Source organism: Nonomuraea sp. NPDC026600 (assembly GCF_040638335.1).
In the GTDB taxonomy this organism is placed as follows: domain Bacteria; phylum Actinomycetota; class Actinomycetes; order Streptosporangiales; family Streptosporangiaceae; genus Nonomuraea.
Genome location: NZ_JBEZYD010000005.1, coordinates 504,725 through 553,341 on the forward strand (window position 1 = coordinate 504,725; position 48,617 = coordinate 553,341).

A 48,617-nucleotide genomic window follows, 5' to 3' on the forward strand; every position below is an offset into this window, starting at 1 on the left:
GGCGTCGATGAAGGCGTCGTCGGGCCGTTCCTCGGCGCTCCCGCCCTGCGGGCTCAGGCCCGAGTCGCCGTAGCCGAGGCACTCGACGCGGGCGCAGCCGAGCAGCGCGGCCGATTCGTACAGCTCCTTGAGCCGGGTGGCGCGCAGCTCCTCGCCCGGCCCCATCTCGGCCAGGCCGCGCTCGCCGGCGGTCGCCACCACGAGGACCACGCGGTGACCTTCGGCCGCGAGCATCGCCATCGTGCCGGCCGTCAGCAGGGCCTCGTCGTCGGGATGGGCGTGGAAGAACACAGCGGTACGTGGAGGCACAAGGCCCAGATTAGTCTGGGAGGGGTGCGGATCTTTCACGTGAGTGACTGTTACCTGCCGCGACTCGGGGGGATCGAGGTTCAGGTCGCCGACCTCGTGCGTACGCAGCGCGAGGCCGGCCACGCCGTCGATGTGGCGACCGCGACCAAGGGCGAGACGCTGCCCGGGGTCCACAGGATCGTCGCCAGGATGCCCTTCGACCTGCCGGTCCACCCGTTCGGAGTGGGGCATCTCACGCGGCGGCTGACCTCCTCGCGGCCCGATGTGGTGCATGTGCACATGGGTGCGGTCTCGCCGTTCGCCTGGATGGGGGTGCGGGCCGCGCGGCGGGCCGGAATTCCGTGCGTGGTGACCGTGCACAGCATGTGGGATCCCGTCACGCGTGGCGTCTACCGGTTGCTGCGGCTGGCGTACGGCTGGCAGAGCTGGGGGCTGGTGGCCACCACGGTCAGCAACGCGGCGGCGGCGCCGATCCGGTCGGTCGCGGGGGAGGGGGTGCCCGTGCACGTGGTGTCCAACGGCCTCGACCTGTCGGGCTGGCGCCACTTCTCAGGCGACTTCTCAGGCGACTTCTCAGACGGCGAACCGTCGGCCGCGCGGGACTCCGAGGTGCACATCGTGGCGGTGGGGCGTCTCGCGCCGCGCAAGCAGCCGGTGCGGCTGCTCAAGCTGCTCGACATGGTGCGCTCCCGGGTCCCGGCGGGCGTCCCGCTGCGTGCCACGGTGATCGGCGACGGGCCGGCGCGCGCCCAGATGGAGCGGTATCTGGCCCGGCACGGCATGACGGGCTGGGTCTCGTTGCCGGGACGCTACACCCGCGAGCAGATCGCCAAGGTGCTGGAGTCGGCCGACGTGTTCGTGGCGCCGGCGCCACGCGAGTCGTTCGGGATCGCCGCCCTGGAGGCTCGGGCCGCCGGGCTCCCCGTGGTGGCGCGGGCCCAGAGCGGGGTGGCCGACTTCGTCCGGCACGGCACGGAGGGACTGCTCGGCCGCAGCCTCGGTGACCTGGCCGACGCCGTGGCCCGCCTGGCCACGGACCTTGAGCTACGGCAGCGCATGATCGCCCACAACCGCGCCGTCCCGCCGTCGGCGGGCTCCTGGCCGACCGTCCTGGCGGGCTTCGACCAGGCGTACGCGGAGGCCATCGGATAGATCGCCGCCATCACGTCCGACGTAAGACCACATATCCATCGCGGTCGTACACCTTCGTGTAGCCCTCGGTCACCAGCCGATCCACCTGGGCGCGCTGCTCGTCGGGGGAGCCGAACGGGTACTGCCAGCGCGCCGTGTCGGCCACCACCCAGGCGGCGCCGTGCGACTCGCCCGTCCAGAGCAGGACCGTGGTGCGGGACGTCAGGGCGGGTCCGAGGGAGTTCGCCGCCTCGACGGTGACGCCCCGCGGGACCTTGGCCACCGCCTCGGCGGCCGACGCGGTGGCGATCTCCTCGGCCTTGTAGAAGCTCGGATGGTAGAGCTGGTCCAGGGAGAACCTCGGCACCAGGGTGAGCGCGACCACGCACACGCCGGCCGACCAGGCCAGTTTGAGCGAGCGGTCGTCCGGGCGCTTGAGCCGGCGCAGCAGCCTGCACAGCCCGTCGACGCCCGCGCAGAGCAGGATCACCACCGTGAAGGCGTTGTACTGGAAGTCCGCCCGCCACCACAGGTCGCGGTCCGACAGCATGCGTTCGAGCAGGTGCGGCAGCGCGACCAGCGACAGCGGCGACAGCAGGCAGAGCAGCAGTGTCGGCCAGGCCAGCAGGAAGAGCGTGTCGACCTTGGTCTCCTCGCTGAACGGCAGGAGTAAGGCGGCCAGCGGGTCGCGGAGCAGCGTCAGGATCGCGCTGGGCACGTCGGGCCCCAGGTGGCCATAGGCCCAGAAGTCCGAGCTCTCGCCGCCGATCAGCGGAATGAGCGCGCCCCGGGTCAGCATGACCCCGCCGAGGCCGATCGCGGCGCAGCACAGCCCGCGGAACCTGTCGCCGGTGACGAAGAGGTAGAGACCGAAGCCGATCACCGTGAGCCCCATGTCCTCCTTGACCAGGAGGAGCGCGCCCATCGCCGTGAAGGCGGGCAGGAAACGGTCCGCGTGGTAGCGCTCGATCATGATCGCGGTGAGCAGCGGGACGAACATCACCTCGTGCGCGTCGAACGCGATCGCCTGCGCGACGGGCCACGACAGCGCGTAGGCCACGGCGACCAGGTAGGCCGGGGCGGTCCCCAGCATCCGCCTGGTGAACAACCAGATGAACGGGATCGCGGCGGCGAACAGCAGCGCCTGCGCCACGATCAGCGAGGCCGGGCCGTCATGGATCCAGTAGAACGGCGCCAGCAACGCGTAGATGGGCGAGAAGTGGTCGGCGAGCTGAAGGTAGTCGAGCCCCCGGTCGTGGAAGGCGCCGACCATCGGGATGTACGGTGGCCGAAAGTGCGCGTAGTTGCGCACGGCCTGGTCAACGATCACCAGATCGAACGTGCTGGCGCGATAGGTGGCCAGCTTGACCAGGCCGAGCACGGCGTAAACAGCGGCCGAGACCACGGCGATCAGCCCGACGCGCAGGCGGTTCGGCGTGATCCGGGCCGTCCAACGGGCAACACCGGCTGTCAGAGCTTCCCCCGTCACGGGCAGCAAGAGTAGACCGATTTCACCTATACCGCGCTGGGGCCGCCGCCCCGCTCCGCCCCCCGCGGGCGGTGCGGCGGCGGTTCATCAGCCGCAGGCGCTCTGGATCTTGGCCGTGGCGGCCGGGATCTTCGCCATGGCGTCGGTCGCGGCGGTCGGGTCCTTCGCGTCGACCTTGATGCCCTCGAACACCGAACCCAGGTCGTTGAGAGCCCCGGCCAGGTCGCCGTCGTACTTGGAGGCGAGGGTCTTGAGCTTGTCGGCTGTCTCCTGGGTGGCCTTGTTGAGCGCCTTGGGGTCGGTGGCCGCAGTGCTCATGGAAGTGGTGAACTCCTGGGTGATCTTGTTCACTTCCTTGGCGGCCTCGTTGCAGTCGACCGCCTGGCCGATGGCACCGCAGGCAGTGGTGAGGCCGGCAAGGGAAAGCGCCGCGATCGCGATGGCGATCCGACGACGAGGGGGAGTCATGTTCCAATGCCCTTCGTTGCGTTCAGTGACGAAGCGACACTATGGAGCAACCCTTGATCCCTGGTTGCACCTCACTAGCACGATATGTATCAAGTCGATGTAAAGCGGGGCATCTGGAGCTGCATCAGTGGGTGAACCAGCGCTTATGCGGATAGCGGACCGCCAGGGTATGAACTAGAGGGCTCCCAGCTGGGGCCAGCCCGGTACGTTCGTCGTCACGGTGCTGCCCCACGCCGAGCGGAACCTGCTTCAGAACGGGAGGGGTCGGCCGGAGGGCGTACGCAGATCGAGGGGGAGCGGCCGGGGGGAGGGCTTCGTGGGCCGCACGATCTGGAGTTTCTTCATAACACCTGGATACCCAACGGATTGCCGTAAAGACCTCATCGCGAGGTAGCTTGAAGTGTGATGGTGGCTGACCCGTTCGTGCACCCGGCACTCTTCTACCGAGGAGATCGGGAGTATGTGGCGGCCACCACGGCTTTTGTCCGTGAAGGGCTTAGTTCGGGAGAGCCTGTCGCCGTCGCCGTCCCGCCCAAAAATCTCGCCTTGATCCAGGCCGATCTGGGGCCCGACGCCGACGAGGTGCTCCTGCTCGACATGACCAGCGCGGGGCGCAACCCGGGACGCATCATCCCCGCCGTGCTCCACGAGTTCGCCGACCGCCACCCCGGCGGTCATGTACGGATCATCGGCGAGCCCATCTGGCCGGGCCGCACCGTGACGGAATATCCGGCCTGCGCCCAGCACGAGGCCCTGATCAACTACGCGTTCACCGGTCGCCACGTCACGATCCTGTGCCCCTACGACCTCGACGGGCTCGACCCCGGGGTCATCCGCGAGGCCGAGCTGACCCATCCCGTGCTCCGCGACGGCTCCGGCGAGTGGCACAGCGGTGACTACGCGCCCCAGAAGGTCGTCGACGGGCACAACCAGCCGCTGGGCGAGCCCGCCGACTTCATCTCGCTCCGCTTCGACCACACCAACCTGGCCGCCGCGCGTGGCCTGGCCGCCAGGCGGGCCGCCGACCTCGGGTTCAGCCGCGCCAAGCTCGACGACATCCGTCTGACGGTCGCCGAGCTCGGCGCCAACAGCCTCGATCACGGCGGCGGCTCCGGGCTCATCAGGATCTGGGTCGAAGCCGACCGGCTGGTGTGCGAGATCAGCGACACCGGCCACATCATCGACCCGCTGGCCGGGCGGATGCCGGTCGATCCGCGTACGCCCGGCTCACGCGGCCTGCTGATCGTCAACCTGCTCAGCGACCTGGTCCGCGTTCACACGCGAGCCGGCACCACCGTGATCAGGGCGTACTTCGACCTGCCCGGCTCACTAGCCGATCGCTGACCCGCCTGGCTCACGGGTCGATCGCTGACCTGCCCGGCTCACGACTCGATCGCTGACATGTCCGGATAGCGGGAGCCGCGTACGGCGTCAGCCGGTACAGCCCGCGCCAGCTCGGCCAGCTGCTCGGCGGTCAGCGTGACCGAGGCGGCCGCGGCGTTCTCCGCCAGATACTTCAGCCGCTTGGTGCCCGGGATGGGCACGATGTCGTCGCCCTGGGCCAGCAGCCAGGCCAGGGAGAGCTGCGCGCCGGTGATCCCGGCCGCCGCGGCGATCCGCAGGACCTCGGCGGTGAGCCGGGCGTTGTGCTCGGCGTTCTCACCCGAGTTGCGGGGCAGCCACTTGCGGAAGTCGTCGTCGGGCAACTGGTCGGCGGGCGCGACCGTGCCGGTGAGGAAGCCGCGGCTGATCGGCGAGTACGCCACCAGCGCGATGCCCAGCTCGCGGGCCGCGGGCAGGATCTTGCCCTCGATGTCCCTGGTGAACAGCGAATACTCGCTCTGCAGGGCGGCGATCGGGTGTGTGGCCGCGGCCTTGCGCAGCGTCTCGGCGCCTACCTCCGACAGGCCCAGGTGCCTGACCTTGCCCTGCCGTACGAGCTCGGCCATCGCGCCGACCGACTCCTCGATCGGCACCTGGGGGTTGCGGCGGTGCATGTAGTAGAGGTCGATGTGGTCGACGCCGAGTCGCTGGAGGGAGGCGTCGCAGGCGGCCCTGATGTACTCGGGGGTGTTGTCGATGGAGCGGCTGTCGCCCTCGCGCCTGATGCCGAACTTGGTGGCCAGCACCACCTGGTCGCGGCGGTCCTTGATGGCCCGGCCGACGAGCTCCTCGTTGTGCCCACTGCCGTACATATCGGCTGTGTCAAGAAAATTCACGCCAAGCTCTAGCGCGCGGTGAATGACGGCTATCGACTCATTTTCGTTTCCTTGGCCGTAAAACTCAGACATGCCCATGCAGCCGAGTCCGAGGGCGGAGACCTGCGGGCCGCCGGTGCCGAGAGTGCGCTTGTCCATATCCATCCTCTGAAGGCCTGTTTCCGGGTAGAGCTACAGACTGGCCCTTAGAGCGCGCTCTAAGTCAAATCGGCTACCGCCGGCGGTACCTACCCTGAGGAGGCCAACCCCACCAAGGGGTGGTTTCCCGCAGGTCAGCGGTCATCCACCCGAAGTGCTACGACCAAGGTATTAAGGGGTCGTTCAGGGCCCGTTCGGGTCGATCTCCGATACTCCGGAAGCCCGTATTCCACGAGCTTTGAAGCATGAAGGCATTGCTTCTCAGCGGATTCGCGGCCATCGGCACCGGGGCCGGCGCCATGCTCACCTTGCACGCCGAGTCGGGTCTCGACCCGCTGCACAGCGTGATCAGCGAGTACGCCTTCCAGCCCCTGGGATGGCTGCTGCCGACCTCGCTGACGCTCTTCGCGTTCGGCTCGGCACTGATCGCCGAGTCGCTGCGCCGGGCCGGTGCGAGCCTCTGGGTCGTCCTGCTGCTGCTGGCGTGGGGCGGGAGCATGTTCCTGATCGGCGCCTTTCCCACGGACCGCCCGGGAGTGCCGCTTTCGCTGTCGGGAGGCATCCATAGGTATGCCGCCTTCGCCGCTTTCCTGGTGATGCCGGCCGCGGGGATGCTGCTGGCCAACGCGCGGGTCCGGTACGCCAGGGCCGTGCGGGTCCTGAGCGCGGTGGCGCTGGGCGCGCTGCTGCTCGTCGTGGTCCCCTACGTCGTGCGGATGTTCGGCATCCCGCTGTCCAACGACCAGATCCCCGCCGGGCTCACCCAGCGGCTGGTGGTCATCACCGAGGTCGGGGTGCTCGCCCTGGCCGGGCTGTCCCTGCTCAAGCCCTCGATTCAGCGTTCCCAGGGTGGCGTGTCGCCCGTCTTGGCGTAGTACTCGGCCAGGTGCGACCTGATCCGATCGAGGTCGCCCTTCGGCACGTCGACCCCGCCCCTGGCACCGTCGACGACCGCGGCGGCGGAGATCACGGCCCGCGGGACGACCTTCAGCACGCGTTTGTCGGCCGCCGCCGCGTCTCATTCGCGGTCACGGTCGGCCAGAGGCAGGTCTGTGAATCGAGTGACTGTCATATTCGCTGGCTACCCGGCTCGTGGGCGTGAAACGGCTCGCTCAGGAAAGAGCTCGGCTATGGAAGCAGCTGAAACGACCATTCTGATCGCGTACGACGGCTCGGACGACGCCAAGGCGGCGATCGCCTTCGCGGGCACGCTGCTGGCCGGCCGGCGCGCCGTTGTGCTGACCGTGTGGGAACGCCTGGGGATGGCCTCGGTGCGGGCGTCGGCCGGGTTGATGATGCCCATCGATGATTCGCCCGTCGAGGACGAGGCCGTCGGACAGGCCATGAGGCAGCTCGCCGAGCAGGGCGCGGAGCTGGCCAGGAAGGCGGGGTTCGACGCCACGCCGCGTTGCGAGCCGGACGCGCTCGCCGTGTGGTCGGCCATTGTGGAGGTGGCGGACGAGATCGGGGCCACGCTGATCGTCACCGGGACGCGGGGGCTGGGCGGGGTGAAGTCACTGCTGCTCGGGAGCACGTCCGACCGGGTGCTGCACCACGCGCACCGGCCGGTGCTGGTGGTGCCCGCACCGGACAAGCCTGACCAGCCGGATTAGCTCGCGGCTCTTTTGTCGGCGCCGTGGTGCATAGTGGCTGCCAGCCGGTGGAACGGGGAGGGCGGGGTGGAGCTGTCACGGCGTCTCGGCACCGCCGACGCGGTGGTCGTGGGGCTGAGCGCGATGATCGGCGCCGGGGTGTTCGCCGCCTTCGCGCCCGCCGCGGCGGCCGCAGGTACGTGGCTGCTCGCCGCACTCGCCCTCGCCGCCGTCGTCGCCTACTGCAACGCGACCTCCTCCGCACGCCTCGCCGCCCTCTATCCCGAGTCGGGCGGCACCTACGTCTACGGCAGGCGGCGGCTCGGCCCGGTCTGGGGCTACCTCGCGGGCTGGGGCTTCACCATCGGCAAGACCGCCTCCTGCGCGGCGATGGCGCTGACCTTCGGCTCGTACGTGGCGCCCGGCCTCGCCAGGCCCCTGGCCATCGCCGCCGTGGTGGCACTGACCGCGCTCAACCTGTTCGGCGTTCAGCGCTCGGCCATGGCGGCCCGGGTGATGGTGGCGTTCGTGCTGGCGGTCCTGGTCGCGGTGGTCGCCATCGGGCTGCTGAACGGCCCTGACGCCTCCTCGGCGACCGGCTCCGAGGTCGGTGCCCTCTCGGCGGACGATCTGCCGTCGAACGCGCGCATCGTCGACAAGGACCAGAGGATCGACCTCTCTCCCGAGGGGCTCGCCGCACTCATCCCCGAGTCCGACGAGGTCGCCCGGTTCTACGCGATCGCGGTGCAGGTCGCCGAGGCGTACCACCCCACCCCGTGGGATGTTCTCCAGGGCGCGGGCCTGCTGTTCTTCGCCTTCGCCGGGTATGCCAGGATCGCCACGCTCGGCGAGGAGGTCCGCGACCCGGCACACACCATCCCCCGCGCCATCACCGCCGCCCTGGCCGTCACGCTGGTGGTCTACGCCCTGGTCGCCGTCACCGCGCTGTACGTGCTGGATCCCATGTCGCTCGGCGCGTCCGAAGCCCCGCTCGCCGACGTGGCCACCGCGTCCGGCGCGCCCTGGTTACGGCCGGTGGTCGGTGCGGGCGCGGCGGTGGCGGCGCTCGGGGCGCTGCTGGCCCTCCTTCTCGGCGTCTCCCGCACCGTCCTCGCCATGGCCCGCCGGCACGACCTCCCCGAGCCCCTGGCCGAGGTCCATTCCGCGACCGAGGTCCCCCGCCGGGCCGAGCTGGCCGTGGGCGTGGCGGTGGTCGGGTTGCTGCTGGTGGCGGACCTGCGCGGGGCGATCGGCTTCTCGTCGTTCGGCGTCCTGGTCTATTACGCCATCGCCAACGCCTGCGCGCTCACCCTCGGGCCGGACGAGGGCGCCCCGCCCAAGGCCGTACCGGCGCTCGGACTGGCCCTCTGCCTGCTGCTGGCGGCGACCCTGCCGCTGACGTCCGTGCTCGCGGGCCTCGCCGTCTTCGCGGTCGGCCTGATCATCTGGAAGATCCGCCATCGCGGGCCTCCGTGACGCCGGGTGCCTCGCGGGCTCCGTTCATGGGCCGCCACGTCGCTCGGCGGCGCGGCCGGCATCGGCGGCACCGTGGGGCCGGTGATTTACGAGTGCGCCGGTTTCATCCGCAACGCTACGATGAGCGCATGACGACGCGACTGGTGATGATGGCCCCGTAGGGGCTTCCACCGACGACGTCTTGTTCGAGGCCCTGCGACCGGGGCCTCGCATCGTGTCCGGGGCTCCTCGGGAGACACACGATGTACATCACGACCACCATCCCTTATGTCAACGCCCGCCCGCATCTGGGGCACGCCCTGGAGATCGTGCAGGGTGACGTGCTGGCCCGGCACTACCGGCGGCGCGGCGAGCCCGTACGCTTCCAGACCGGCACCGACGACAACTCACTGAAGAACGTGCTGGCCGCCGAGGCGGAGGGCGTCCCGGTGCGGGAGCTCGTCGATCGGAACGCGGCCGCCTTCGAGGGGCTGCGAGAGTCGTACGACCTGTCCTTCGACTCGTTCATCCGGACGAGCCATCATCCGGGGCATCGCCCGGGAGTCGAGCGGATCTGGCGGACGATCGACGGCGACCTCTACCAGCGGCACTACGAGGGGCTTTACTGCGTCGGCTGCGAACAGTTCTGCATCGAGGGGCCCTGTCCCGAGCACGAGGCGCCGTTGCAGCGGGTCTCGGAGAAGAACTGGTTCTTCCGCCTGTCGCGTTACCAGGACGCGTTACTGGACCTCATCCGCGGCGGGCGGCTCAGGATCGAGCCGGCCGCGCGGCGGAACGAGGTACTGGCGTTCATCGAGGCCGGGCTGGCCGACATCAGCGTCTCGCGCTCCGCGGACCGGGCCCGCGGCTGGGGCATACCGGTGCCGGGGGACCCTTCCCAGGTGGTGTACGTGTGGTGGGACGCCCTGGCCAACTACGTCACCGCGCTGGACGGCGGCGACTACGACCGCTGGTGGGTGGCGGAGCCGCGCAAGGTCCACCTGATGGGCAAGGGCGTGATCCGCTTCCACGCGGTGTACTGGCCCGCGATGCTGCTCGCGGCGGGACTGCCGCTGCCTGCCGAGATCTTCGTCCACGACTACCTGACCGTCGGCGGGCGCAAGATCAGCAAGTCGTCGGGAACGTCCGCGGTCGCCGTTGACGCGGTCGCCGGACGTACCCTCGTCGAAGCCTGTGAGAGCGCGCCGGGACGGGTGCACGAGGCGCTGGAGGGCTTCGACTTCCGCCGCGCCGCCGCCGCGGTCTGGACGATCGTCGAGGAGGCGAACAAGTACGTCGAACGGGTCAAGCCGTGGCGGCAGGAGCCCGGCGACAGGGAGACCTCGCTGGCGACGCTCGTGTACGCGTGCCGGGTGCTGGCCGGACAACTGGCGCCGTTCCTGCCCACGGGGGCGGCGCGCGTGGCGGCGGCGGTGAGCGGGGAACGGCTGGCCGACCCCGAGCCGTTGTTCCCGCGGCTGGCCGGTTGACGGGGGGTAGGCGGCGGCCTAGGTTGGCGGCACCGACCAGCCGGTATGGAGGCGCGCATGCCCACCGTCAACACCGTTCGCGGCCCCGTCGACGTCGATGAGCTCGGTCAGACCCTGATGCACGAACACGTCTTCGTCCTCTCCACCGAATACCTGGACAACTACGGCAAAGGTGACTGGTGGGACGAGGAGTTCCGGGTCGCGGACGCGATCACGAAGCTCAACGCGGCGGCGGCGAAGGGCGTGCGGACGATCGTGGACCCGACGGTGTGGGGGATCGGACGGTACATCCCCCGTATCCAGCGCATCGCCGCCGAAGTGCCGGACCTGCACATCATCGCCGCGACCGGCATGTACAGCTTCGACGAGCTGCCGCACCAGTACGAGTTCCGCGGTCCCGGCCTGCTCCTGGACATACCCGATCCGATGATCGACGACTTCGTGCGGGACATCACCGAGGGCATCGCCGACACCGGGGTCAAGGCGGCGTTCCTCAAGTGCGTGGTCGAGCAGAAGGGCCTGACGCCCGGGGTCGAGCGGATCTGCCGGGCCGTCGCGCAGGCTCACGTACGCACCGGTGCGCCGATCACCGTCCACACGAACTCCGTCACGCAGAGCGGGGCGATAGCGCTCGACTTCTTCGCCAAGGAGGGCGTGGACCTGACGAAGGTCGTCGTCGGGCACGCGGGCGACACCAACGATCTCGACTACCTGATGCGTCTGGCCGACACGGGCGCCACGCTGGGTATGGATAGATTCGGGCTGGATGTCTACAATTCGACCTCCGAGCGAGTGGCCACCATCGCCGCCCTCTGCCAGCGGGGATACGCTGATCGCATGGTCCTCAGCCATGACGCCGGGTGCTTTTATGACTACTTTGGGACGGCTTGGGATGAGGCGCTGAGCACGATGGCGCCCAACTGGCGCTACGATCACATCCACGACGAGGTCTTGGCCGCACTCCTGGACTCGGGTGTGACCGGCGATCAGATCGAGCAGATGCTGGTGTCCAACCCGAGACGCTACTTCTCGTAAAGTGGCGACATCGGACAAGCAATGCGGGTAGGTGGAACTGGGTGGCTTCGGAGCAGGCCTTGTCGATCAGCCTCGGGCTCCAGGGACCGTGTGTCATCGCCAGGCTAACGGGGGATTTCGACTTCGGCTCCGCGGCCGAGGTGCGCGATCGCGTCACCAAGGCGCTGGATCTGACCCAGCCACCCCTACTCGTCATCGACATGCAGGCGGTCAGCGTCTGCGATTCTTCGGGCCTTTCCGTGCTCGTTTATCTGCACAAGGCGGTGACCGCGTCCGGCGGCCGGTTGCTCCTTTCCGGGCTTAACGGCAGGTGTAAGCATCTGTTCGCCATCACCGCGCTCGACAAGTTCTTCGATATCCGCACCACCGCCGAACTCGCGATAGCAGAACTCAACGAACCGGGGAGTTCGCCGCCGTTTACCGGGTAGTCGCCGTGGTATGTCGGCCGAAGAGCCCGACCTGCTCGGCATGTACCTGGAGCAGATCGGAAAGACACCTTTGCTCTCCGCCGCGGACGAAGTGGACCTGGCACGACGGATCGAGGCGGGGCTCTATTCGGGCTACCTGATCGGCCGTGGCCAGGGCACTCCGGAGCTCGAATGCGTCCGCCGCGAGGGGCAGCGCGCCAAGGACCTGCTCATCAGGTCCAATCTCCGGCTGGTGGTGGCCGCCGCCAGACGCTACGCCTTCCGTGGGCTTCCGCTCCTCGACGTCATCCAGGAGGGCAATCTCGGGTTGATCAGGGCTGTGCAGAAGTTCGACTACAAACGCGGCTACAAGTTCTCCACGTACGGGATGTGGTGGATCCGCCAGGCCATCGAACGCGGCATCCACGACAAGAGCCGCACCGTACGGCTGCCCACGCACGTCGCCGAAGAGCTGTCGCGGCTGACCAGGATCGCCGGGCAACTCGCCGTCGACCTGGGACGCGAACCACGCGACGGCGAACTCGCCAAGGCCGCCGAACGCTCACTCGGCCGAGTCGCCGCGCTGCGGCGACTCGCCCAGGAGACGGTCAGCCTGGACGTGCCCGTCGGCGAGAACGGCGAGGGCAACATCGGCGACATGATCGCCGACGAGGACGGTCTCCAGGCGCAGGAGGTCATGGAGCGCCGCGCGCTCAACGCCGATCTGCACCAGGTGCTCACCTCACTCCCGCCGCGAGAGGCTTTCATCCTCAGACTCCGGTACGGCCTGGCCGACCAGGAAACGTGGACCTATACCGAAATCGCGGAACGCCTCGGGCTCACCAGAGAGCGCATCAGGCAACTGGAGAAACAGGCGTTGAAACGCCTGCGACAGGGGAGTCGTTTGCTCTCTTGGGCTTCCTAATGCCACATAACGGGGTAATAGGGATGTGGTCGGACAACCAATTGACTCCGCCGTTTTCCTGACAGTTAATCGGGAGCCTGACGTCGCTTTCAACAGGGGGAAGCGGCAGCACGTCGTTGCTTATGGGGGCAACATGGTCAAGGGTCTCGTCGGCACGCTCTTATCCGTCACCTCGGCGGTGGCCGTGGTCGCGGTGCCGTCCGCCGCGAACGCCGCGGCTCCGTCTCCCGCTCTCGCGGTGGTGGCCGCGAACACGCCAACCACCCTTTCCAACACCGCCAAGCCGCATCTGATCAAGTACAAGATCTACTGGGGCCGGTGCAAGGACACCTGCCGCGTCAAGGTGCGGATCACCAACGTCTCCCGGACGACCCTCTACACCGTCAGCCTGAACGCCCGGCTCAAGGTCAACGGCAAGAAGGTCGGGTCGTGCTACGACTACGTCGGCACCATCCGGGCCAAGCACTCCCGCTGGGGAGGATGCACTGTCAGGACTCGTACGCTCTCGAACATGTGGAACCGGTGGCTCGACGGCGAGATCCGCTTCGACCGTGACGTCAGCACGGTCGTCCACTACGAGTATTACCGCTGACCAGGACGCCAGGGGCCGTGTCCGGTCCGGCTCCTGGCCGTCAGGAGGTGACCATCAGGGCGAGGCCGATGAGGACCACAACCGGGACTAGCCAGACCACGGCCTCGGCGGCGAACTCCTTGTACATTTCGTAGATCTCCCTTGAGACGCCCGTGCGGGGGCGGCGGTAAATCGTTCATTGCGCAGCATAGCCGCCCCTACCCACGACTCCGTCCCATTTCCTGGTTGCTCGGTCGGCCGCCTTCGCCCGGTCCAACGCCTGCTTTCGGCCGCTTTCAAGTGTTCTGCCGGCTGCTTTTGACCGTTCCACCAGGCGTCTTCAGCGGCTGCACCGCCCGCTGTCGGCCACCGCACCGGCAGTCTTTGGCAGCTTCCGCTTCTCCACCGCCGTCGTCGGCCGCTGAGGGGCGGCTGCGACCCGGGCCGTTGAGGACGCGGCCTGCCGACGTCAGTGATCGTTCTGGGCCATGCGCTTGCGGAGGCCCGCGAGTGAGTCGTCCGCCATCAGCGTGGGCAGGCGCGGCGCGTCGGTCTCGATCTGCCGGAGCACCTCAGGGTCGCCGCCGTGGAAGCGGCTCCAGGCGCGGACCACGTCGGGCATGGCCGAGAGGGCCGCCTCGGTCAGGATCGCCTCGCGCGGCAACCACGAGGTGAGGAACCGCGAGACCCGGGCCGGACTCCACCACAGGGGCCGATCACCCACGAACTCGACAAGCTTCCCGAACGCCTCCTGCGCTCCGGGCAGATCGGGCAGATCCAGGAACCGGGACGCGGTGTCGTCGGGTGCCTGGCGTACCGGATCGGGGACGGTCCGCGCGCGGGCGAGCGCCAGCGGGCGGACGGCGGGCAGGCTCTCGGCGATCGGCGCCCCCATGACGAGGTCCGTCATCTCGAACGCGTCCAGCACCCGCCCCGCGGCCACCGCCGGATCCGCCGGTCGCAGGTCCAGGTCGTCGAGGAACTTCGGCTCCTCGATCACCGCATCGACCGCCAGACCGCCGTTGACCTGGTCGATGCCGACGATCAGGACATGCGGCTCCTTGCCGTCGGGGTAGCGGAACCGCAGCGCGGCCAGGGCCTGCTCGCCGTAGCGGTCGGCCTTGCCGTACCACGCCTGCTCACACACGACCTGCCCCATCCGCCCGACCCACTCGGGCAGCCCGCGCACGGCTTCCTTCCCGGCTTCCCGCAGGATCTCTTGAAGGCTCTTGCTTCCTGGCTCCTGCGTGGTCGGGTGTCCGGTCTGCGGATCCGTGCCCGCGTACGAGCCGGTGCCGCTGGCTACGGTGTTGCCCGTTGCCCGAGCGCTATCGTCGGATGCCGGTTCGGTAGGGGGTGCGGCCGCTGCTTCGGCGTTGGTGCCGTCGTAGCGTGCCTCGTCGTCGTCCAGGGCTGCGGTTTCCACGACGGCCAGGGCGGCGAGTGTGAGGCGTGCCTCTGGGCTGCCGGCTTCGGTCAGCTGCTGTACGAGCGGCCGGACCTCCGTTGGGCGCAGTGTCGCCGTGAGCCGGGCCGCCCAGAGCTCTGTGCGCAGTGGTGAGCGCCACCTGAGCAGGTCTCGGGCCTGGGTGATCGCCGTGGTAAACGCAGTTGTGCTCACCATCCGACCGTATCGCCCCCGCGGGCACGGCTGCCTCGCCGAAGTTCCGCCTGCAGCGGACCATCTGACGGGTGAAGCCAGCGGTCGGCCGGTGCGTTAGTTGCCCAACGCACCGGCCGAGGGCCGGGAGTTACTTGTCGTCGCCGGTCAGGCCGGCCTTTCGGAGGGCTTCGGCCATGGCGCCTGAGGGGGCCGGGCGGCGGGCACCGCCGCCGCGCTGGCCGCCTTCCCCGCGACCCCGCTGACCACCGTCGCCGCGCTGAGCGCCGTCGCCCCTACCGCGCTGGCCGCCATCACCGCGACCGCCATCACCGCGACCGCCGCCACCTCGTGCGGCGTCGCCGCGTCCGCCGGAACCGCCTCGTGCGCCGTCTCCTCGACCGCCGTCTCCACGTCCACCGGCGCCGCGACCGCTGTCGCCGCGACTGTCACCACGTGTGCCGCCGCCAGAGGCGCCGCTTCCGGGGGCGCCGCCTCCGCGGCTCGCGTCGGCGCGGCCGCCGGATCCGCGACCGCCGTCTCCAGCACCGGCCGCTCCACGGCCCGCCGCGCCATGGCTACCGTCTCCAGCACCAGCCGCGCCGCGGCTACCGTCTCCAACTGTGCCGCGGTTGCCGTCTCCGGCCGTGCCACGGCCTGCGCCACCGGGTCCGCGGTTGCCCTCTCCGCCTGGGCCGAGACCGCCGCCGCCCGGGCCGCGGTTGCCGTCGGCTGGGCCGCGGCCGGAGCTGCGGGAGGGGCGGCCTTCGGGGGTGGTCTCGTCGTCCAGGCGCAAGGTCAGGGAGATGCGCTTGCGGGGGATGTCGACCTCTAGGACCTTGACGCGGACGATGTCGCCGGGCTTGGCGACATCGCGGGGATTTGTCACGTAATTTCGGGACATGGCGGAGACGTGGACCAGGCCGTCCTGGTGTACGCCGACATCCACGAACGCGCCGAACGCCGCCACGTTCGTCACCACGCCCTCCAGGATCATGCCGGGCAGCAGGTCGGAGAGCTTCTCCACGCCCTCCTTGAAGGTCGCGGTCTTGAACGCGGGCCGTGGGTCACGGCCGGGCTTCTCGAGTTCGCGCAGGATGTCGGTGACCGTCGGCAGGCCGAACTTGTCGTCCGTGAACTCCTGCGGCTTGATCGCCCGCAGCGAAGCCGTGTTGCCGATCAGCGTCTTGAGGTCGGTCTGGACCGAGCCGAGGATGCGCCGGACCACCGGGTAGGCCTCGGGGTGCACGCTGGAGGCGTCGAGTGGGTCGTCGCCGCCCGCGATGCGCAGGAAGCCCGCGCACTGTTCGAACGCCTTGGGCCCGAGGCGGGCCACGTCCTTCAGGGCCGAGCGGGTCTTGAAGGGACCGTTGGTGTCGCGGTGGCGCACGATGCTCTCGGCCAGCGTGGAGCCGATGCCCGACACGCGCGTGAGCAGCGGCGGGGAGGCGGTGTTGACGTCGACGCCCACGGCGTTGACACAGTCTTCGACCACCGCGTCGAGGGAGCGGGACAGCTTGGTCTCGGCGAGGTCGTGCTGATACTGGCCGACGCCGATCGACTTGGGGTCGATCTTGACCAGCTCGGCCAGCGGGTCCTGGAGGCGGCGCGCGATGGAGACGGCGCCCCGGATCGACACGTCGAGGTCGGGCAGCTCCGCGGAGGCGTAGGCCGAGGCGGAGTAGACGGACGCGCCCGCCTCCGACACCACGATCTTGGTCACTGACGGCATGTGCTGGACCAGCTCGCCGGCCAGTTTGTCGGTCTCGCGGGAGGCGGTGCCGTTGCCGATCGCGATCAGCTCGACGCCGTGCTTCTGCGCGAGCGCGCCCAGGACGGCCAGCGACTGGTCCCACTGCCGCTTGGGCTCGTGCGGGTAGATGGTGGCGGTGTCGACGACCTTGCCGGTGGCGTCGACCACGGCCACCTTGACGCCGGTGCGCAGCCCGGGGTCGAGGCCCATGGTCGTGCGGGTGCCGGCGGGCGCGGCCAGCAGCAGGTCGCGCAGGTTGGTGGCGAACACCCGCACGGCCTCGTCCTCGGCCGCCTGCCAGAGCCGCATGCGGATGTCGATGCCCAGATGCACGAGGATGCGGGTGCGCCAGGCCCAGCGCACGGTCTCGTTGAGCCAGCGGTCGGCCGGGCGGCCCTGGTCGGAGACGCTGAAGCGGGAGGCGATGCGCATCTCGTATTCGGGGCTGTCGTCGGGCTCCAGCGTGACGGAGAGGATCTCCTCCTTCTCGCCCCTGAACATGGCCAGGATCCGGTGCGAGGGCAGTTTGGTGAACGGCTCCCCGAACTCGAAGTAGTCGGAGAACTTCGCCCCCGCCTCCTCCTTGCCCTCACGGACCTTGGCGAGCAGCCGGCCACGGCCCCAGAGCTGCTCGCGCAGCCCGCCGATGAGGTCTGCGTCCTCGGCGAAGCGCTCGATGAGGATCGCCCGCGCGCCCTCCAGGGCGGCCGCGGCGTCGGCGACGCCCTCGGTGAGGAACGTCTCGGCCAGCGCGGCGGGGTCGTGGGAGGGATCGGCGAGCAACTGGTCGGCCAGTGGCTCCAGGCCCTGCTCGCGGGCGATCTGCGCCTTGGTGCGCCGCTTGGGCTTGTAGGGGAGGTAGATGTCCTCCAGGCGGGCCTTGGTGTCGGCCGCCATGATCTGGGCGCGCAGCTCGTCGTCGAGCTTGCCCTGGGACTCGATCGACTCCAGGATCGCCGCCCTGCGCTCCTCCAGCTCGCGCAGGTAGCGCAGCCGCTCTTCGAGCGTGCGCAACTGGGCGTCGTCGAGGGCGCCGGTGACCTCCTTGCGGTAGCGGGCGATGAACGGCACCGTCGCGCCGCCGTCGAGCAGCTCGACCGCCGACAGCACCTGCCCGTCGCGTACGCCGAGCTCTTCCGCGATCCGCTGGTGAATAGAGAGCACTTGCCTGCCTTTCGATGGTCCCGCCGGTCAATTGTGCAGGACTGCGCCGTCTTTCATGACCAGAGTGCGCGCCGGGTGAACGACCACGGCCTCGGCCGGACCGCTCGCGGGGACGACGACGAGGTCGGCCCGGTCACCGGCGGCCAGGCCGTAGGCGTCGAGGCCGAGCACGCGGGCGCCGCCGTAGGTCGCCGCCTCCAGCGCGAGCTCGATGTCCTCGTCTCCGCGGAACGTGCTGCGGTAGGCCACGTGCATGGCGCGTTCGAGCATGTCGCCGCTGCCGTAGGGGCCCCACAGGTCGCGGATGCCGTCGTGGCCGCACGCGACCGTGACGCCCGCGGTCCGCAGCTTCTTGATCGGTGGTACGGGGAAGCTGTAGACGGCGGCCGTCACCAGCGCCACACCGGCCTCGGCGAAGCCTTGGGCCAGGCGGTCCTGGTAGGCGTCGTCGAGCTGGCCCAGCGCGTAGGCGTGGCTGACCGTCACCCTGCCCGCCAGGCCGAGCACCTTGGTGCGCTCGGTGATGAGCTCCAGCTCCCAGGCGCCGAGCGAGCCGCCGTCGTGGAGGTGGATGTCGAGCTGCGCGCCATAGCGCTCCGCCAGCCCGAAGATGACGTCGAGGTGGCGCACCGGGTCGCGGTCGATGCCCGCCGGGTCGAGGCCGCCGACCGCCTCGACGCCGCTCTTGAGCGCCGCTTCGAGCAGCTCGGCCGTGCCGGGGTTGGTGAGCACGCCGTGCTGCGGGAAGGCGACCTGGCGCACGTCGACGGGGGAGCCCGCCGCCGCCTCCCGGACGGCCTCCACACCGCGCAGGCCGACCAGCGGGTCGATGTCGGTGTGGGTGCGGACGTGGGTGGTGCCGTAGGCGCTCATCCGGGCCAGCAGCGCGGCGACGCGTTCGACGCTCGGCACGCCGAGATCGGCGCGGCGGCCCAGGTCGTTGCCGATGCGGCCGGCCAGCGTGTCGTCGGCGGAGTGGGGCACCCAGGGCCCGCCGTAGAGGGTCTTGTCGAGGTGGCAGTGCGCCTCGACGAGGCCGGGCAGCACGAGGCCGCCGGTGATGTCGAACGAGCGCGCCCCGGGCGCGTCGATCCCGGCCGCGACCCGCTCGATCCGGCCGGCGCGGACGAGGATGTCGGCGGGTGCGTCGCGACCCCACGGCCGCCCGCCGCGGAGGAGCACGTCGGTCATGCCCAGCACCCTAAACGGCGGCACCGACGTTTCCGAGCTTCCGTCCAAGGTCATTTCCCGGACAACGGTCTCGTCGTCAGATCGCGTCGAGGTGGGAGACGTTCGCCTGGTCGACGGCGTCCGTGCTCGGCGCGCCGGCCAGCCAGGAGTCGAGGATCTCCTCCAGCACCACCTCGGACGTCAGCCGCAGGCTCAGCGCCAGGACGTTGGCGTCGTTCCATTTACGCGCCCCGCCGGCCGTGTAGGCGTCGACGCAGAGCGCCGCCCGTACACCCGGCACCTTGTTCGCCGCGATCGAGGCGCCCGTGCCGGTCCAGCAGCACACGACGGCCTGGTCGGCGCGTCCCTCGCGCACGTCGCGCGCGGCGCGTTCGGACGCCCAGGCCCAGTCGGCGCGCTCCTCGGCGTTGAGCGCGCCGTGCGTGACCACCTCGTGGCCGCGCGTGCGCAGGAGTTCCACGACACGCCGGGCCACGCCGTCCAGGCTGTCGGTCGCCACCGAAATCCGCATGCTCACGCTCACCTTTCCGCATCTGCCGGTACACCGAAGCTTGCCCCAAACGAGCCTCGCCGCGCGGACCGGGCGGCGCAATCGGTTCGCGGATCTGACAGCCCTGACTGGCGCAACAGGTGGCTATGTGCTTGGTTGTGTCGCCATATGAGTATCGACATCAGCGACATTCCCGCCCTCGCCCGGGGATGTGCCGTGCTGGGCACCGGAGGCGGCGGAGACGTGCGGACCGGGTCGCTGGCGGCGATCCGGGCGATCCGGACGTACGGGCCGGTGCCGCTCGTCGAGCTGGCGGAGCTGCCCGGCGACGCGCTGGTCGTACCACTGTCCGGCATCGGCGCGCCGACCGTCAGTCACGAGATGATCCACAGCGAGGACGAGGCCAAGCGGATCGCGGAGGAGATCGAGCGGATCTTCGGCCGCCCGCCGGCCGCGGTCATGTCGTCGGAGATCGGCGGGTCGAACGGCGTCGCGCCCGTCGCCTGGGCCGCCCAGCTCGGCCTGCCGCTGCTGGACGCCGACGCCATGGGCCGGGCGTTCCCCGAGGTGCAGATGGTGTCGATGTACGTGGCGGGGCTGCCCGCCGACCTCGTCGTCATGTCCGACGTCGTGGGGAACATCGTGACGATCCGCCCCATCGATGGCCTCTGGTCGGAGCGGCTGGCGCGCGCCGTCTGCGTGGCGGCGGGCTCGACCGCCCTGATGGCCGACTACGTGCTCACCGCCGCACAGGCGCGCGGCGCGGTCATCGAGGGTACGGTCACCCGCGCGCTGGCCATCGGCCGCGCCACCGAGGGCGCGGCGGAGCCGCTGCGCGCGCTGGCGGAACGGCTGGGCGCGGCCCGGCTGATCACCGGCAAGCTGGCGGACGTCGAACGGCGTACGACCGGCGGGTTCGTCAGAGGCACGGCCACGATCGACGGCACCGGCGACGACCGGGGCCGCACGCTCACGCTGGAGCTCCAGAACGAGAACCTCGTCGCCCTCGAGAACGGCCGGCCCAGAGCCATGGTGCCGGACCTGATCACCGTGGTCGACACCGAGACGGCCGCCGCCGTCCAGACCGAGGGCCTGCGGTACGGCCAGCGCGTCACGGTGCTCGCCTGGCCGTGCGACCCGCTCTGGCGCACGCCCAAGGGGCTGGAGACGGCGGGGCCGCGCGCGTTCGGCTACGACCTGGAGTACGTGCCCATCGAGGAGCTGGTGAAGGGGGAGCCGCGTGGCTGAGGGCGCGTTGCGCATCGGGATCGACGTCGGCGGCACGAACACGGACGCCGTCGTCCTGGACGCGTCCGACCGGGTGATCGCCAAGGCCAAGCGGCCGACGACGCCGGACGTGACCGCGGGGCTGCGGGCGGCGCTGGACGCGGTGCTCGCCGAGGTGGCCGCGTGGGACCGGATCACCCGGGTCATGCTGGGCACCACGCACGCGACCAACGCGATCCTGGAGCGCAGGAACCTCGGCCGGGTGGCGGTGCTGCGGCTCGGCGCGCCCGCGACCACCTCGGTGCCGCCGCTCTCCGACTGGCCGGACGACCTGCGCAAGACCGTGTCCGCGGGCGAGGCCATCGTGCCGGGCGGCCACTACGTCGACGGCCGCGAGATCAGCCCGCTGGACCTCGGCGCGATCCGCCGGTTCCTGGACGGCGTGCGGGCCGACGCCGTGGCGGTGACCGGCGTGTTCAGCCCGGCCAGCGCCGACCAGGAGCGGGTCGTCGAGGAGCTGGTCGGGAACGAGTACGGGCTGCCCGTCTCGGTGAGCCACGAGATCGGCTCCCTCGGGCTGCTGGAGCGGGAGAACGCGACCGTGCTCAACGCCGCCCTGTACGGCGTGGCGGCGCACGTGACCGACGCCCTGGTGACGGCGCTGGCCGAACGGGGGCTGGGCGCACAGCCGTACCTCGCCCAGAACGACGGCACGCTGATGACGGTGGCGCACGCCGCGCGGCTGCCGGTGTCCACGATCGGCTCCGGGCCGGCGAACTCGCTGCGCGGGGCTGCCTTCCTGTCGGGGGCGCGCGATGCGATCGTGGCCGACGTGGGCGGTACCTCCACGGACCTGGGCGTGCTCGTCGGCGGGTTCCCGAGGGAGTCGGCGGCGGCGGTGGAGATCGGCGGGGTGCTGACGAACTTCCGGATGCCGGACATCCTGGCCATCGCGCTGGGCGGTGGCAGCGTGGTCAGAGCCGCGGGTGGGACTGTGGGGCCGGACTCGGTGGGGTACCGGATCGCGGAGGAGGCGCTGGTGTTCGGCGGCTCCACGATGACGGTCACCGACGCCGCCGTGGCGGGTGGCCGCGTCCCGGCGGACGCGGCCGGCTGGCGCGAACGGCTGGAAGCAGCCGTCCAAGCGGCTCACGCCGCGAGAACGGCTGTGCACGGCAAGGGCGACATGTCGGAAACTTTCGGCGACACTCTGCAAAGGGCGCTGGCCGTGGCCGACGCGATGGTGATCGACGCCGTGGACCGGATGGCGCTCGGCCGGGCCGACCGCCCGCTGGTGGCGGTGGGTGGCGGCGCGTTCCTGCTGCCCGCCGAGATCCCCGGCGTGAGCCGCGTCATCCGCCCGGAACACGCCGAGGTGGCCAACGCCGTCGGGGCAGCGATCGCCCTGGCGAGCGGCAGAGTGGATACGATCTTGCCGGCGGGCGAAAGCCGGTCAAAGGCGATCGAAAGAGCCAAGGAGGAAGCGGCGGCTCGTGCCGTGGCCGCAGGAGCGGATCCGGCCGGAGTGGAGATCGTCGACCTGCTCGAGGTGCCGCTGAGCTACCTCTCCGAGCCCGCGGTGCGGGTACACGTCAAAGCCGCCGGACCTCTCTCCCGGTGACAGATCGAAAGGACACCCCACCCATGCGCTGGCACAAGCGTCTGCTCGTCGCCGGGGTCGCCGGTGCCGTGGCCATGACCGCATCCGCGTGCGCGGGCGGCCAGGTGCGCGGTGCGGACCGGACCCCGAAACCGAGCGCCACGACGAGCGACTCCGCCGTCGCCGCCACCAAGGCCAACGACGCCACCTTCGTCTACGCGCCCAACCTCGACGTGGTGACGGACTGGGACCCGGCGACCTCGTACTCCAACGAGATCATCGCCATGTCCAACATCTACGAGGGCTTAACCAGGTACAACACCCAGTCGCAGAAGCCCGAGCCGCGCCTGGCCACCGAGTGGACGTCGGCCGAGGGCGGCAAGCAGTGGACGTTCAAGCTGCGCCAGGGCGTGAAGTTCCACACCGGCGCCAGTGTGGACGCCGAGGCGGCCAAGAAGGCCATCGAGCGCACGATCAAGATGAACGCGGGCGCCGCCTACATCTGGGGCTCGGTCAAGACGATCGAGACGCCCGACCCGGCGACGCTGAAGTTCACCCTCAAGTACGCGGCTCCGCTCGACCTGATCGCCTCCTCCGGCTACGCCGCCTACATCTATGACACGGCCGCCGCCGACAAGCTCAAGGACGGCAAGACCGACGCCGGCACCGGCCCGTACACCATCGACACCTGGCAGAAGGGCAAGGAGACCGAGCTCACGCTGAAGGCGTACGAGGGCTACTGGGGCGGCTGGAAGCCCGAGCAGTACAAGAAGATCGCTTTCCGGGTCACCCCCGAGATCACCACCGCCTGGCAGTTGCTGCAGAAGGGCGAGGTGAACTTCGTCGAGCGCCTCAACCCGCAGATCTTCGAGCAGGCGGGCGCGACCCAGGGCGTGCACACCTCGCAGACGCCGTCCTTCCAGAACCTCCTCCTGCTGTTCAACACCGCCACGGGTCCGATGAAGGACGTCAGGATCCGGCAGGCGCTCCAGCTCGCGCTCGACTACGACGGCCTCATCGCGGCGCTGAAGGGCGCGGGCAGGAAGAGCACCGGCCTGGTGCCGCAGGGCCTCATCGGCTACACCGCCAACCTGGAGCCCAAGCAGGACCTGGCCAAGGCGCAGGCGCTGCTCGCCGAGGCGGGTTACGGCCGTGACCTGCCCGAGCTGAAGCTGAAGATGACCTACGCCCAGGGCGACGAGGACCAGAAGCTCCTGGTCACGCTGCTCAGCTCGGCGCTGAAGGAGCTCAACGTGAGCCTGGAGGCCAAGCCGATGGCCTGGAACGCGCAGTGGGACCAGGGCAAGAAGCAGGGTCAGGACATCTTCGTCATGTACTGGTATCCCGACTACGCCGACGCGTACTCGTGGTTCCTCAACGTGTTCAGGAGCGCGAACAAGCCGCAGTTCAACCTCTCCTACCTGAAGAACGCCGAGATCGACAAGGAGATCGACGCGCTGCCGCAGCTCACGGCCACCGACAGGTTCGCCGCCGAGCAGTCGTACGCGACCCTGCAGAAGCAGATCATCCAGGATCAGGCCGCTGTAGCGGTGCCGTACGTACAGACCTACCAGCGCGCGCTGACGGCGGACGTGCAGGGGTACGTCGACAACCCGGCCTATCCCAACGTGGTCTTCTTCTACGATCTCAAGCCCGCCAGCTGACCCATGCCGCGCTATCTGGTCCGCCGCCTCGGCCAGGCCGTCCTGGTCGTGGCCGGTGTGATCGTGCTCACGTTCGCCGTCATGCGGCTGGTGCCCGGCGATCCGGCGGTCGCGTTCGCCGGGCCGAAGGCGACTCCCGAGGAGCTCGCCGCGGCCCGGCTGCGGTTCGGGCTGGACGACGCGATCCCGGTGCAGCTCTGGAACTACGTCAGGGACCTGGTGACGGGCGACTGGGGCACCAGCCTGCGTACCCGGCAGCCGGTCCGCGACGATCTGCTGCTCGCCTTCCCCGCCTCGCTGGAGCTGGTCGGCACGGCGCTGCTCCTCGCGATCGCGGTGGGCATCCCGGTCGGCGTGCTCGCCGCCCGCTATAAGACGAAATTTCCGGACTTTGGGGTGCGGATCACCAGCATGCTGGCCGTCTCGGTGCCGGTGTTCTGGCTGGCTCTGGCGCTGCAGACGGTGTTCGCCAGCAACCTCGGCTGGTTCCCGATCGCCGGTGAGTACGACTCCGCGCTCGACACCACCAGCCCGCTGACGCTCTGGACCAACATCACCATCGTCGATGCGCTCATCACCGGCAACTGGCCGATCTTCACCAGCACGCTCGAACACCTGGTGCTGCCCGCCCTGGTCGTGGCGGCCTACCCGACGGGCGTGATCGCGCAGATGACCAGGGCGGCGCTCATCGAGGAGTCCGGTCAGGACCACGTCCGGATGGAGCGGGCGCTCGGCTTCGGGGAGACGTCGATCCTGACCAGGTTCGCGCTGCGGCCCGCGCTGAACCCGGTGCTGTCCCTGATCGCCCTGGTCTTCGCGTACGCGATCGTGAACGGGTTCCTGGTCGAGGCGGTGTTCAACTGGCCGGGGCTGGGCCGGTACGCCGTGCAGTCGATCTCCAACCGCGACACTCCGGCCATCGCGGGCGTCACGCTGCTGGTCGCCATGGTCTACGTGCTGGCCAACCTGGTCGTGGACCTCCTCCAGGGCGTGGTCGACCCGAGAGCGAGGGCCCGATGACGGAGACGCGGGTGGCGGCGGAGCCGGTGCGGTTGCGCCGTACGCTGCCGAAGGTCACCGACCGGTTCGCCGCCGCCGGTGCGGTGCTCATCGTGCTCATCCTGCTGGCCGCGATCCTGGCGCCGTGGCTCGCGCCGTACCCCGTGGACCGGCTCGATCTCGTCAACACGCTGCTCCCGCCGAGCGGCGCGCACTGGTTCGGGACCGACAAGGTCGGGCGCGACGTGCTCACCCAGGTCCTGTACGGCGGGCGGACCTCTCTGACCATCGCCGTGGCCGTGCTGGCGATGTCGGCGGCCGTCGGCGTCACGCTGGGCGTGGTGGCGGGCTACGCGGGCGGCTGGCTGCGGGACGTCATCATGCGCGTCACCGACGTCTTCCTGGCCTTCCCCGCGCTGCTGCTGTCGCTGGCCCTGGCCGTGGTGCTGGAGCCCAGCGTGACGACCGCGATCGTGGCCATCGCGGTGACCTGGTGGCCCTGGTACGCCCGGCTGGCCGCCTCCGTGGCGGCCTCCATCTCCACCCGGAGTTACGTGGACGCGGCCCGCTGCCTGGGCGTGCCCGCGCCCATGATCATCCTGAGGCACGTCCTGCCGAACTCCCTCACCCCCGTCCTGGTCCAGATCTCCCTCGACGCGGGCGGGGTGATCCTCACCGCCGCCGCGCTGTCGTACCTGGGCCTCGGCGCGCAGGAGCCGACGGCGGAGTGGGGGCTGATGGTGGAGCAGGGGCAGACGCTGTTCACCACGAACTGGTGGGTCGTGACCTTCCCCGGGCTGGCGATCCTGGTGACGGCCTTCGCCTTCAACGTACTGGGGGAGGGGCTGCGCAACGCCCTGGACCCACGAAGGGTCGTGAAGTGATCGAGGTCAGGGATCTTCAGGTGCGCTACGGCGAGCGGCTGGTCGCCGCCGTGCCCGAGCTGGACGTGCGTGAAGGGGAGTGCGTGGCGATCGTGGGGGAGAGCGGGTCGGGCAAGTCGACCACGCTGCTCTCGCTGCTGGGCCTCACCGAAGGCGCCCACGTATCCGGAAATATCCGGGTCTGTGGGGTCGAGGTGCTCCAAGCGCCCGAACGGCGGCTCCGCGAGATCCGGGGCGCCCGGGTGGCGCTCGTGATGCAGTCGCCCCAGGCCGCGCTGAGCCCCACGACCCGCCTGGGCACCCTGATGCGCCGCGCGCTGAAGCTGCACGGCCAGGGCGCCGACCGGGTCATGGTGGAAGCCGTCGAGGCGGTCATGCTCGACCCGGGCATCCTGCGCCGCTATCCGCACGAGATCTCGGGCGGCCAGGCGCAGCGGTTCGCGATCGCGCTGGCCATCGCGCTGGGCGCCGAGGTGATCCTGGCCGACGAGCCCACCAGCGCGCTCGACGTGACCGTGCAGGCCGAGGTCGTCGGCGTGCTGCGGCGGCTGCGCGCGGAACGCGGCCTGGCCCTGCTGCTCGTCTCCCACGACCTGGCCCTGGTCTCCACGATCGCCGACCGGGTGCTGGTCATGAAGGACGGCGCGGTCGTGGAGAGCGGCCCGGCGGCCGAGGTGCTCGCCGTGCCGTCCCATCCGTACACCCGCGAGCTGCTGGAGGCGCTGCCGTGACGATGCTCAGGGCGGAGGGGGTGACGCTCGGGTACGGCCGGACGCCCGTCGTGCACGACGTCACGCTCGACCTCGTCGACGGCGGTGTCGGCCTGATCGGCGAGAGCGGCTCGGGCAAGACCACGCTGGCGCGGGCCTTCCTCGGCCTGCTCACCCCCACATCCGGAAATATCTGGTACGGCAAGCAAACCCTGAAAAATGCGGATATGAGGGCGTTTCGCAGGGACGTCCAACCGGTCTTCCAAGCCGAGGCCCTCGACCCCAGGATGCGCATCGGCGGCTCCATAGCCGAAGCCCTGCCGAGGAACGCCAGGCACCGCGTCCCCGAACTCCTGGAACAGGTCGGCCTCTCCCCGGAGCTGGCCACCAGGCGCCCGCACCAGCTCTCAGGAGGTCAGCGGCAGCGCGTGGTCATCGCCAGGGCGCTCGCGGTCGGCCCACGGCTGCTCATCCTCGACGAGCCCACCAGCGCGCTCGACGTGACCGTCCAGGCCAGGATCCTCGACCTGCTGGCCGGCCTCGACACCGAACGCCTGCTCATCACCCACAACCTGGCCGTGGTCGGCCGGCTCTGCCGCATCTCGCACGTCCTGTTCGCGGGCCGCGTCGTGGAGTCGGGCCCGACGGCCGACCTGCTGGCCAAGCCCGCGCACCCGTACACGCTGGCGCTGCGTGACGCCGTACCGAAGCTCGGGGGCGAGCCGCCCGTGAGCACGGGCAGGACCGAGGCGCGGCCCGCCGGGACGGGCTGCCCGTTCCGGCTGCGCTGCCCGCTGGCGGCGCCGGAGTGCGAGGAGGCGCCCGCGCTCAGGGACGTCGGCGGCCGGCAGGTGGCCTGCCACCGCGCCGAGGACGTGCTGGGCTGACCGCCCAGGCCGCTCGGCGGGTTCGGGTCTCCTGACGGGTCACTTGGCGGCGGTGTCCGCGAAGCGCTCCTGAAGGTGCGTGCACAGGTCGTCGGAGAGTTTGGACAGCAGCCGCCCCAGCTCGGCCCGTTCGGCATCGGGCCAGTCGGAGATCGCGGCGTCGAACCACTCCGTGGTGACGCGGCGGCACCTGGCGGCCACCTCGGCGCCCTCATCGGTGAGCGCGATCCGCCAGGCCCGGCCGTCGTCGGGGTCCTTGACCCGGGCGAGCAGCCCGCGCTGCTCCAGGGTCGAGACGTGCCGGGTCACATGCGGGCTCTCCACCTGCAGCCCCTCGGCGATCGCGCCCACCCTGCGCGGCTCGCCCGAGTCGAGCAGATAGACGAGGATCTGCACGTCGGGCCGGTCGAGCCGGACACCGGCCGCCTCGGTCAGCCGCTCGTGCGTCTTGGCCCGGTTGAGGGTGGTCACCAACCGTCTGAAGGCCACCACGGTCTTGTTGAGGTCTTCGCCCATCGCTTTGCTTACCTAACTTACGTATGTATTATCGTCACTCGGTTACTTACCTAAGTTATCTAAAGGAGCCGTCATGGCGACAGTAGTCGCTTCCCCGAAACGTGAGACCTCGACCAGGAGCCCATGGCCCGCCGTGGTCGCGCTCGCGTTCGCGGCCTCCATCGCCGCATTGCAGAACACCGCGGTGGTGCCCCTGCTTCCCGTGCTCCAGCGCGAGCTGCACACCTCGCTCTCGGCGGTGAGCTGGACGCTCACGCTCAGCCTGCTGACCGGCGCGGTGGCCACGCCGCTGCTGTCGAGGTTCGGCGACATGTACGGCAGACGGGCGGTCATCCTCGGCGCGCTGGCCCTCCTGGTGATCGGCTCCGTCATGGCCGGGCTGGCCACCTCGCTGCCGATGTTGCTGGTGGCCCGGGTCCTGCAGGGGTTCGTGGCGGCGTTGGTGCCGCTGGCGATCGGTGTGGTCCGTGACCTGTTGCCCAGGGAGCAGCTGGCCACCGGCATCGGGGTGCTCAGCGCCACGATGGGTTTCGGCAGCGGGGGCGGGATGATCCTCGCGGGGCTCGCCTCGGGTGACTACCACGCCGTGTTCTGGATCACCGCCGCGGTCACGGTGGTCGCCGCGGTGATCGTCGCCTTCCTGGTACGCGACCGGGCTCCGGGCGGCGGCGGGCGCCCCGACCTGGCCGGGGCGTTCCTGCTGACCGTGTGGCTCGTCGCGTTGCTGCTGGCCATCAGCGAGGGCGGCTCGTGGGGCTGGGGCTCGCCGGGGGTGCTCGGGCTGATCGCGGTCACGGTGGTGGGCGCGGTGGCCTGGGTGGCCGTCGAGCGGCGGGTGGCCGAGCCGCTGGTGCAGATGTCGATGCTGGTGCAGCGGGGCACGATCGGCGCGACGGTGGCCTCGATGCTGCTCGGGTTCGCCTTCTTCACCGTCATGACCGGCGTGTCGGGGTTCACCCAGGCGCCGGCCTCAGGTCTGCGGGCCACGACCTTGCAGGTGGGGTTCTACCTGCTGCCCAGCACGCTGTTCATGCTGGTGATCTCGCTGTTCGCCGGGCGGTTCATGCGCCGGTTCTCGGCCTCGTCGATGGTGGCGGCCGGTGGCGGGGTCGTCGGGCTCGCGGCCCTCTGGCTGGTCTTCGCCCACCGGACCGGCGGCGACATCTACGTGGCGACGTCGCTGCTGGGCATCGGCCTCGGGGTGGGGTACGCGGCTCTCGGCACCATGGCGGTCGAGCACGTCAGCCCGGACAAGACGGCGCTGGCCGCCGGGGTCAACGCACTGGTGCGCATCGTGGGCGGCAGCACCGCGGGCGCGGTCATCGCCGCGCTCCTTGCCGCCCAGCCGGGCGTACTCGGGTACCAGTGGGTCTTCGGTGTCGCCGCCGTCGCGGGCGGGGTGGCCGCGGTGTTCGCGGCCGTGTTCGGCCTGCTCAACCGGCGGGTCGCCGTCGCGACGCCGTAAGGCGGCGCTCAGAGCGCCCTCAGACCGCTGATCACCTCCAGCAGCACCGTGGCGTCCGGCGCGGAGCGCGGCGGCTCGACCTGGATGAGCTGCTGCGCGTGCAGGTCGCCGCAGAGGACCCTGACCACGCCGATGGGCAGGTTCAGCTCGGCGGCCACGTCCACGAGCCGGGTCGGCTTCGTGCACTTCTGCATGATGATCAGATGCTCGGGGCCGAGCCCGGCGGGCGGCGCCAGGCCACCGGCCGTGATGATCACCGCGATGAGGTCGATGGCCTCGCTCGCGGGGACGGTACGGCCCCGGGTCAGCAAGTAGGCGGGGACGATGGGACCCGCGTCCTCATCCAGCCACCGCTCGTCATTCACTTGGCACCACCCGCAGGGGATGGGCGACGGGCTCCTGGGCGCGGCTCTCCGGCTCGGCCGGCGGGTCGCTCACGTGTTCTGCCGGGATCAACACGATCGCGGTGGTCCCTCCATATGGTGAACCGCGTAATGTCACGCGGATGTCATGCCTGGCGGCCAGGCGGGAGACGACGAACAGGCCGAGCCGGTCACTGTCGGCCAGGTCGAACTCCGGGGGGCTGGCCAGCCGCTCGTTGAAGTCGGCCAGCTCCTCTTCGCCCATCCCGAGACCGCGGTCCTCCACCTCGAAGACGAAGCCGCGGGCCGCCGCCTCGCCGCGCACGATGACCGTGGTGTGCGGCGGGGAATTGACGGTGGCGTTCTCGATGAGCTCGGCGATCAGATGGATCACGTCACCGACGACCGGCCCGGCCAGGCGCTGCCCGGGCATCGGCTCGACGGTGACCCGCTGGTAGTCCTCGACCTCGGCCGCCGCGCCGCGCGCCACGTCCAGCAGCGGCACGGGCTTGCTCCAGCCGCGGCCGGGGGTGGCGCCCGACAGGATGATCAGGCCCTCGGCGTGGCGGCGCATGCGGGTGGTCAGGTGGTCGAGGCGGAACAGGTCGTCGAGGGCGTCCGGGTCGGTCGCACGGTGCTGCATGCCCTCGAGCTGGATCCGCTGGCGGTGCAGCAGCGTCTGGCTGCGCCTGGCCAGGTTGCGGAAGACGTAGCCGACACCGTCGCGGAGCTGCGACTGCCCGACCGCGGCTTCCACGGCCGTCTGCTGGACGATGGAGAACGCCTGGCCGACATCGGCGATCTCGGCGGTCGTGCTGGCCACTGACAGCTCGGGCACCTCGACCGTCTCGCCCTTGCGCAGCTTGGCCACGACCTGCGGCAGCCGCTCCCGGGCCACTTCGAGCGCGGCCAGCCGGAGCGCGCCCAGCTCCTTGGACAGCCGCGTGCCCATCCGCAGCGAGAACGCGATCGACACGATCACCAGGATGAAACAGGTCCCGGCCAGCAGGAACGCCCGGTAGAGCACCGAGTCCGCCACCGGCTCCGCCCGTACGGAGAGCATCTCGCTCGCCTGCATCTGGGCGTTCTGGAATGACTTGGCCAGCGTGTCGGCCGTGGTCAGCCAGGACTTCGGGGCGGCGCCCGCGATGATCTGGTCTTCCATGAGCCGCATCCGCTGGTAGGCGGGCGAGGTGATCAGCGACACCTGCGTGTCGCGCAGGCGCGGGTCGAGCTCGCCGAGCGCCTGGTCGATGATGAAGCGCCGGTTGCCGACCCACTGGGTGAACAGCCTGCGCTCGGCGTCCGTGGTCGGCCCGACCGCGATGGCCTGCTCCCTGGTGAGCAGCTCCTTGGCGTAGCCCATGTCGATGACGATGCGCGACTGCTCGTAAATCGGGATGTCGTCGATGAACGCCACCCGCCTGTGCAGGCCGAACAGCGCGTCGGTCATCGCGTTGTAGGACTCGACCGCGCGCAGACGGTCGGACAGGCCCGCGTCGATCTCGGCCCTGACCGCGTCCAGCCGGTCCATCTGCGTGAGCACCGCGTCCACCTGTGTCCGGATCGTCTCCGACGCGTTCATGGACGTGCTGGAGAGCTTCTTGAATTCCGCGTCGGCCGCGTCCGTCCTGGTGCGCTGCGCGGCGGTGGCCGACCTGTCGGCCGGGCTCTCCGTACGCAGCAGCTTCACCGAGGCGAGGCGCTCGAGCTGGATCTGGTTGATGAGTTTGTACGCGGGCAGTCGCAGGTTGGTCCAGAGCGTCTTGTACTGGCGCAGCTCCAGGCTCTCGCTCGCGGTGACGGCGGTGATGACTCCCCAGAGCACCACCATCGAGGCGAGCGGAACCAGCAGTAGGCCGATGATCTTCATGCGGATCGTTCGGCTACGACCCATGGCACCTCATTCCGGTCGGTCCCCTGCTGGCAACCCCGGACGGGACAAGCCCAGAGGATAGCAATTCGATCTCTGGAATGGCTAATTTTTCGGGACTTTTGGACTTTTGACAGGCATCGTGCAGTAGGTTTCGGCGTACATCCGTCACAGAGGGAGATGCGTTGCGCCGTCGTCTCACAGCGGTCGCCGCGCTGGTGTTCTCCATCGCCGCGTGTTCGACCCCGTCAGAGGTGGTACGACAGGCACCGGCCGGCGAGTCGCCGTTCGTCTACGTTCAGAATCTGGACGTGATCTCCGACTGGGATCCCAGTCACTCGTACTCCAACGAGATCATCGCCCTGCAGAACATCTACGAGACGCTGACCGTCTGGAACCCGGTGACCAAGAAGTCCAGCCCCCGGCTGGCCACCTCCTGGCGCTCGTCGGCCGACGGCAAGACGTGGACGTTCACGCTCCGGTCCGGCGTCACCTTCCACACCGGCAGGGCCCTGGACGCGGCGGCGGTGAAGGCGTCGATCGAGCGGACGATCAAGACCGGGGTCGGCGCGTCGTACATCTGGGACGCGGTGTCCGCCATCCGGGCCGACGACCTGGAGACCGTGACGTTCACCCTCAAGTACCCGGTCCCGCTGGACCTGGTCGCCTCCTCCGGCTACGCGGCCTACATCTACGACACCCAGGCCGCTCCCGACCTCGGCAAGTGGTTCGAGGCGGGCCGGGACGCGGGCTCGGGCCCGTACACCGTCGCGAGCTGGCGCAAGGGCAAGGAGAAGGAGCTCACGCTCAAGTCGTACGACGGCTACTGGGGCGGCTGGAGCCAGCCTCACTACCGAACGGTCGAGTACCGCGTCGTGCCCGACACCGAACGGGCCTGGAAGATGCTGCTGCGCGGCGACGTGAGCTTCGTGGACCGGCTCAACCCGCGGCTGTTCGCCAGGGCGTCGGTCACGCCGGGCCTGCGCACGTCCGCCCGGGCGTCGTTCCAGACGGCGATGCTGCTGTTCAACACGGCCGCGGGCCCGATGGCCGACGTGCGGGTGCGGCGCGCGGTGCAGAAGGCCGTCGACTACCAGGGCATCATCCGGGCGCTCAAGGGCGCGGCCTCACCGCCCAGCGGCATCGTGCCGGAGGGGCTGCCCGGTTACACCCCTGGGCGGGTACCGAAGCAGGACCTCGTGGAGGCCGCGCGGCAGCTCCAGCTCGCGGGCTACGGCCCCGGCGGCAAGCCGCTGCGGCTGCGGCTCACCTACGCCGAGGGCGACAACGACGAGCGGCTGCTGGTCACCAGGCTGCAGGCCACGCTCAAGACGCTCAACGTCACGCTGGACGCGCGGGCGATGCCGTGGAACGCCCAATGGGAGCTCGGCAAGAAGCACGGCCAGGACATCTTCGTCATGTACTGGTGGCCCGACTACGCCGACGGCTACTCGTGGTTCGGCAACGTCTTCCACAGCGCCGAGCCGCCGGTCTTCAACCTGGCCTACCTGAAGGACAAGCGGACGGACGCCCTGCTCGACACGCTGCCCAAGCTCACGGTGACCGACAAGGCCGCCGCCCAGCGCGGCTTCGCCCAGGCCACGAGCCGGGTGCTGGACCAGCAGGTCGCCGGCGCGCTGCCCTGGGTGGTCAACTACCAGCGTGCCTATCTCGGCGGCATCCAGGGCTATGACGACAACCCGGCCTATCCCGACGTGGTCTTCGCCTACGACCTGCGACCTGCCGGCTGAGAGCCCTTACTTCGTGAGGCGGTCTCGGTCGCCCTCGTGTTCACGGCCTCACTTCGTGAGGCGGTCTCGGTCGCCTGATGCCGCCGCCTTCCCCCGTCGCTCTGGTCGCTACGCTCCCGGCGCTCCTCCTCCAGGCGACGGCGCTCCCTCGACGCGGTCGCGCAGCCGTTCCTTGATCTCCTCCGGGGTGTAGGCGCGGCGGCGCCGTTCGGCCCGCGCGATCGCCACCCCGGTGGCCGCGACTCCCGCGACCCCGGCCAGTCCGAGTATCTTCCACCAGCGCATGTGCCTAGGCTAGCGGTGTGCTGACTCTCGACGAGGCCGTGAGCCTGACCAGGACCGGCGATGTGTGGGTCTTCCGCGGGCGCTCGGTGCCGGACCGCGCCATCCAGACGATGACCAACAGCCCGATCAACCACGTCGGCATGGCGATCGTGGTCGAAGACCTGCCGCCCATGATGTGGCACGCCGAGCTCGGCAGGTCGCTGCCCGACCTCTGGGCGGGCACCCACCAGCGCGGGGTGCAACTCCACGATCTGCGCGACGCGGTCACGGTCTGGGCCAACAGGTACGGCCAGCGGGCCTGGCTCCGCCAGCTCGAACCCGAGGCGACGCCCGAGATGGAGGACGCCGCCCTGCGCGCGGTGGCCCGGCTCGACGGCACGCCGTTCCCCTCCACGGCGAGGATGGCGGCCCGCTGGGCCAAGGGACGGGTCCCGCAGCTACGGCGCCGGATGGGGGAGCGCACGCTGGAGAGCGCCTACTGCGCCGAGATCGTCGCGGTCACGTACGAGGAGATGGGGCTGCTGCCCGGCGGGCGCCGGCCCAACTGGTACGACCCGGGCAGGTTCTGGAGCGGTGACGATCTCGACCTCGTGGGCGCCCACAAGCTGGGCAACGAGATCACGGTGGGCGTCGAGCGGGCCGGCTGACCCGCCCTCAGCGGCGGGTGCGCTTGCGTGTCAGGGGCAGGGTGGCGGCGACCAGCGCGGCGATCACGGCGAAGCCCACCGGATAGCCGGTGTGGCCGATGAGCAGGCCGAACCCCATCGCGCCGACACCCATCCCCGCGTCGTAGGCGAGGTTCCACAGGGCACTGACCGGGCCCGAGGGACCGCGTTCGAGCATCAGCGCCAGCGTGGCGTTCTGCAGCACCCCGAACCCGACCCCGAACATCGCCATCCCCACCACCACCGCGACCGGCTCGCCGGTCCAGACCTGGAGCGCGACCCCGGCGGCGGTGATGAGGATGCCGGGCACCAGCAGCCGCTCCGAGCCGTGCCCGTCCCCGAACCTGCCCGCCCACCAGCGGGCCAGCGGCGTGCCGAGCGACTGGGCGAGCAGCGCCGCCGAGGCCAGCTCCGGCGACCCGGCCAGCGGCAGGAACGTCACCAGCACGCCGACAGCCAGCGTGACGGCGGCGAAGATCAGCGTGGGCCGCACCTGGACGCGCAGATCGAACGTCCCAGCGTTCCCGGCGGTGGGTCCGGTGTCAGGCCCGGTGTTGGATTCTGCGGTGGGGTGGGTGGCGGGGTTGATGGCGGGCAGCGCGAGCACCGTGACCAGTCCGGCCAGCGGGATCAGGGCGCCCACGACGAGCACCGGGGTGAAGCCGAGCACTCCGGCCGCCCACAGGCCCAGCGGCAGCCCGATGACCGACGGAACGCCCACCGCCACGCCGTACAGCCCCATTCCCTCGCCGCGCCGTTCGGCCGGCACCAGCTCGGCGGCCAGCGCGGTGCCCGCGACGACCAGGATGCCGAGCCCGGCACCACGCAGCAGCGCCACCGCGATGACCAGCGGTAACCCCGCGGACAGGGGCAGCAACAAGGCGGGCAGACCGAGCAGCACCAGCCCGGACGCCAGCACGGCACGGTAGCCGTACCTCGACAGCAGCCACGGCACGGCCAGCTCCAGCAGAACCGTGGACAACATCATGGCGCCGGTCGTCAGACCCACCCCGGACTCGCCCGCGCCACCCGACGCGGCGTACAGCGGCATGGTCGCGAACAGCAGATAGAACCCCAGCAGCCCGCTGGCCGCGGCGGCCATGGCCAGGAGCAGCGGGCGGGTGAGCAGCGAGCCAGATGGTGCCGGTATCGGGCGAGTCAGCATGATTCCGACAGTGCCGGAGGGCCGCCTCAGGCACATCGGGCATGATGCGTAGCCCCCTCTTCATAGTGTGGAGCTGTGTTCGTCGGACGTGAGAAGCAGCTCGCCGCGCTGGCGGCCGCCCTGGAGCGCACGCCGGGTGCGGTGCTCGTCGTCGGCGAGGCGGGCATCGGCAAATCGTCCCTGGTACGCGAGTTCACGCGCGGCGTCGACGCGCTGGTGGCCGAGGGCGGCGCCGACCCGGGAACGGCCTTTCAGCCGATGGCCGGTCAAGGGTCGTCCGGTCAAGGGTCGGCCGGTCTGGGGTCGGCCGGTCAGGGCGTGATGCCGTATGCGCCGTTCGTGCCGGTGTTGCGCCGACTGGTCCGGGAGTACGGCGCCGAGCTCATCCCCGGCGGGGGCCGGATGGGGCTGGCGCGGCTGCTGCCCGAGCTCGGCGAACTGGAAGAACATCCGGAGCTGGGGCGGGCCAGGCTGTTCGAAGAGGTGCTGCTGCTGGTCGAGCGGGTGGCGGAGCGGCGGCCCGTCGTGCTCGTACTGGAGGATCTGCACTGGGCTGATCAGGCCACTCGCGACCTGCTGGTGTTCCTGTTGCGTAACTTGACGCGGCCCGGCGTGCTGGTGATCGCTACCTCGCGTGAGCCCCTGCGCCTGCCTGTGGCCGAGGTCGTCAAGGTCCCGCCACTGGGCCGCGACGAGGTGGCGCGCATGCTGGGCGGCACCGACGGTGGCATCGGCGGCGGACAGAGCGTGGTGCCCGGGCTTGCCCGTACCGACATCGATCGGATTGTGGCGCGTAGCGAGGGCAATCCGCTGTTCGCTGAGGCGCTGGCCGACGCGGGCACCACCTCGCCCACGACGCCCGCCTCGCTGCGGGAGTTGTTGCTCGCCGGAGCGGAGCGGCTCGGCCAGGCCAGCCTGGACGTGCTGCGGATCGCCGCCGTGTCGTCTTCTGTGTCGCGTTCGGCGCTGTACGAGGGGAGCAGGACGCCGCACGAGGTGCTGCGGTCCGTGGCCGGACTGGACGACCTGGCACTCGACGAGGCGTTGCGACCGGTCGTCCGGGCTCGGCTGCTGTTGGTGGATGGTGACGGCTACGTGTTCAGGCACACGCTGATCCGGGACGCTGTCTACGACGACCTGCTGCCGGGTGAGCGCATCCGCCTGCACATCCGCTGCGCCGAGGCGCGGCCCGAACTGGCCGCCGACCACTGGTACGCGGCGGGTGACAGACGCCGCGCCTTCCAGGCGGCCTGGCGGGCACACCGCTGGGGCCGCGTACTGGAACTGTGGGACCACTCCGACGACGGAGGACATGAGGGCGGCGAGGACCATCCTGGCGGCGGGGGTCGTGGCGACGGCATGGATTCGGTCGGTGGTATGGATCACGCCGCGGTGCTGGAGCTGGCGGCCAAGGATGCGCTGCACGTGGGTGACGCCGAGCGTGCCGAGGAGCTTGCGGGTCTGGCGCTCGACGAGGTGAGCGGTGATCCGCTGAGGGCCGCCCATCTGCTGGAGCTGCGGGTGGCGATCCGTGACCTGCTCGGCGAGGACGGCCTGGCGGATCTGCGCGAAGCGGTACGGCTGGCGCCGCGTGAGGCCCGGCTGATCGGCGCCCTCGCCAACACGCTCGCCTGGAACGGCCAGGACGCCGAGGCCCGTGCCCACGCCGAGGACGCGCTGGCGCTCGGCGACGCCAGGTCCCTCGTCACCCTGGCCGCGCTCACCGCGCTCGAAGGCGACCTGACGACCGCGTCGAGGCTGCACGCCGAGGCGCGGGCCGCCGCTCCCGACGACGACACGGTGCTGGTCGCGTACGCCGGCGAGGCCGACGTACTGGAGGCGGCGGGGGAGCACACCAGGGCGGAGGCGGTCGCGCGCCGGGGCATGGCGCAGGCCAGGCGCGTGGGCATGGCCCGCTCGCGTGGCGCCCACATCGCCGCGAACCTGGCCGAACCCCTGGCCTCCCTAGGCCGCTGGAAAGAGGCGCGCGAGGTCATCGACGCGGCCTTGGCGCTCGACCCGCCGCCGATCCACCGAGCGTGGCTGCTGATGGTGCTCGGCACGGTGGCGGTCTGGGAGGGTTCGCTGGAGGAGGCGGCCGACGTTCTGGATCGGGCCAGGCCGCTGATGCGCGGGCGTTCGCGCGGGTACGACTCGTGCCTGGAACCTGACCTGCTCGAAGGCAGGCTCGCTGTCGCCGCCGGTGACGTGGAGCGGGCCGGGCGGCTGGCCGACCACGTGCTGTCCGCGCACGACCTGACGCTCAGCCGCCGCTATGCCTGGCCGCTGCTGGTGATCGCCGCGCGTACGGGCCGGGTACGGCAGGCGCCTTCGGGGATGGAGACGATGGGGCGGGTCCAGGAGGCCTACCGGGCGACGTTCGAGGCCGAGTGCGGGGGCTCGTGGGCGGCCGCCGTGGCCGCGTGGCGGACGGTCGGTCAGCCGTACACGCTGGGGCAGGCCCTGGTCAGGGCGGCCGAACAGGATCCCGAGGCGGCGCGCGAGCGGCTGCGGGAGGCCGCCGCCATCGCCGGGCGGCTGGGCTCGGAGCCGCTGCGGCGCGAAGTCGAGGCCGCGGCGGCCAGTGGCAGGGTGCGCCTGACGGCCGATCCCGGGCTGTCGGCGCGGGAGCTGGAGGTGCTGGAGCTGGTGGCCGAGGGGATGAGCAACAAGCAGATCGCCGAGCGGCTGTTCATCTCGGCCAGGACCTCGGGTGTCCACGTGTCCAACATCATGGCCAAGCTCGGCGTGGGCTCGCGGGTCGAGGCGGCGTCCTTGGCCCGCCGTACCGGGCTCCTGTAGGGCGTTGCCGTTGGCGTCCGATCGTGGCTAGCCGCCGCGCCCCGGCGCACGTCACAGTGGGTCGGGTGATGGATGCTGACAACCTGTACGCGGTGCTCAGGAGCCGCGACCGGCGCTTCGACGGGCGCTTCTTCGTCGGGGTCGCCACCACGGGCGTCTACTGCCGGCCGAGCTGCCCGGCGGCCATGCCCAAGCCGGAGAACCTGCGGCTCTACCCCTCGGCGGCGGCCGCCCAGCAGGCGGGACATCGGGCCTGCAAGCGCTGCCGTCCCGACGCGGCGCCCGGCTCGCCCGAGTGGAACCTGCGGGCCGACGTGGCCGGGCGGGCGATGCGGCTGATCGCCGACGGGCTGGTGGACAGGGAGGGCGTCTCGGGGCTGGCCGCCCGGCTCGGCTACAGCGAGCGGCAACTGCACCGGCTCCTGCTCGCCGAACTCGGCGCCGGACCGCAGGCGCTGGCCAGGGCGCAGCGGGCGCAGACCGCGCGGATCCTGCTGGAGTCGACGGGGCTGGGCGCGGGGGAGGTGGCGTTCGCGGCCGGGTTCGCGAGCATCAGGCAGTTCAATCAGACGATCAGGCAGCTGTACGGGCTGACCCCCACCGAGCTACGGTCCCGCACCGCCGGGAAAGCCGTGAAAGCTGTGAAAGCCGGGCATCGGGCTGTGCGGGTCCAGGTGCGGCTGGCCTATCGGCCGCCGTTGGACGTGGACGCGCTGTTCGGCTACCTGGCCGCGCGGGCCGTGCCCGGGGTCGAGGAGGGTGGGGCCGGGTTCTACCGCAGGTCGCTGCGACTGCCGTACGGAACAGGCGTGGTGGACGTAACGGACGGCGGCGATCACATGCGGTGCGAGCTGCTGCTGGCGGACGTCAGGGACCTGGCGGTCGCCGTGCGGCGGTGCCGGGTGCTGCTCGACCTCGACGCCGACCCGCGCGAGATCGAGGAGGTGCTCGGCGCGGACCCGGTGCTGGCCCCGCTGGTCGCGGCCCGTCCGGGGCTGCGCGCGCCCGGCCACGTGGACCCCGCCGAGCTGGCCGTGCGCGCGGTGTGTGGGCCGGGGGACGGCTTGGCGGAGCTGGTCGAACGGTTCGGCGAGCCGCTCGGCAGCCCGGTGGGCGCCGTCACCCGGCTGTTCCCGCCGGTGGCGGCGCTGGCTGAGGCTGCCCCGATCGCGGCGGTGCTGGCCGAGGTCGCCCCGATCGCGGAGGCGCTGGCCACCGGGCGGCTCACGCTCGATGCGGGCGCCGACCGGGACGCGGCCGAGCGGCAGCTGCGTACCGTGCCCGGCGTGGACGAGCGGACCGCCGCCTACATCCGCATGCGCGCGCTCGCCGACCCCGACGTCTTCCTGCCCACCCGGCAGGTACGGCAGGCGCCCGCGAGCTGGCGCCCCTGGCGCTCCTACGCCCTGCACCACCTGTGGGCCGCGGCATGACGCTCACCGTTCTGGCCGCGCGGGACTTCCGCCGGCTGTGGATCGGCTCGTCCATCTCGCTGGTCGGCGACGGCATGACGCTGGTGGCCCTGTCCTGGCTGGTGCTCAACGGTCCCGGCGGCGTCGGCGCGCTGAGCCTGCTGGCCGCCTGCTACACCGCGCCGGTGCTGGCCGGTGGGCTGGCCGTGGGTCCGCTGCTCGACCGCTTCGACAAGCGGCACGTGCTGGCCGCCGACAGCCTGGTCAGGGGCGTCGCGGTGGCCACCGTGCCGCTGACGGCCGTGCTGGGCGGGGTGCCGGGCTGGCTGCCGTTCGTGGTGGCCGCCCTGCATGGCCTGCTCAAGATGGTGCCCATGGCCGGTGTACCCGCGGCCATCCCGGACCTCGTCGAGCCGGACGAGCTCGACAAGGCCAACGCGCTGGAGTCCCTGGCGTACGCGGTGTCCGGAATCGTGGGCTACGCCCTGGCCGGAACGTTGATCGACGCCATCGGCGCGGTGAACGTGCTCGCTCTCGACGCGGTCAGCTATCTGTGCTTCGCCGTGGCCGCGCTGCTGGTCCGGACGCCGCTGCGGCCGCACGTGACGGCGGAGACGGGCCGGCCGCGACTGGCCCACCTGCTGCGGGACCGGGCGCTGGTCCGCACGACGCTGGCGTTCATGGCGTTCAACATCGCCGAGGGCGCCCTGGTGCTGGTCGCCGGGCCGTGGCTGGCCAAGGACCGGCTGCCCGGCGGGCCGGCCACGCTGGCGCTGCTGTTGAGCGCCCTGTCGGTGGGCGAGCTGGCGGGCGGGTTCCTGGCCGGGTCGTGGAAGCCGAACACCGGCCGGCTGCGGGCCATCGGGCTGGCGCAACTCGTCGCGGCGGCCGGATTCCTGGCGGTGCTGGCCGTACCCGACCGGTGGGTGCTGGCGGCGGGCTTCCTGCTGATCGGGGTGGCGGGGGTGGTGATGACGGTCTGGGCCCAGTCGCTGCGCATGGAGCTCATCCCGCCCGCCCTGCGCGGCCGCGCGTTCAGCGTGCTCCGTACGCTCATGCAGGCCACGCCGCCCCTCGGCGCCGCGGCCGTCGCTCCGCTCCTGGCAGGCGGGAACCTGACGCTGACCGCTGTCCTCATGGCCGCTCTGGCCGGGCTGCCTGCCTTCCTCCTGCTCCTGCCCCCCGCCCGGAATTGAACCTCAACCCCGGCGGCGCAGCCCCCAGGCGGCCAGCACGGCGATGCCGGCGGCGGTCAGGCTCACCGCGCGGGTGAGGCGTACCGCGCGCCGGATGTCCCCGGGCTCGGGCTTGGGGCCGTCGCCCATGGTCGGGCGGTGCTCGGTCCGGCCGCCGTAGACGTTCGTGCCGCCCAGCGTGAGGTCGAGCGCTCCGGCGAACGCGGCCTCGCACCTGCCCGAGTTCGGGCTGGGATGGCGGTGCCCGTCTCTTCGCAGTACGGCCAGCGCCCGCGCCCGGTTCGGGGCGACGAGTACGGTGATCAGACCCGTCAGCCGGGCCGGCAGGTAGTTGGCCACGTCGTCGAGCCTGGCCGCGGCCCACCCGAAACGCTCATAGCGCGGCGAGTGGTGGCCGATCATCGCGTCCAGCGTGTTGATCGCCCGGTAGGCCAGCAGCCCGGGAACGCCCGCCACGGCGCCCCAGAAGAGAGGGGCCACGACGGCGTCGGAGGCGTTCTCGGCCAGCGACTCGACGGTGGCCCTGGCGATCTCGGGCGCCTCCAGCCGGGCGGGGTCGCGGCCGCACAGGTGCGGCAGCCGGGCGCGTGCCCTGGTCAGGTCGTCGTCCTCCAGCGCCTCGGCCAGGTAGGCGCCCTCGCGGGCCAGCGTGGTGCCGCCGAGCACCGCCCAGGTGGCGACGGCCGTCAACGCCGTACGGACGACGGGGTTCGCCACGCGCTCGGCCAGCACGCCGAGGCCGGCGGCCGTGCCCGCGCAGAGGACGACGTGGGCGACGCCGTTCGGCCTGGCGTCGCCGTACAGGGCCCGCTCCAGCCTGGTGGCGGCGCGGCCGAACAGCGCGACGGGATGGGCCGTGCGCGGATCGCCGACGACGGCGTCGAGCACGACCCCCAACGCGATGCCCAGCGGCCTGGTTGGGTGGGACTTATTTGACCAAATGCGCATGGAGCTTATCTTCGTGCTTGTCCAGCCAGGCGGCCGCCCGGCGGATGCGCTCGCCCGCGCCGCCCGCCCACATCATGGCCCAGTTCCCGCCCGCCGCCGCCCGGCCACGCATGACCGTGTACGAGCGCTGGAACCGGAGCCTGGCCAGCTCCAGCAGCCGTCGGCGATCACGGGGCGGCACCCCGTACGCGTCGCAGAACAGGCGGAGCCGCGCCCCCACGTCCAGCCCGCGCTGGAGCGGCGCCAGGTCGACGGGGTCGGCGATGGGCGCCCAGTGCCTGAGCGTCGTGACGACGTCGAACAGCCGGGTCGTCGGCCGGGCCAGATCGAAGTCGATCAACGCCCGGGGCCTTCCGTCACGAAATATCACGTTTTGGAGGGTTAAATCGCAGTGGCCGATGACCTCTGGGGCGGCGTCGTCGTTCGAACCGCCCTCCCAGCCGCCACGTGTCAGCGGGAAGCCCTCTGTCGCGTCGTGGAAGTCGCGCAGCAGCTCGGCCAGGCGTACCAGAGCCTCGTCGGTGACCGTCACCAGGCCGAGTCCGGTCGTACCCGGAACATAGGTGAGGATCTCCCGCCCGAGCCCGTCCATGCCCACCACGCGCGGCGCGCCCTCGAACCCGGCGGCTTCCAGGTGGCGGAGCAGGGCGTGCACGGCGGGCGTCGACGGGCTCACCGGCCTGCGCACGGTGTCACCGACCCGGACCACCCCGTCCGTCACATCCCCGCCCTGCAAGGGGATCTCGTGCAGGAGCGTCGCGACCATGCCAAGAGAGCTTAGACCCTTTTACACCCCTCCCGCCTGGCGTTTTAGCGTGTCGCGACTCTGCGGCGCACACCCGCCCCCTAGCCTGGAGCGTCATGCCGATCCTGCTGTCGTTCGCGGCATTCTTGATGACGCTGCTCGGCGGGCTGGTCGCGCATCGGGTCAGGGAACGCCGTCACCTCGTCCTCGGCGCCGCCGCCGGCGTCATGCTCGGCGTGGTGGCGTTCGATCTGCTGCCTGAGGCGCTCTCGCGCGAACCGGCCGAGCTCGGCGGGGTGCCGGTGCCGATGCTCATGTTCGCGCTGGCGTTCCTCGGCATCCACGCCGTCGAACGCTCGATGGGCATGCACGACGCCCACGAAGGCGACTACGCCTCACACCGCCACTCGCACGCGGGCGTCGGCCTCGTCGCCGGCACCGGGCTCGTCGTCCACAGCTTCCTCGACGGCGCCGCGATCGGCGCCGCCTTCCAGACCGACACCACGCTCGCCGTCGCCGTCGCGATCGGCGTCATCGCGCACGACTTCACTGACGGGTTCAACACGTACACGATCACTTCCCTGTACGGGAACGCGCGCCGCCGGGCCGTTCTGCTGCTGGGTCTGGATGCGCTGGCACCGGTGACGGGGGCGACTTTGACGTCTCTGATCGCGATTCCGGCCGGGGTACTGGGGGCGTACCTGGGGATGTTCGCCGGGTTCCTGTTGTATCTGGCGACGTCCGACATCCTGCCCGAGGCCCACACCACGAGCCGTGCCGCTGGTCCGACGCTGCTGGCCACGGTGGCGGGGGCGGCGTTCATGTGGGTGGTGATCGCGCTGACGGACTAACGCCCGTCTGCCCCGGCTTCGAGGTACCGGCGCACTATCTCCACGCTCTTCCACCCGGTGATCCGCATCAGTTCGAGCGGATCGCCGCCCTTTTCCAGATAGTCGTCGGCCATCGTCTGCCGGAACCGGTGCGGATGCAGCCGCCCCGAGATCCCCGCCTGCCGTCCCCGCCGCTCCAGCATCTGCTGGATCCCCGTGGCGGTCAGCCGCCGCTCTCCACCTTCGGCCGTGATGCCGCGTACCGGAAGCCAGAGCCAGGGCGACGCCGCGTGCGGATGCCGCGCGCGGGCCCGCAGATACCGATCGATCGCCGCGGCGGTCTTCGGCCCGATCGGCACCAGATGCGCGTCTTCCCCCTGACGAACGATCCGCAGCAGCCGCCGATCCAACCACACATCCCCGGCGTCCTTGTTGTTGACGTCGAGACCGTGCCGAAGCCCAGCCAGCCACGACAGCCGCATCCCGTTGTCCATGAGCACCCGCACGATCGCGGTATCCCGACGATCCACCCACGACCCCCCGGAACACACCTCCAGCAACGCCTCAAGCTCCCGATCAGCCAGCAACTCGGCCGTACGACTGGCCACCTTGGGCGGATCGATCCCGGCCATGGGCGTTTCCGCGGTCCGCTCCTCCTCCGCGATCAGCCAGTTGAAGAACACCCGCAGGTTCCGAAAGTGCTTGTGCGCGTTCCCCGGACTGGTCGTGACCGTACTGGCATCGAGAAACGCCCGCACGTTCGCGGCGTCGACCGCCTCCACCTGCACGGGCAGCCCGCGCTCGGAGAGAAACCGGGCCAGGACGCGTACGCTGTCGAGGTAACTGCGGATCGTTCCGGGTGACTTGTCGGCCGCCTGAAGGGACAATTCCCAGGAGGGGACCATGTCGAGCAGGGGAGGCGAAGGGGGCAGCTGTCTTCGGGATCGCGCCATGGGCCTCTCCAAATCCGATACTGTTCGATCGGTGTATGATTATGCTACCGTCTCACCTGGTCGGCCGACGTGCTGGTCAGACGCCGAATTCGAGCGCCCTTAGCTCAGCTGGATAGAGCACCGGACTTCTAATCCGACGGTCGCAGGTTCGAATCCTGCAGGGCGCGCTTTGATCATGGGCTGACCTGTGGTGATGTGGGATCGGATGCGTTCTAGAATTTTCGTCTAGCGGCTGCGTGCTCGTGTGCACCAATCCCGCTCACACCATGATCCATTCGCCGCCTCCGACTGCTGCGGGAAGAACAGCGGCCCCTGCGGGTGCCGATTAATCATCCGGCCAGGTCAGGCGGCACGCCGGTACTCCTTCAATACACCACCAAGTCGATCATGTCGGCGGATGTCGAGCGGTGCGATTCCAGCGAGGCCGATGTCGGGATCAGGGAGTGCTCGAAGCGGAGCAGCCTGCCGGAGAGCGCGATGCGGCCGGTGTTCGTTGTAGAAGGTCTCGAACTCCCGCAGTGCATAGAGGAGATGGCACTGGTTCCAGATCAAAGTCGCCGTGGCACCCGCATCGTTGTCCCACACGGTGGAAGCGGCGACCTTGATACCGAGCGCGGCCAGTTCACCGTGAATGCGCCGGTACCCCCCCACGAAGCGTTCTCCCGCGCCAGTCGCAGCACCAGCAATCGAACGGACCGAACAGTACGTGGACGTCCACGTCCGCGATGCGAGCTGGCTGCGGCGTGACGGTGCCGCAGCAGATCGCGGTGCCAGCGCAGGATGGTGTCCGGTCGGACCAGGAACACAAGGTCCCGGAGTCTGCCCATTGGCAGGCGGTGAAGTAGTCCAGCGAGGAGGAATCGATCAGTTCGCGTGAACACGGGCTTGGCCACCTGCCACTGCAGCACCATCAGCTGGTGCCGTAACACCAAGATTTCGATCTCCTTGTCCCGATCGGTTCGGGGTAGCAGCCCCAGGAACGAGAAGGTGGTCGTCATCGCGAGGTAGGCCAAGCGCAGTAACACGATCGGCCATCATGCCGTGGGGGCGCGCGACGGGAGCGCATATCTCCATGACCTGCACGGATGATTATTCGGCACTCGCAGCGTCACCGACGGTGCCGATGGAGGCGTCGATGCCGGCCGCCGGCAGGTGGGTGGTGAACCGGAAAGACGTGCACTGACTGCACTGCACTGGGCCGGCCCGCCCGACCCCGCCTGCTCGTGTGGCTCCTCACCCCCATAACCGGTCGTTGCGGGGAATGGCCGAAAGTCGGGACATTCCTCCCGGGAGGCGCGGGACCTTGTCTCATGACGTGGGACCGGTCCTGCCCGGACGATGGCGGTGACGGATTTCGAGTGGCGGAGGTGTTCATGTCCAAGATCATGCCTGTGGTCATCGTCAGGGTCGGCGGGATCGCGACGACAGCGGCCGGTGTGCTGGTAGTGGGTCAGGAAGTGTGGGAGGTCGTGGCCGGGGGTCTCGGTGAGGGGGCAATGGAGTCGGCCGTCCACGCCACGTGGGTGCTGTTACTGGTGTTCGGTCTGCTGGGGCTTCACCTCCATCAGCAGCACGCGGCCGGGGTGTTCGGCCAGATCGCGACCCTGGTGGCGCTGCTGGGGACGGTGACGTTGTTCGCGGCGTCGCTGACCGAGGTCACGATTCTGCCGGCCCTGCCCCAGGGTTCGCCGCTGATCGACGACCCACCCCCGGCCTTGCTGGCGGTGTTCCTGGCGAGTTTCGTCGCGTACGTGGCCGGACTGCTGCTGTTCGGCGCCGCCATCCTCGCCAAACTGCAGGTCGCCGACCGAGCCCACGCCATCATCGCCGCTCGGCAGGCCGGCCTCGGCTAATACTCCAGTGACACTTCGCGATCTTGAGGCGTTGGGGTCACATGGCGACGGCCACTGCGTGATCATTCGGAGTTTGTGAAGACAACAAAAGATCATGCGGTGGCCGCGGACCACAGCGTAGACCCTGACGGCTGGATGGTCATCTTCAACGAGCTGATGGCCCGGATCGCCGGGGTCAACCTCATCGGCTACGCGACGTCCGGCTACGAGAGTGAGTACTGCGGTGAGGTGTCGGTTCACTATGGCCTCGTGGGCACCTGCAGGTGCTCTGGTCCGAGGTTTGCGGCTGGCGTCCCAGCCAGCACTTTGATCCTGATCGGCAGCCCGGCGAGCTCGCCCACCAGGACCCGCTGGGCGTACGGCTGGAGGAGGTCGTGCCCGAGCCGGACCGGGTGGCCACTGGATTCAGCACTTCATCGAGTCGGCGCGGCCGCTCGGCCGGACATCCGTCGGCTCCCCGGCCGCGTAGCGCAGGCGTCAGCACGGCCGAACTGACCGTTGCTGGACACCTGCCCATCGTTTGACGTGATGTCTCATTTCTCGTCCAGGCGGCGGAGTGTCTCATCGAGGCTCGATGTCAGACGGGCGAAATCCCCGGCTGCCTGGGCCTCCATGTCGTCCAGTCGGCGGAAGAACTGCTCCGGGTCGACAGCCTCCTCGGGGGATGCGGCAGACTCGCCGGCCCGCCTCAGCTGATCCTGCTGCGCCGCCCGTACGGCGGCGATGATGTGGTCGGCCAGGTCCTTGGATCCGGAACGCATGGCCCGTGCGTCGAGCCGGAGCCTGTCCAGCAGGCCGTCCTGGCCCACGACGGCGCTCACCAAGCCGCCGGCGGCTTGACCTTCGCCGATGGGGTCCTCATCCTCAGATGCCGCAGCCATTCATCACTCCAGTCTCAAGGGCCACATCTGGCGCATCGGAGTCCAGCGACATTAAACCGTCCATCGTGCGTCGTTGGCCACCGAAGGGCGAGCGGCGCGGTGGCCGTACCGTCTAGCTGCGTCCGAGGACGCCCGGTACCCGCAGGGGCCGAGCGCAGAAGACCTGGTCAAGCCCTATGTGCGAGCTCGGGTACCTGACAGGTCTCCAAGTCATCCGCTACGATAACCGGCGATAACGGCAAGTCGATCATCGTTGACTGCTCGCCGCACTGTACGACCCCATCGATATGGCCGCTGAGAGCATCGGATCGCCCTGACGAACAGGCAGGATGCTGGTGTCGGCACTGATCGTTCACCGAACCGAGGGCTTGATGTTTCCCCTACGTACATGGAGTGGTCGCCGCCATGGCCATTCCGGGCACCAGACTCTGAGCCTTGATGGTCTACCTGCCTGATCCGCGTCTGTGACGGGCGTTCGCTTATTGGAGAGTCGCGTGGCTTCCCTCGGAGACGATGACGGATTTCGCGGAGTCGGAGAGGCGGCGGATGGCCTGGTCAAGGCCTTCGTCGCGGACGACGGGCTGCTGGAGGGACTGTCCGTTGGGGCGCGGGCCATGAGGCTCGCCCCGGAGGTCCTGGCGAGGCACGTCGTGACCGCCATACGGCAGGCGCAGGAAGACCGCCGCGGGCAGCTCGCCGAGAAGAAGGCCGAGGAAGAAGCCAAAGCGGTCGCCCTGGCTGAAGCCCTGGATGCGCGGCTCGACGAGTTCGAATCCCGGCACGATCGGGAATTCCCTCAGATCACCACAGCTTTGTACGAGACGGTGCGGAAACTGGAGGGCTGATGAACGAGTTTTCCAATAACGGGGCGATCATTGATGCCAAGGGTCGCCGGGCGGCGGGCCGCAATATGGGAGTGCTCGCCCGGGAGTACCGCGAACTGCGCCAGCAATTAGACAGCATCCTGGCGAATGGTTGTGGCCTGTCCCACGAGGAGATCAGCGTTCCCTATGCGAAGTTGGCGACCAACCTGAGAGCAAAACTCGCACGGATCGCCGACGACCTGGAACATGCCGGCTCCGGCCAACTCACCATGGCAGCGAACAACGACACCGCCGAGGAAGTCGGTCTGGCGTACATCAACCGAGTGAATCAAGCTCTCGGAGGCTGATCACTGGTCTTGTTCGAAGCCGGCTGGTCGAGCAAGGCTGATGAACGCCGAGATTCTGGTCGATGGCGAGGAATGACGTAGAGCGGTCGCTAAAGGGGCGAAGATGAGTGATTCGACGATTGCCCAGGGGCTTGCGATTCTGGGGCTTCCGCCGCCTACCGATACGCGTCCGCTTCGGGAGCGGCTTGAAGAGTTGCTGGGTCCGGTGAGCTCGCATGAGGGGTTTTCCGGGGGTACGGCACAGGCCCAGCGTAAGCATTCAGGAGCTCAAGATCGCGATGGCGTGAGCAGCGCCCGCGCGGTGGGATGATCTTCGGGTGCCGAGGACCCCGGATCGCCGCCCGTC

General features: G+C 70.2%; 46 protein-coding genes and 1 tRNA gene (1 of these 47 cut by a window edge). 28 read left to right on the forward strand and 19 right to left on the reverse strand.

Annotated features, from left to right (window positions below; translation table 11 throughout):
- On the reverse strand, positions 1-309 hold the start of the coding sequence (locus tag AB0F17_RS15390; RefSeq protein WP_358022204.1) for a PIG-L family deacetylase. Its footprint begins 510 nt before the window's first position; only the first 309 of its 819 coding nucleotides appear in the window; it begins with the start codon at positions 307-309; its stop codon lies off the left edge, out of view.
- A gap of 39 nt (positions 310-348) precedes the next feature.
- Here AB0F17_RS15390 and AB0F17_RS15395 point away from each other — a divergent pair, with 39 nt between their 5' ends.
- The gene (locus tag AB0F17_RS15395) at positions 349-1,461 is read left to right on the forward strand and encodes a glycosyltransferase family 4 protein (RefSeq protein ID WP_358022207.1); all 1,113 of its coding nucleotides are present in this window, start codon (positions 349-351) and stop codon (positions 1,459-1,461) included.
- 10 nt (positions 1,462-1,471) lie between these two features.
- On the opposite strand, the gene AB0F17_RS15400 is transcribed toward AB0F17_RS15395, so the two are convergent.
- Positions 1,472-2,929, reverse strand: coding sequence for a DUF2079 domain-containing protein (locus AB0F17_RS15400; protein ID WP_358022210.1), 1,458 nt, complete (start codon positions 2,927-2,929; stop codon positions 1,472-1,474).
- Positions 2,930-3,016: 87 nt separating this feature from the next.
- A complete protein-coding gene (locus tag AB0F17_RS15405; protein WP_358022213.1) occupies positions 3,017-3,397 on the reverse strand; it encodes a hypothetical protein in 381 nt (126 codons plus the stop codon).
- Between the two features lie 405 nt (positions 3,398-3,802).
- Between AB0F17_RS15405 and AB0F17_RS15410 the strand changes: the two genes are divergently transcribed.
- Positions 3,803-4,741, forward strand: coding sequence for an anti-sigma factor RsbA family regulatory protein (locus AB0F17_RS15410; RefSeq protein ID WP_358022216.1), 939 nt, complete (start codon positions 3,803-3,805; stop codon positions 4,739-4,741).
- A 38-nt stretch (positions 4,742-4,779) separates the two neighbouring features.
- On the opposite strand, the gene AB0F17_RS15415 is transcribed toward AB0F17_RS15410, so the two are convergent.
- Positions 4,780-5,760 (reverse strand): aldo/keto reductase, encoded by a 981-nt coding sequence (locus AB0F17_RS15415; protein ID WP_358022219.1) that lies wholly within the window; start codon positions 5,758-5,760, stop codon positions 4,780-4,782.
- Positions 5,761-5,999: 239 nt separating this feature from the next.
- On the opposite strand from AB0F17_RS15415, the gene AB0F17_RS15420 reads away from it, so the two are divergent.
- Positions 6,000-6,629, forward strand: coding sequence for a DUF998 domain-containing protein (locus tag AB0F17_RS15420; protein ID WP_358022222.1), 630 nt, complete (start codon positions 6,000-6,002; stop codon positions 6,627-6,629).
- Here AB0F17_RS15420 and AB0F17_RS15425 read toward each other — a convergent pair.
- Positions 6,590-6,748, reverse strand: coding sequence for a hypothetical protein (locus AB0F17_RS15425; RefSeq protein WP_358022225.1), 159 nt, complete (start codon positions 6,746-6,748; stop codon positions 6,590-6,592). The two genes, AB0F17_RS15420 and AB0F17_RS15425, sit on opposite strands and share 40 nt — an antisense overlap.
- 136 nt (positions 6,749-6,884) lie before the next feature.
- Here AB0F17_RS15425 and AB0F17_RS15430 point away from each other — a divergent pair, with 136 nt between their 5' ends.
- From AB0F17_RS15430 to AB0F17_RS15460, 7 genes are all read left to right on the forward strand, one after another.
- Positions 6,885-7,367: a universal stress protein gene (locus tag AB0F17_RS15430; protein WP_358022228.1), complete on the forward strand. Its 483-nt coding sequence runs from the start codon at positions 6,885-6,887 to the stop codon at positions 7,365-7,367.
- Between the two features lie 66 nt (positions 7,368-7,433).
- Positions 7,434-8,822, forward strand: a complete 1,389-nt coding sequence (locus AB0F17_RS15435) for an APC family permease (RefSeq protein WP_358022231.1) — start codon at positions 7,434-7,436, stop codon at positions 8,820-8,822.
- Positions 8,823-9,064: 242 nt separating this feature from the next.
- The gene (locus AB0F17_RS15440; RefSeq protein ID WP_358022234.1) at positions 9,065-10,291 is read left to right on the forward strand and encodes a methionine--tRNA ligase; all 1,227 of its coding nucleotides are present in this window, start codon (positions 9,065-9,067) and stop codon (positions 10,289-10,291) included.
- A 57-nt stretch (positions 10,292-10,348) separates the two neighbouring features.
- Complete coding sequence (locus AB0F17_RS15445) at positions 10,349-11,326, forward strand: phosphotriesterase-related protein (RefSeq protein ID WP_358022237.1); 978 nt, start codon at positions 10,349-10,351, stop codon at positions 11,324-11,326.
- A gap of 41 nt (positions 11,327-11,367) precedes the next feature.
- Entirely contained in the window at positions 11,368-11,754 is a 387-nt protein-coding gene (locus AB0F17_RS15450) for an STAS domain-containing protein (RefSeq protein WP_214637228.1), read from the forward strand.
- A gap of 10 nt (positions 11,755-11,764) precedes the next feature.
- Positions 11,765-12,658 carry a sigma-70 family RNA polymerase sigma factor gene (locus tag AB0F17_RS15455; RefSeq protein WP_358022240.1) on the forward strand — a complete coding sequence of 298 codons (894 nt, stop codon included), beginning with the start codon at positions 11,765-11,767 and terminating at the stop codon, positions 12,656-12,658.
- Between the two features lie 133 nt (positions 12,659-12,791).
- Positions 12,792-13,250 (forward strand): hypothetical protein, encoded by a 459-nt coding sequence (locus AB0F17_RS15460; RefSeq protein WP_358022243.1) that lies wholly within the window; start codon positions 12,792-12,794, stop codon positions 13,248-13,250.
- Positions 13,251-13,698: 448 nt separating this feature from the next.
- Here the strand turns inward: AB0F17_RS15460 and AB0F17_RS15465 are convergent, their stop codons facing one another.
- The 4 genes from AB0F17_RS15465 to AB0F17_RS15480 form a co-directional block, all read right to left on the reverse strand.
- Positions 13,699-14,850 carry a hypothetical protein gene (locus tag AB0F17_RS15465; protein WP_358022246.1) on the reverse strand — a complete coding sequence of 384 codons (1,152 nt, stop codon included), beginning with the start codon at positions 14,848-14,850 and terminating at the stop codon, positions 13,699-13,701.
- A gap of 130 nt (positions 14,851-14,980) precedes the next feature.
- Positions 14,981-17,746, reverse strand: a complete 2,766-nt coding sequence (locus AB0F17_RS15470) for a Tex family protein (RefSeq protein WP_358022249.1) — start codon at positions 17,744-17,746, stop codon at positions 14,981-14,983.
- Between the two features lie 27 nt (positions 17,747-17,773).
- The gene (locus AB0F17_RS15475) at positions 17,774-18,937 is read right to left on the reverse strand and encodes an amidohydrolase (protein WP_358022252.1); all 1,164 of its coding nucleotides are present in this window, start codon (positions 18,935-18,937) and stop codon (positions 17,774-17,776) included.
- Positions 18,938-19,013: 76 nt separating this feature from the next.
- Positions 19,014-19,448, reverse strand: a complete 435-nt coding sequence (locus AB0F17_RS15480) for an RpiB/LacA/LacB family sugar-phosphate isomerase (protein ID WP_358022255.1) — start codon at positions 19,446-19,448, stop codon at positions 19,014-19,016.
- A gap of 147 nt (positions 19,449-19,595) precedes the next feature.
- Between AB0F17_RS15480 and AB0F17_RS15485 the strand changes: the two genes are divergently transcribed.
- Genes AB0F17_RS15485 through AB0F17_RS15515 form a run of 7 tightly spaced genes read left to right on the forward strand, consistent with a single transcriptional unit; the run spans position 19,596 to position 27,398 of the window.
- Positions 19,596-20,675 (forward strand): DUF917 domain-containing protein, encoded by a 1,080-nt coding sequence (locus tag AB0F17_RS15485; protein WP_358022258.1) that lies wholly within the window; start codon positions 19,596-19,598, stop codon positions 20,673-20,675.
- Positions 20,668-22,275, forward strand: coding sequence for a hydantoinase/oxoprolinase family protein (locus tag AB0F17_RS15490; protein WP_358022261.1), 1,608 nt, complete (start codon positions 20,668-20,670; stop codon positions 22,273-22,275). Before AB0F17_RS15485 ends, AB0F17_RS15490 begins: the two co-directional genes overlap by 8 nt.
- Positions 22,276-22,298: 23 nt before the next feature.
- The gene (locus AB0F17_RS15495) at positions 22,299-23,918 is read left to right on the forward strand and encodes an ABC transporter substrate-binding protein (RefSeq protein ID WP_358022263.1); all 1,620 of its coding nucleotides are present in this window, start codon (positions 22,299-22,301) and stop codon (positions 23,916-23,918) included.
- A gap of 3 nt (positions 23,919-23,921) precedes the next feature.
- Complete coding sequence (locus tag AB0F17_RS15500; protein ID WP_358022266.1) at positions 23,922-24,938, forward strand: ABC transporter permease; 1,017 nt, start codon at positions 23,922-23,924, stop codon at positions 24,936-24,938.
- The gene (locus AB0F17_RS15505) at positions 24,935-25,801 is read left to right on the forward strand and encodes an ABC transporter permease (protein WP_358022270.1); all 867 of its coding nucleotides are present in this window, start codon (positions 24,935-24,937) and stop codon (positions 25,799-25,801) included. Before AB0F17_RS15500 ends, AB0F17_RS15505 begins: the two co-directional genes overlap by 4 nt.
- The gene (locus tag AB0F17_RS15510) at positions 25,798-26,532 is read left to right on the forward strand and encodes an ABC transporter ATP-binding protein (RefSeq protein WP_358022273.1); all 735 of its coding nucleotides are present in this window, start codon (positions 25,798-25,800) and stop codon (positions 26,530-26,532) included. Before AB0F17_RS15505 ends, AB0F17_RS15510 begins: the two co-directional genes overlap by 4 nt.
- 2 nt (positions 26,533-26,534) lie before the next feature.
- Positions 26,535-27,398, forward strand: a complete 864-nt coding sequence (locus AB0F17_RS15515; protein ID WP_358022365.1) for an ABC transporter ATP-binding protein — start codon at positions 26,535-26,537, stop codon at positions 27,396-27,398.
- 39 nt (positions 27,399-27,437) lie between these two features.
- Here the strand turns inward: AB0F17_RS15515 and AB0F17_RS15520 are convergent, their stop codons facing one another.
- Positions 27,438-27,914, reverse strand: coding sequence for a MarR family transcriptional regulator (locus AB0F17_RS15520; RefSeq protein WP_358022276.1), 477 nt, complete (start codon positions 27,912-27,914; stop codon positions 27,438-27,440).
- 73 nt (positions 27,915-27,987) lie between these two features.
- Here AB0F17_RS15520 and AB0F17_RS15525 point away from each other — a divergent pair, with 73 nt between their 5' ends.
- Positions 27,988-29,379 (forward strand): MFS transporter, encoded by a 1,392-nt coding sequence (locus tag AB0F17_RS15525; RefSeq protein ID WP_358022278.1) that lies wholly within the window; start codon positions 27,988-27,990, stop codon positions 29,377-29,379.
- Between the two features lie 8 nt (positions 29,380-29,387).
- Here AB0F17_RS15525 and AB0F17_RS15530 read toward each other — a convergent pair whose 3' ends face one another.
- Entirely contained in the window at positions 29,388-29,744 is a 357-nt protein-coding gene (locus AB0F17_RS15530; protein ID WP_358022281.1) for a DUF742 domain-containing protein, read from the reverse strand.
- A complete protein-coding gene (locus AB0F17_RS15535) occupies positions 29,737-31,638 on the reverse strand; it encodes a nitrate- and nitrite sensing domain-containing protein (RefSeq protein ID WP_358022283.1) in 1,902 nt (633 codons plus the stop codon). Before AB0F17_RS15535 ends, AB0F17_RS15530 begins: the two co-directional genes overlap by 8 nt.
- A 161-nt stretch (positions 31,639-31,799) precedes the next feature.
- On the opposite strand from AB0F17_RS15535, the gene AB0F17_RS15540 reads away from it, so the two are divergent.
- Positions 31,800-33,365, forward strand: a complete 1,566-nt coding sequence (locus tag AB0F17_RS15540) for an ABC transporter substrate-binding protein (RefSeq protein ID WP_358022286.1) — start codon at positions 31,800-31,802, stop codon at positions 33,363-33,365.
- Between the two features lie 108 nt (positions 33,366-33,473).
- Here the strand turns inward: AB0F17_RS15540 and AB0F17_RS15545 are convergent, their stop codons facing one another.
- Complete coding sequence (locus AB0F17_RS15545; protein WP_358022374.1) at positions 33,474-33,650, reverse strand: hypothetical protein; 177 nt, start codon at positions 33,648-33,650, stop codon at positions 33,474-33,476.
- A 20-nt stretch (positions 33,651-33,670) separates the two neighbouring features.
- On the opposite strand from AB0F17_RS15545, the gene AB0F17_RS15550 reads away from it, so the two are divergent.
- Entirely contained in the window at positions 33,671-34,297 is a 627-nt protein-coding gene (locus tag AB0F17_RS15550; RefSeq protein ID WP_358022368.1) for a hypothetical protein, read from the forward strand.
- Between the two features lie 7 nt (positions 34,298-34,304).
- Here the strand turns inward: AB0F17_RS15550 and AB0F17_RS15555 are convergent, their stop codons facing one another.
- Positions 34,305-35,480 carry an MFS transporter gene (locus tag AB0F17_RS15555; RefSeq protein ID WP_358022289.1) on the reverse strand — a complete coding sequence of 392 codons (1,176 nt, stop codon included), beginning with the start codon at positions 35,478-35,480 and terminating at the stop codon, positions 34,305-34,307.
- A gap of 75 nt (positions 35,481-35,555) precedes the next feature.
- On the opposite strand from AB0F17_RS15555, the gene AB0F17_RS15560 reads away from it, so the two are divergent.
- The 3 genes from AB0F17_RS15560 to AB0F17_RS15570 all read left to right on the forward strand — a co-directional run bounded on the left by AB0F17_RS15560 (position 35,556) and on the right by AB0F17_RS15570 (position 40,890).
- Entirely contained in the window at positions 35,556-38,282 is a 2,727-nt protein-coding gene (locus AB0F17_RS15560) for an AAA family ATPase (protein ID WP_358022292.1), read from the forward strand.
- Between the two features lie 68 nt (positions 38,283-38,350).
- The gene (locus AB0F17_RS15565; protein WP_358022371.1) at positions 38,351-39,715 is read left to right on the forward strand and encodes an AlkA N-terminal domain-containing protein; all 1,365 of its coding nucleotides are present in this window, start codon (positions 38,351-38,353) and stop codon (positions 39,713-39,715) included.
- Positions 39,712-40,890: an MFS transporter gene (locus tag AB0F17_RS15570; RefSeq protein ID WP_358022295.1), complete on the forward strand. Its 1,179-nt coding sequence runs from the start codon at positions 39,712-39,714 to the stop codon at positions 40,888-40,890. The genes AB0F17_RS15565 and AB0F17_RS15570 overlap by 4 nt, the downstream gene beginning before the upstream one ends.
- A gap of 3 nt (positions 40,891-40,893) precedes the next feature.
- Here AB0F17_RS15570 and AB0F17_RS15575 read toward each other — a convergent pair whose 3' ends face one another.
- Together AB0F17_RS15575 and AB0F17_RS15580 are read right to left on the reverse strand one after the other, a co-directional pair.
- A complete protein-coding gene (locus tag AB0F17_RS15575) occupies positions 40,894-41,838 on the reverse strand; it encodes a cobalamin biosynthesis protein (protein ID WP_358022298.1) in 945 nt (314 codons plus the stop codon).
- A complete protein-coding gene (locus AB0F17_RS15580; RefSeq protein ID WP_358022301.1) occupies positions 41,819-42,604 on the reverse strand; it encodes an aminoglycoside phosphotransferase family protein in 786 nt (261 codons plus the stop codon). Before AB0F17_RS15580 ends, AB0F17_RS15575 begins: the two co-directional genes overlap by 20 nt.
- A gap of 95 nt (positions 42,605-42,699) precedes the next feature.
- Between AB0F17_RS15580 and AB0F17_RS15585 the strand changes: the two genes are divergently transcribed.
- Positions 42,700-43,434: a ZIP family metal transporter gene (locus tag AB0F17_RS15585; RefSeq protein ID WP_358022303.1), complete on the forward strand. Its 735-nt coding sequence runs from the start codon at positions 42,700-42,702 to the stop codon at positions 43,432-43,434.
- On the opposite strand, the gene AB0F17_RS15590 is transcribed toward AB0F17_RS15585, so the two are convergent.
- Positions 43,431-44,366, reverse strand: a complete 936-nt coding sequence (locus tag AB0F17_RS15590; protein ID WP_358022306.1) for a tyrosine-type recombinase/integrase — start codon at positions 44,364-44,366, stop codon at positions 43,431-43,433. The two genes, AB0F17_RS15585 and AB0F17_RS15590, sit on opposite strands and share 4 nt — an antisense overlap.
- 93 nt (positions 44,367-44,459) lie before the next feature.
- On the opposite strand from AB0F17_RS15590, the gene AB0F17_RS15595 reads away from it, so the two are divergent.
- Positions 44,460-44,533 (forward strand) — tRNA-Arg (locus tag AB0F17_RS15595).
- A gap of 175 nt (positions 44,534-44,708) precedes the next feature.
- Here AB0F17_RS15595 and AB0F17_RS15600 read toward each other — a convergent pair.
- Positions 44,709-45,017: a hypothetical protein gene (locus AB0F17_RS15600; RefSeq protein ID WP_358022309.1), complete on the reverse strand. Its 309-nt coding sequence runs from the start codon at positions 45,015-45,017 to the stop codon at positions 44,709-44,711.
- Between the two features lie 722 nt (positions 45,018-45,739).
- On the opposite strand from AB0F17_RS15600, the gene AB0F17_RS15605 reads away from it, so the two are divergent.
- The gene (locus AB0F17_RS15605) at positions 45,740-46,219 is read left to right on the forward strand and encodes a hypothetical protein (RefSeq protein ID WP_358022312.1); all 480 of its coding nucleotides are present in this window, start codon (positions 45,740-45,742) and stop codon (positions 46,217-46,219) included.
- Between the two features lie 533 nt (positions 46,220-46,752).
- On the opposite strand, the gene AB0F17_RS15610 is transcribed toward AB0F17_RS15605, so the two are convergent.
- Entirely contained in the window at positions 46,753-47,100 is a 348-nt protein-coding gene (locus AB0F17_RS15610) for a YbaB/EbfC family nucleoid-associated protein (protein ID WP_358022315.1), read from the reverse strand.
- A gap of 494 nt (positions 47,101-47,594) precedes the next feature.
- Between AB0F17_RS15610 and AB0F17_RS15615 the strand changes: the two genes are divergently transcribed.
- Positions 47,595-47,945, forward strand: coding sequence for a hypothetical protein (locus tag AB0F17_RS15615; protein WP_358022318.1), 351 nt, complete (start codon positions 47,595-47,597; stop codon positions 47,943-47,945).
- Complete coding sequence (locus AB0F17_RS15620) at positions 47,945-48,271, forward strand: hypothetical protein (RefSeq protein ID WP_358022321.1); 327 nt, start codon at positions 47,945-47,947, stop codon at positions 48,269-48,271. Before AB0F17_RS15615 ends, AB0F17_RS15620 begins: the two co-directional genes overlap by 1 nt.
- The last annotated feature ends 346 nt before the right edge of the window (positions 48,272-48,617 follow it).

What these genes read in the sequence shown, in the direction of transcription:
- AB0F17_RS15405 (WP_358022213.1), bottom strand. Translation starts at nt 3,397, where the DNA reads ATGACTCCCCCTCGTCGTCGGATCGCCATCGCGATCGCGGCGCTTTCC.
- AB0F17_RS15410 (WP_358022216.1), top strand. Translation starts at nt 3,803, where the DNA reads ATGGTGGCTGACCCGTTCGTGCACCCGGCACTCTTCTACCGAGGAGAT.
- AB0F17_RS15415 (WP_358022219.1), bottom strand. Translation starts at nt 5,760, where the DNA reads ATGGATATGGACAAGCGCACTCTCGGCACCGGCGGCCCGCAGGTCTCC.
- AB0F17_RS15420 (WP_358022222.1), top strand. Translation starts at nt 6,000, where the DNA reads ATGAAGGCATTGCTTCTCAGCGGATTCGCGGCCATCGGCACCGGGGCC.
- AB0F17_RS15430 (WP_358022228.1), top strand. Translation starts at nt 6,885, where the DNA reads ATGGAAGCAGCTGAAACGACCATTCTGATCGCGTACGACGGCTCGGAC.
- AB0F17_RS15440 (WP_358022234.1), top strand. Translation starts at nt 9,065, where the DNA reads ATGTACATCACGACCACCATCCCTTATGTCAACGCCCGCCCGCATCTG.
- AB0F17_RS15445 (WP_358022237.1), top strand. Translation starts at nt 10,349, where the DNA reads ATGCCCACCGTCAACACCGTTCGCGGCCCCGTCGACGTCGATGAGCTC.
- AB0F17_RS15455 (WP_358022240.1), top strand. Translation starts at nt 11,765, where the DNA reads ATGTCGGCCGAAGAGCCCGACCTGCTCGGCATGTACCTGGAGCAGATC.
- AB0F17_RS15460 (WP_358022243.1), top strand. Translation starts at nt 12,792, where the DNA reads ATGGTCAAGGGTCTCGTCGGCACGCTCTTATCCGTCACCTCGGCGGTG.
- AB0F17_RS15475 (WP_358022252.1), bottom strand. Translation starts at nt 18,937, where the DNA reads ATGACCGACGTGCTCCTCCGCGGCGGGCGGCCGTGGGGTCGCGACGCA.
- AB0F17_RS15480 (WP_358022255.1), bottom strand. Translation starts at nt 19,448, where the DNA reads ATGCGGATTTCGGTGGCGACCGACAGCCTGGACGGCGTGGCCCGGCGT.
- AB0F17_RS15485 (WP_358022258.1), top strand. Translation starts at nt 19,596, where the DNA reads ATGAGTATCGACATCAGCGACATTCCCGCCCTCGCCCGGGGATGTGCC.
- AB0F17_RS15495 (WP_358022263.1), top strand. Translation starts at nt 22,299, where the DNA reads ATGCGCTGGCACAAGCGTCTGCTCGTCGCCGGGGTCGCCGGTGCCGTG.
- AB0F17_RS15500 (WP_358022266.1), top strand. Translation starts at nt 23,922, where the DNA reads ATGCCGCGCTATCTGGTCCGCCGCCTCGGCCAGGCCGTCCTGGTCGTG.
- AB0F17_RS15505 (WP_358022270.1), top strand. Translation starts at nt 24,935, where the DNA reads ATGACGGAGACGCGGGTGGCGGCGGAGCCGGTGCGGTTGCGCCGTACG.
- AB0F17_RS15515 (WP_358022365.1), top strand. Translation starts at nt 26,535, where the DNA reads ATGCTCAGGGCGGAGGGGGTGACGCTCGGGTACGGCCGGACGCCCGTC.
- AB0F17_RS15520 (WP_358022276.1), bottom strand. Translation starts at nt 27,914, where the DNA reads ATGGGCGAAGACCTCAACAAGACCGTGGTGGCCTTCAGACGGTTGGTG.
- AB0F17_RS15525 (WP_358022278.1), top strand. Translation starts at nt 27,988, where the DNA reads ATGGCGACAGTAGTCGCTTCCCCGAAACGTGAGACCTCGACCAGGAGC.
- AB0F17_RS15535 (WP_358022283.1), bottom strand. Translation starts at nt 31,638, where the DNA reads ATGGGTCGTAGCCGAACGATCCGCATGAAGATCATCGGCCTACTGCTG.
- AB0F17_RS15545 (WP_358022374.1), bottom strand. Translation starts at nt 33,650, where the DNA reads ATGCGCTGGTGGAAGATACTCGGACTGGCCGGGGTCGCGGGAGTCGCG.
- AB0F17_RS15555 (WP_358022289.1), bottom strand. Translation starts at nt 35,480, where the DNA reads ATGCTGACTCGCCCGATACCGGCACCATCTGGCTCGCTGCTCACCCGC.
- AB0F17_RS15565 (WP_358022371.1), top strand. Translation starts at nt 38,351, where the DNA reads ATGGATGCTGACAACCTGTACGCGGTGCTCAGGAGCCGCGACCGGCGC.
- AB0F17_RS15570 (WP_358022295.1), top strand. Translation starts at nt 39,712, where the DNA reads ATGACGCTCACCGTTCTGGCCGCGCGGGACTTCCGCCGGCTGTGGATC.
- AB0F17_RS15575 (WP_358022298.1), bottom strand. Translation starts at nt 41,838, where the DNA reads ATGCGCATTTGGTCAAATAAGTCCCACCCAACCAGGCCGCTGGGCATC.
- AB0F17_RS15580 (WP_358022301.1), bottom strand. Translation starts at nt 42,604, where the DNA reads ATGGTCGCGACGCTCCTGCACGAGATCCCCTTGCAGGGCGGGGATGTG.
- AB0F17_RS15585 (WP_358022303.1), top strand. Translation starts at nt 42,700, where the DNA reads ATGCCGATCCTGCTGTCGTTCGCGGCATTCTTGATGACGCTGCTCGGC.
- AB0F17_RS15590 (WP_358022306.1), bottom strand. Translation starts at nt 44,366, where the DNA reads ATGGCGCGATCCCGAAGACAGCTGCCCCCTTCGCCTCCCCTGCTCGAC.
- AB0F17_RS15605 (WP_358022312.1), top strand. Translation starts at nt 45,740, where the DNA reads ATGTCCAAGATCATGCCTGTGGTCATCGTCAGGGTCGGCGGGATCGCG.
- AB0F17_RS15610 (WP_358022315.1), bottom strand. Translation starts at nt 47,100, where the DNA reads ATGGCTGCGGCATCTGAGGATGAGGACCCCATCGGCGAAGGTCAAGCC.
- AB0F17_RS15620 (WP_358022321.1), top strand. Translation starts at nt 47,945, where the DNA reads ATGAACGAGTTTTCCAATAACGGGGCGATCATTGATGCCAAGGGTCGC.